The sequence below is a fragment of the Mucilaginibacter gossypiicola genome, assembly GCF_900110105.1.
Lineage (GTDB): Bacteria > Bacteroidota > Bacteroidia > Sphingobacteriales > Sphingobacteriaceae > Mucilaginibacter > Mucilaginibacter gossypiicola.
This window is the reverse complement of the sequence record NZ_FOCL01000003.1, coordinates 1-57,671: the sequence shown is the minus strand read 5'-3', so window position 1 is coordinate 57,671 and position 57,671 is coordinate 1. Positions and strand designations below refer to the sequence as shown.

The window sequence follows — 57,671 nt, the reverse complement described above, 5'->3', positions numbered from 1 at the left end:
TGTTACTGATGAGCGGTTTTCAATTACCGATGCTCTTAGCAGGGCGGGCGACCTCACTCCAACAGCCAACAGAAAGAATATTTTATTGGTTAGAGAGGTTGATGGTAAGCGTAAATATATAAACATTGATATTACCTCTCCAAGGTTGTTCGAATCGCCATATTACTACCTTAAAAGTAATGACCTTATATATGTTGAGCCTGGCAAAGATAAGTTTGCGAGTCAGAGCACCACATTTAAAATACTGCCAATCATAATTTCAATAGCCTCATTGATATTGGTTACCTATCAGGTAACTAAGTAAAAATTGCTCTAAAAGTTATTTCAATAAATAAAAATATAATATGGAGGTTGCTAATTCTATTGATTCGGGTTCGGCCAAAGCCAGGGTCTTTTTTAATAAGATCTTGTTTCATTGGCCTTTATATCTGATTTTCCTGACTGTGTGTTTGGGGCTTGCCGTTTTTTATCTTAAATATAAACGTCCTGTTTATCAGATATATGCCAAAGTGATGGTTAAAGACCAGCAAAAAGAAGCAAACAAGGCCGCTCTTGAAGCAATTAATTTAACCGAAGCCCAAACAGGCATTGATGAACAAATGGGTTTAATGAGTTCAATTCCGGTAACAAAGCAGGTGGTAGAAGATTTGCAGCTTTGGACCACTTACCTTGAACGAACGCCGTATTATTCATATAAAGACATTTACAATACCACCCCGGTTGAGTTTAAGTTAATTAGTCGTGGAAAAGGTTCTTTAAATTCGGTATTTGATATCGTAATTGAAAGCGATAGCACGTTCTTGATAAAACAGCCTAAAGAAAAGGCGACCAGATTTGCTTTCCAAAATAGCCTCGTTAATAGTTTTGGCACATGGAAGCTTGATAAAACGGCCGATTTTAACCACTATATAGGTAAAACTATCAGGATAAAATTACGAGAAATAGATGATGTAGTGAGTTATTATCAAGGAGCCATTCATGAATCGCCAATAGCTAAAAGCTCAATGGTTGCTTTTCGCCTTGAAGATGAAGTACCTGAGCGGGGCCGTGAAATTGTTGATGACCTGATCAGGGTTTATATGGCTGCTTCGGTAGAAGAAAAGCGGCGCTCAACCCAAAATACCATCAAGTTTGTTGAAGAACGCTTAGGTTCCATTACTCAGGAACTTAATAATGTCGAAAACAAATATACCGGTTACAAAAGTGTGCGTGGCATCACTGAAATTGCCGACCAGTCGTCTCAGTACGTTGGAGGGGCGCAATCAAACGAAAAACAACTTAATGACATTAAGATTCAGATAAGTGTTTTAGATGGGGTGGATCGTTATCTCAACTCCGATGATAATAAAGGAAATGCACCATCAACATTAGGTATAAACAGTCCGGCGATGCAAAGCTATATTGACCGCTTAACCGATTTACAGCTGGAGCGTACTAAAATGCTATCTACATTGCCCGAAAGCAATCCCTTGTTCAATCCAATAAACCAGCAAATAGCGTTAACACGTACTGCGTTAAGGGAAAACTTAAAAACAACCCGGGCTTCTTTGTTGGAGACTCAGAGAAACTTGCAGAGCGTTGGTTCTTCATATCAATCAACCATACGCAGCTTACCCGGCCAGGAAAGGGACCTGAAGGATATTGACCGCATGAAAGGGATTAAGGAAAACCTGTTTGTTTATCTGCTTCAGAAAAAAGAGGAGTTGAGCCTTGATTATGCCTCAACAATTTCTGATGCTGTTACAATTGATCAGGCACATAGCGGGTCGCAAAGTGCACCAATTCCGGGGTCAGTTTATGCAATGGCGCTTTTATTTGGCCTTATAGTACCCACAGGTATGATATACGGAAGGGATGCTTTTAAAAACAAAGTTTCAAGTAAAAGTGCAATTATTGAAGGTACAGGATTGCCGGTATTAATTGAAATTACCGATTCTGACACTACGGATCCGATTGTTGTGCTGAACCAAAAAACGTTTATTGGCGAACAATTCAGGGATTTGCGTACCAAATTGAGCTATTTGCATAACAATAATAATAACCCCGGTAAAACCACCCTTTTTACCTCAAGTATCTCGGGCGAGGGTAAAAGTTTTGTGTTGAGTAACCTGGGAACGGTTTTAGCAGTTGCAGGGAAAAAAACGGTGCTTGTTGAATTGGATTTACGTAATCCCACCCTGGCAAAGCGCTTTAATTTGAAAAATTCAACCACTGGTTTAACAGACTATATTATCGGTAATGCAAATCAGGCCCAAATCATCCAAAAGTCTGAAATTTCGGATGATCTGCATATTATTTGCGGTGGCGCTGTTCCTCCTAATCCATCAGAATTGCTTGGAAGTAAACAGCTGGCCAACCTGATTGCCGAATTGAAATTGAAATATGACCATATCCTCATAGATACGCCTCCTGTTCATATTTTAACTGATGCTACAATCATTTCACCGATGTGTGATCTGTGCTTATATGTGATAAGGCAGGATTATACGCCGAGCCAGGAATTAGCCTTTATCAATGAATTGAGCGTTGATAATAAACTGCCAAGAATGAAACTTATCTTCAACGCCGTAAAAAGCGAGCTGCATGCCAATAGTTATATCTACCAAAAAAATAGCTATATCAAGGAACCAACCCGAAGCATGAAAAGCAAAATGAAAAAGTTTGCAACCAGGTTTTAATTTTCTCTTTCTTAATTAAGATAAGGCAACCTCTAAACATATGTATTTGAAGATTGATCTTCAAGAATTATTACCTGCTATATGAAAAGTTTAACAAGTAACCTTTCTGTGAACGGCAGGTTTGAGAAATGGCAACAGTGGACTAAGCTTGTGGCTGTTACATTTTCTGCCCAGGCAATTATCCAGCTATTGGGCTTATTAACCGGAATTTTAATTGTCAGGTTATTACCTACTACAGAGTATGCTTTTTATACGCTGGCAAATACCATGTTAGGAACAATGACTGTACTTGCCGATGGAGGTATCTCGTCTGGCGTAATGGCGCAGGGGGGCAAAGTTTGGCAGGACCGGGAAAAGTTAGGTGTGGTAATTGCAAGCGGGCTCAAACTGCGTAAAATATTCGGAATATTTAGTTTGTTAATTTCGTTGCCTGTGTTGTTTTACCTGTTGGTACATAATGGTGCAACGCTGTTATCATCATGCTTTATTGTGCTGGCTATTATTCCATCATTCTTTGCAGCGTTGAGTGATACACTGCTCGAAACGGCATCTAAATTGCATCAGGGAATAAATAAGCTTCAAAAAAATCAATTATCTGCTGGCTTGGGCCGCTTTGTGTTGATGATTGGTTCGTTACTTGTGATCCCCTTTACATCTGTAGCAATATTAGGGAACGGCATCCCACGTATGTGGGCTAATATCCAATTAAGGAAAATTTCGGCCGAGTATGCAGATCCCGGGCAGAAATCGGATCCGGCTATTGAAAAGGAAATACTGGCAATCGTAAAACGCTCATTGCCCGGCGCCATTTATTTCTGTGTATCGGGGCAGATCACTATCTGGCTTATCTCAATTTTCGGCAACACACAATCTATAGCCCATGTTGGTGCATTAAGTCGTTTAACTACCGTTTTAACCCTTTTTACTACCTTGTTCGGCACTCTTGTTGTACCGCGCTTTGCCCGCTTACCTGAGCAGAAAAAGTTACTCATACAACGCTTTATACAAATTGAAGCGGCGCTTTTTGTAATCAGCTCTATAGTTATAGTTATCGTGATGCTATTTCCTGCGCAGGTGCTGTGGGTGTTAGGCAAAGGCTATACAAATCTCAATAAGGAGATGTTATTAATTACCATTTCAAGTTGTTTGGCTATGCTTGCCGGCGTTACCTATTCAGTTTTGGTTTCGCGTGGCTGGATCATCAAACCTGTAATTAATTTAACTATCAATATATTATTCCAGATATTACTGGTTGTTACTATGGATCTTTCAAAAACAACCAATGTATTGATGTTTTCCATCGTCGATTTTTTACTTGCCTTTATAATTTTAATTACCTACTTCATTTACAGGGTTTCAAAACTACCCAAACCAACAGTTTCATGAAACAACGATTCCCGGCTATGTTGAGGCATAAGCTTAGCAATATTAGTTTATCACTCCGAAAAAAATACTATAGGGTTTTAGGGATGCAGATTAATAATGGAGTGGTTTTAGGTAAGATCAAGTGTAAATGGCCCGGCAAAATCAGTGTAGGAGCAGAAAGTGTAATTGAAGATGACGTGGTTTTTAAAACGCCCCAGCCATTTGCCGATACCAACTTTGTAAATATTGGTCAGCGTGTTTTTATTGGCCATGGCTGTGATTTCAATATCACATTAGGATTAACAATAGGCAATGATTGCCTCATAGCTGCCAATACAACATTTGTTGATGCGGGTCGCGAGATGCACCGCAGTTTGCCAATCAATCAGCAACCGGTTATACACAAGCCAATAATTTTAAAGAACGATGTATGGATTGGGACGCATAGTGTTATTCTTCAGGGCGTAACTATAGGCGAGGGCAGTATTATAGGTGCCGGTTCTTTGGTCAATAAATCAATTCCCGACTACCAGGTATGGGCCGGTACACCCGCCCGCTTTATAAAAAACAGATAAAATACTATGCAAACAGTTATTTGTACGCTTTTTGAAGGACATTACCATCTTGGCGTTGCCGCATTTGTTAATTCACTTCATAAACATGGTTTTAAAGGAGATATTTATGCCGGTTATTTAGGCGAATTACCTCCCTGGGCCACTGCAACAGATTTATCTCTTTTTGAGGATCATCAGTTAGCCACTTACAAGGTTAATGAAGATATAAAAATTCATTTTGTTAGGTTAAAAACCAGTTACCATTTAGCCAATTATAAACCCGATTTTTTGAAATGGCTTTTTGAGGGCCCTGCCAATGATGCTGAGAATATCTTCTACTTTGATCCGGATATAATTTTGGATTATGACTGGAGTTTTTACGAAGAGTGGGTATCATTTGGGGTAACGGTTTGTGAGGATGTGAATTCACCGTTACCTCCAAACCATCCCCGCAAAATGGCCTGGAAAAAATATTTCGGACAGTTTGATATCAACCTTAACCTTGATAGAGAGATTTATGTAAACTCTGGCTTCATAGGGGTTAACAAAAAGGACATAGGCTTGGTTGATACCTGGATTATGATCCAGGAGAAAATTGGTCCGCTGATAGGCGGATTAAGCCGGGCGCCATTCCCGGGCGAAGCTAACCTGGCCAAAGAACATGCCGGTGACTATGCACCATTCAGCAAAACAGATCAGGATGCTTTGAATATTGCCATTGGCGCATGGGATGGCGTTGTAAGTTTTGTTGGCAAAGAGGGAATGGGTTTGCAAGGTGGCGCCACACTAATGCTTCATGCTTTGGGAAGCCCTAAGCCCTGGCGTATTAAATTCCTGAAACAGTCCTTTTTAGGGGTTAGCCCGAGAAGTGTAGATAAAAAATTCTGGAAGTGTGTTAGTCATCCCATCAATCTTTTTAATAACAACTACATACAGCGCAAAAGCCTGGTTGTAAATATGGGAGCATTTATAGGTCGATTTTACACCCGCAACTAAGCAGCTATTCAACTTATACATAATAGTATGAAGATTTTGCTTGTTTGCGGCTCCCTTGAACCTGGGCGTGATGGTGTAGGGGATTATTCCCGAAAACTGAAACTGGAGTTTGTGAAGCAGGGGCACCAGGTATTTCTTTTAGCACTGAATGACCGCCATGCCAATACATTAATCGAAAATGCAGCACATAAAGAGGTTTCAGAAATCCGTCTCCCGGCTTCAATGGAAGCCCGCGAACGCTTTATAAAGCTGCATGAAATAACAGAGACTTTTGCGCCTGATTGGCTAAGCTTGCAATTTGTTGGTTACTCGTTTCAAAAGCGTGCCGTTGTATTTGATTTGGCTAAACAGCTTAAGCGTTTAAAGATCAATGCCAGTGTGCATATCATGTTTCACGAAATCTGGCAGGGCGAATCAAGTGATAGCACACTGAAAGATAAGATCATTGGTTTTTTTCAAAAACGATCGGCAATAGCCGTAATAAAAGCATTAAAACCAAAGTGCATTTCAACAACAAACGGATACTATCAAAAGAGCCTTTTAAAGGCTGGTATCAACACTATTAAAATACCCGTATTCAGCAATATGCCACTTGGCGACTGTACCCGGAAAAGAATTTACGGACAGTTGCCTGCTGATTTTAGAAATAACAGCACTGATTATGTTTTAGCTTCTTTTTTTGGAGGTTTCCATCCGCATGGCCTGCTTGAGGAACGGATCAGGCAACTATCGTTAAATGTGCGTGATCAGCTTAACAAAAAACTTATAGTTACACATGCGGGTAAAAGCCCGGCTATAAAAGAGCAATTTGCCGAGTTACACGAAGCAACAGGTGTCCCGATGTATGTATTAGGCGAATGGCCTGAAAACGACATAGCAGATTATCTGGGAACCTGTGATGTAAGTCTCTCTAATCACCCCAAAGTTTTATTTGAAAAAAGCGGCAGCATAGCAGCAGCTTTATACAATAAATGTCCGGTTATCATTTTGCGCGATGGATTTGCAAACGATGATCAAAAAAGGGACGAGATTGAAGAATTAAAATATATAAACGATATAAAAAAGTTTATAAACCAGGATACAGGCTTCGCTGAAAAATATAGCCCGCAGAATGCAGCCGAACAGTATAGCGCCATGTTTAAATCGAGTATAAAATCATGACCGTCGGAATAATAACTACCAATTACAACACCATGGAGATGACGTCCAGGTGCATCGACCACTGTTTACGTTATGCAGATGATCAAATTGACCAGTTTACAGTTGTTGACGATTGCTCAACCGAATTGTTCGAGAACAAGTTTAACAACGTGCAATTGCTTCGTAACCAGCAAAATTTAGGTTTGGTTAAAAGCCTAAACAGGGGATTAAGTGCAACTGATACCGATTTGGTGATCCTGTTCGACTCCGATGCGTGGCCGCTTGAAGAATATATCCTTAAAACTAAGGCATTTTTTGAAGCCAATCCAACTATCGGCATAGCTGCTTACAGCACCGAAAATGCTGAGGGAAAGCAGGCTGTAGCCTACGAGCCGGAGCCCGATGCCATGAGCGTAATACTTGGTCAAAAGTTACATGGATACTATCAAAAATATTTTAACAAAAGCCCTAAGCAAATAACGGTGTATACCTGTGCTATGGTAATCAGGAAAGAGGTATTACAGCAGGTTGGCGGCTTTGACGAAAATTACGACTGGTTGGAACTTGATCATGATATCTGCATGAGCGCCATCCGCAAAGGCTGGGGTATTGGTTTAATACCGGTAAGGGCATTTCACAAAGGTAGCGGTACTCCACAAAAAGTAGGCAGGCGGGTTATCCGCTTCTATCAAAACAGGATCAAGCTGCTTAAAAAGTTCGGCAAATATCCCGTAAGGCCTCTTTTAAATTCATTAATTGTTGGGCGCCTGGCGATGGAATATTTAGCTATAAATACCCTTGGGCGCATCAAAATGAGCAATGAGGTCAGGGCTGATAAATCTTATTCAAGATCCAGCCTCATTGGTATGTTTTTTACCGGGAAAATCTAATAGCGTAAAATAATGGTTTACTCAAACACTCATAAGAAAATAGCAGGCGGGACAAGCATTTTTATGGATAGCCTGCGTATTGTGGCTGCTTTGGTTGTTTTTTTAGGCCATGGCTATGCTCAGTGGTTCACCGCGGTAGGATATGATTACAATGGTGTTGATTGGGGGCATATGGCTGTTGTGATATTTTTTGCGCTATCGGGCTATGTTATTGCATACTCAACCACTGCAAATAACCGGGGCCTCTTGCAATATGCCCAGGCAAGGTTAAGCAGGTTATACTCAGTTCTGATACCTACATTGATTATCACCGCCCTGATTGAGCTTGTTGTTAAGTTTTCTGATCCCGCGTTATTAGCGCATTATACCAGAGGAATTTCATGGCCAAGATATATTATATCAGGCCTGTTTTTGAATGAGGTTTGGTTTTTTTCGGCCTCGCCTCCTATAAACGGACCTTTGTGGTCGTTATCATATGAGTTTTGGTACTACGTGATATTTGGCTTATTCTTTTTCAAGGCAAAAGGTTGGAAGGGCTTACTGTTACCGTTGGCAGCCTGCCTGATAGCCGGACCTAAAATTTTATTAATGATGCCAATCTGGCTTTTAGGCAATTGCGCATACAGATTTAAAAGTCCGATAAAAAGCTATGGGTTATCATGGTTGTTAATCGCAGCGATGGTGGGCATTGCTGTGACCTTGTTTTGTATATTACCGGGGTATCCGCTTCATTTAGGCAAGGCTCCGTTATTTTTTGCAGGGCAATTTATTACAGATTTTATAATTGGTGTTTTTATAGCACTTGCATTATGGTTATTGCCTCAATACCAAACTAAAGATGTAAAGAAACCGAACACGGTTGTAAACTTCATCAGGAAATTCGCAGACCTTACATTTCCATTATATGTGCTTCACGACCCAATGCTGGTACTGGTAAGGTCGTTTTGGAAAACCAGGTTGTTTGATGGTACGCAGTTTACAATTGCCATGTTGATTGTGTTCACAGCTACAATGGTAATTGGGTACATTATGGAAGAAAACCGGAAACACTGGACAAGTTTCTTCAAAAAGGTGCTGCAAAAAGGAAAAACTTTATCACTGGCTAAGGCCAATGCGTAATATGGCTAAATCTCTGAAAGTATTATTGCTTACACACAAGTTTTATCCCGATTTGGGCGGAACTGAAGCCAATGCCGAGTTTTTGGCAAAAGCATTTCATGACTATGGAATTGAGGTACATCTGCTTACCTGGACGCAGCAATCAGGTAGCAAAGTATTTCCTTATAAAGTTGTTCGTAATCCCGGTTTAAAACAATTACTGGCCGAGCATAAATGGGCAGATGTGGTTTTTGAAAACAGCCCGGTGTTAAGGATGTCATGGCCTGCTCTTTTATTTAGAAAGCCACTGGTTGTTTCATTAAATACATGGTTAAGTAACGAAGATGGCTCTAAGTCTTTCCCTGCAAAAATGAAATATTTGTGGTTAAAGAAAGCTTCGAGTGTGATAGCCGTGAGTGATGCTATTCGCCAAAAATGCTGGCCGGCTGCGGTTGTGATTGAAAACGCATATAATGATGACCTTTTTATACAAACTGTAGCTAATGACAGTAAACCTAAAAGCTTTGTGTTTTTAGGGCGGCTGGTATCAGATAAAGGGGCTGATTTGGCCATAGAAGCCATAGCGCAGTTATATAAAGAATACAGGGAAGCCAATTCCGATACCTCCCAAATTTCGTTAACAGTAATCGGCGAGGGGAAGGACTTTGAAAAATTAAAACAGTATGTGATAGATGCCGGTATAAAACAGATTGTGAGGTTTGAAGGCAGTTTAACCGGCGATAAGCTTGTTGACTGTTTAAATCAACACCAATACATGCTCATACCTTCAAGGTGGGAGGAACCATTTGGCATAGTTGCACTGGAAGGCCTTGCATGTGGTTGTATCCCGATAGTATCTGACGGTGGTGGTTTGCCCGATGCCGTTGGTAAAGCAGGGCTGGTATTTGAAAGAGGCGATTTACAGGACCTGGCAGATGCAATTAAAAGGCTATTAAGCGACAAAGTATTGCAGGAGAGATTAAGGGCCGAAGCAGATGCTCATCTGAAAGCACATAGCAGTAAAGTGGTTGCTAAACAATATATCGATATCATTAAATCCGCAGGCAAAAACAAAATTTATGAAAGTAATTTATACATCGCCTAACCGGAGCCATCACTATCGTTATGCGCTTGCTCTTCATGAGGCGGGGATTCTTTACAAGTTTGTAAGTGGTTTTTCGCGCTGGAGTCCCCGTGCTGCGTTTACTGAAATAGGAGATAAATTAGTTCGTAGCGATAAAATTCAAAGCATTTATCTGGCAAGCTTGAAATTTAAAGCGCCTAAATCTATCAGTTCACAATTGGCTTACTTAGCTAAAATTGAACAGGATAATGCCTGCATAAAATATCTTGATGAAGCAGATATTTTCATGTACTACAATGGCAGCGGCCTCAATGCCAGCAAACAGGCCAAAAAGAAAGGGAAAATAGTTATTGCGGAAGCGGTAAACAGCCATGTACAGTATCAGGAAAATTTGATGAAGGAAGAATATGAATCATTAAACCTGCAATGGCAACCTTTTCACGATAAGGAAAAAGCAAGACGGATTGAAGAATACCACATTGCAGATTATATACTGATGCCGTCAAACTTTGTAAAAAGAAGTTTTATTGAAGCTGGTTTTCCTGAACATAAGTTAATCAGGGTTCCTTACGGCTTTAATCAGCTAACAACAAGTACTGAACTTGCAGATAACAAAGATCAGGACACCTTTACAGTTCTGTATGTTGGAAGCATATCGGTGCGTAAAGGCCTAAGATATCTGATTGAAGCCTTCAGGTCATTAAATCATTCCAATAAAAAGTTAGTGATTGTAGGCCCCGAAAGCAATCCCAATGGTTTGGCCGATGTAATTATCCCGGATGGAGTAGTATTTACCGGAATCTTAAAAGGGCAGGAGCTGGAAGCGGCCTATAAAAGCGCAAATGTTTTCTGCCTGCCTTCCATAGAAGAAGGATTAGCGTTGGTTTTGGGCGAAGCCCTGTCATTCGGCGTGCCTATTATCGCTACAGAAAATACTGGCGCCGATGATATCATAGCTGACGGCGAAGAAGGGTTTATAGTCCCGATCAGGAACAGTAAAAGTATTGCAGACAAACTGCAGTTATTGGCCGATGACAGGCAGCTTTATGAAAATATGAAAGCTAAAGCAGTTAAAAAAGCCACCGGTTTAAAAGGCTGGGACGAAACCGGCCGGTTATTAATAGTATCGCTCAATGATGTGTTTGCTGCTAAAAAATAGTTAACCAATTTCACATGGATAATCAGCAGGAGAAATTACGGGTTTATATTAAAAAGCTGCTTTACGTACTGGTCTTTGTACTCATTTTTGAGGGCCTTATGCGTAAAATGCTTCCTTCTGCTTTGGGGCTTTTGGTGTTCTTTTTAAAAGATATTTTATGCATCATGGGCATATTCAGTATCAGCAAGGCAAAACTCAATGGCCTGGCGTTAATGCTTTTCAAAAATTGGAAAACTGTGATGCTGGTATTTATTCCGCCGGTAGTTTTCACTGTTTTTCACGATCCCATTTTAAGCATTTTCGGGCTAAAGCAATACTTGTTATACATGATTGTTGGTGTAATGATGCCGTTTGCATTCCCTCCGGATAAGATGGATGAATTTAAAAAATTTGTCACTTCCATTTGTTTAGCATTGATACCAACAACGGCAGTTGCTGTATTGCAAAACAGCTTGCCGGCCAGCCATTGGTTAAACCTGAGTGTTGACGGTAGCTCTTTAGAAGGCTTTTCGGCGGCAGGACGTCTGAGGGTAAGCTCTACGTTTTCGTTTACCGGCCAATATTCGTGGTTTTTAAATATGGCATGTTCATTTTTGGCCATGAGCTTTTTTTGGCCTAAAAAAGAGGTTAAAGGAAAAGCCAAAAGCTGGCAGATTATATATTTGGCTGCCACAGGCGTATCACTGTTGATAGGCACATTTATAACCGGCGGACGTTCGGCAGTGTTGGGCTGCGGGGTTTGTTTGGTACTTGGTTTTGCCTTTGCTGCAGTTAAATCTCCAGGGCAAATAGTTTCAAAAGGCTTGATTGGTATTGCAGTATTTACTGTATTGCTTGGAGGGATCCGGGCCGCCAAACCTGAGTTTTTTGCAGCATATGATGAACGCTCAAGCGATAATGATTCGGGTACGCAATCGGAAGAGATGAAGGGTAGGGTGCAGGGGAATTTTTTAAACTGGACTAACTGGGTTTTTGAACAGGATATTGTTGCCATTATATTTGGCAATGGCCTCGGAGTAATGAGCAATGGCTCCGAGAAGATCAGCCAATACTCGTACGATTTAAAATTAGAGTCAACCGGTACAGAAAGTGACTTTGACACCACTATCTATGAGGGTGGAATTTACCTTGCAGTGGTATGGTATGCTTTTAGGTTATGGATGATTATATTTTGCTTAGGCATATGGCAGAAATCACGGAGAAAGGATTGGAGCGTATTGCTTTCGTTTTTACTGAGTTATGTTATCCTCAACGCGTCAATAGGGGCAGTAGGGAAAAACCCGCCTGTAAATATTTGGTTGTGGCTGGCAATAGGCAGCGTTTTAATCATTAAAAATTATAACGATCAGCAGGATAAGCTGCTGAAAGAATCTGCAACCCGCTCGGTTGTTGCAGCATAGATATTACCAACAAAATCTTATGTCAAACAATAATTTTAGGGTGGCCATCATTGTATCCCATCCAATCCAGCATTTTTGTCCGCAGTATATCAGTTTTACAAAAATGAAAGGTGTTGAGGTAAAACTCTTTTTTGCCTCAATGCTGGGCTATAAAAAATACGTAGATAAAAATTTTGGACAAGAAATATCCTGGAATAACTTAAGGCTGGAAGAATTTGATCATAAATTTTTGAATGGCGAACAGGTATTACCTTCAGGCAAAGAACTTGATGCCCCTTCAGTTACTGACGAATTGGATTCATATAATCCTGATGCAATTATCACTTACGGGCATTTTCAAAAGGTACAGCGCAGGGCACACCAATGGGCCAAAGCCAACAATGTTCCTATCGTTTACATCACTGATTCTGAAAATCGTCAGCGCCGTAAATGGTATAAATTGCTGGCTAAGTTCTTTTTACTAAGGCAGTATTATAACAAGGTAAATTACTTTTTTACAGTAGGAGATGCCAACGAAGCATATTTTAAGCTTTACGGAGTTCCCGAAAAGAAATTTATCAGGATGCATTATCCTATTGATGTCGATGTATATGCCAATGCCTATCAAAACAAGGTAGCATTAAGGAGCAAGATCCGTGAACAATATGGTATACCGGAAAACGACTTCGCTATAGCCGTTGTAGGTAAACTCGTAACCTGGAAAAACCAGGAACATCTGATAGACCTGCTGATAGATCTGGAAAGTAAGGGACATAAAGCCCATGCATTCATACTTGGTTCCGGCAAAACACTGGATAGTTTAAAACAAAAAGCCGAACAGCTGAAAGTAAATAAAGTACACTTTACAGGTTTTGTTGATCCGTTAGATTTGCCTGCTTATTATGCCGCAATTGATGCCTACGTACATCCGGCAAGCATTGAGCCTCACTCGTTAGCTATCAGTGAGGCCATTTACATGGGGTGCCCTGTAATTTTGAGCAACACATGCGGTAGTTACGGAGATACAGATGATGTTCAGATAAATAAAAACGGTTTTGTTTACGACTTTGGAAACATCGGGCAGCTCTCTGATAAGGTTGTAAAATTGATTGATGATCAGCAACTGCGTAAGCAATTCGGCGATCACTCCCGCAAAATCTCTTTAAAATTTCAGCAACGTGCTCACGGCGAATCAATGCGGGATCTGATCAATAAAGTCAATAAAACCAAACGCAATTCGGTATCAGTTTAACTATCACAATGCGCATTGTTTTTTTTACGCATCCTCCTTTTTTAGGCTCACAAAGTATGCCCCGTTTTGCTTCAATGTTGGCTAAGGGTATGCAGCAACGAGGACATCAAGTTGAAGTTTGGACACCCGAAGCTTATTTTTATAAACTATCGGCACCAAACAGCTTAAAAAAGTGGCTGGGCTATCTTGATCAGTACATTATGTTCCCAGGCCAGGTTCGTAAACGCATAAAATCATATCCAAGCCAAACGTTATTTGTATTTACTGATCATGCCCTGGGCCCATGGGTACCATTAGTAACTAATCGCCCGCATGTAATTCATTGTCACGACTTTTTGGCGCAGCAATCGGCCTTTGGCAAAATAAAAGAAAACCAAACCGGGTTTACCGGCCGCATGTATCAGAAGTTTATACGGAAAGGCTATTTAAAAGGTAAAAACTTTATATCGGTTTCGAATAAAACTAAACAGGATCTTCATGAGCTGTTAACAAAAAAGCCCCAACTATCAGACGTGATTTACAATGGGCTAAACCGCGATTTCAAACCGCTCGAGATTAATAAAGCCCGGCAGATTTTTGGTAAAGCCATTGATGTTGATCTCTCAGAGGGGTACATTTTGCATATAGGCGGTAATCAATGGTATAAAAATAGGATAGGGGTAATCGAAATTTATGAATCCTGGCGAAAGCTTAGCAGGAGCAAATTGCCCTTGTTACTAATAGGTAAAGAACCAACAACTGCACTAAAAGAAAAACAAGAACAATCTGCTTTTGCCGGCGAGATCTATTTCCTGACAGAGGTTAGCGACGAGCAAACACTATTAGCCTATGCTGGTGCCACGCTATTATTGTTCCCGTCGCTTGCTGAAGGATTTGGATGGCCAATTGCCGAAGCAATGGCTTCCGGATGCCCGGTAGTTACCACCAACCAGGCTCCTATGACCGAAGTTGCCGGTAACGCAGGCTTCCTGATTAAAAAGCGCGATGATCAAAATGGTAATATAAGTTTATGGGCAGATGACTCTGCATTGGTTGTTGACCGGGTTGTCAATTTATCTTCGGCAGAACGCGAAATGGTAATTGATAGCGGGATCAAAAACGCGAAACGGTTCCAAACAGAAACGATGCTTAACAGTGTAGAGGAGATCTATAAATATCTGACAAAAAGCTTTGATCCCAGGCTTGAAAAATAACGGCATCGCCGTAATCCCACCATCATTAACTTACTATAAAAATGACTACTAAAGCTTCTAAGAGCGAATCTGCTACTATAGTTTACCTCAGAGGGTTAGCGGCATTTGGTGTTGTATTGTACCATGTGAGGGAGGATTTGTGGGTTGGCTGGAACGCATTACGCGGATTATCATCAGCATCTTCGTTTGATAAAGCCGTTGCATGGCTTTCTATTCCAACGCCTTTTTTAGGATCTGGCGTTATCCTGTTTTTTCTTTTGAGCGGCTTTTGCATCTCATTGCCATATGTAGGCAATAACGCCCGCAAGTTAAATTTGGAAGAATATGCTATCCGGAGGTTCTTAAGGATCTATCCGCCATATTTAATAGCAATCATATTCACCCTGATAATTGAGTTTATTTTATTAAAAGTGTATGCGTTACCGGTAGCGCCCTATACCTCATACCTGGCCAATGTTTTTATGGTTCAAAACTATACAACAGGTGCGTTAACATCTAATGGTGCTTTATGGACTTTACCTGTTGAGCTTGAACTTTATATCGCATTCCCGCTTGTATTTTATTTGCTCAAAAATTGGGGCGATAAGGCATTGATAATTATAACGGGTATAATATCGTTAATAGCACTCAGTCTTTTTATAAGCGGCCAGTTTTGGCTGGGATCTGATTTTGCTATGTATTGGGTTGTTTGGTGTGCCGGCGTTTTGCTTGCAAGGGAATATGCCAACGGAACATTGAACAAACCTTCAACCTGGCTTTTGGTGACAGCAGTAATAGCAGTTGGAACCGCAGTTGTGTTGCAGGTATGTGGGGTACCTTCCCCATATCTTGAATTATTATTCGGTTTTTTTTACCTGATGTCGCTGTGGCTGGGAATCGGTACCGAGCATCGTTGGAACAAACACATTCCCCGTGGCATTGTCAAAGCGATGAATGTATTGGGCACATGCTCGTTTTCGCTTTATCTGATCCATAAGCCTGTTTTTAGATTAATTGGTATTATCTGGGTCAGCTATTTTGGCAGTAAGCCGGTTAACTTTTTAATTCCTGTTGGTTTCTCGATACTCATGGTTTGTATGGCATGGGGCTTTTATTTACTTATTGAAGCACCAACACATGCTTTGGCAAAAAAACTGTCCCGAACCAAAAAGCAACAGGCGGTTGTGATTCCGTTGAATAAGTAGAGGGACTTTACTCCAATCATCTTTTGCAAACTATTAATCAACAACGAACAGATTCGTTTTTCAATTCCATGCAAACAGACCTTTCAAAATTTACTATCGGCGATTATCAAAACGGCAGCAAATTAAAAGTGACAGTTTGGTATTTTATCAACTACTTTATTTTTAACAGCGCCTTTCCCTGGCCATACAAGTTCAAGGTAGCTTTACTCCGTTTGTTTGGTTCAAAAGTAGGTAATGGTGTTGTTATCAAAACAAAAGTTAAAATAAAAAACCCGTGGAGGCTCACTATTGGCGACAATACCTGGATAGGCGAATCTGTCTGGATTGATAATCTTGAAGATGTGAGCATTGGTAAAAATGTTTGCATTTCGCAGGATGCCATGCTGCTTACCGGTAACCACGATTATACCAAAACAGATTTTCCATACCGTTTGGGTAAAATCATACTCGATGACGGCACCTGGATTGGTGCAAAAAGCGTGGTGTGCCCAGGGGTTGTGTGCCGTAGCCATTCAATTTTAACGGTTAACTCTGTTGCCACCAAAGATTTGGAGCAGTGGAGCATCTACTCAGGAAACCCTGCTTTATTTGTAAGGATTCGAAAAGCGTTAACCGACTGATATCCTCATGTTCAAAAATAAAAATGAGCGAAAAGATCAACTTAGTTTGCCTGCCATTTGCAGGTGGGAACAGGTATTCGTACAGACCATTATTTAACGAAAGCTCAGCCATATTTAATGTGGTGACACTTGAATATCCAGGCAGGGGAACAAGAATTTTTGAAGAGCTTACAGCTGATATTAATAAGCTGGTTAATGATTTGTTTGAACAGATGAAGCCCGTTTTAAGCAAAGGTGATTATGCACTTTATGGGCATAGCCTTGGAGGGCTGCTGACTTATCTGCTTGTGCTCAAGATTCGTGAAAATAATTATAAGTCGCCCCGGCATGTTTTTATAACAGGTGCTTCAGGGCCTTCAGCGCCATCGCGCCAAACAAAAAAGTTTCATTTATATCCGCATAAAGAATTTATAGATGAGGTGATCGTATTGGGTGGTATGCCCGATGAGATTTTGCAGGACAGCGCCATGATGGAGTTTCTTGAACCAATTCTCCGCAATGATTTTAAGGTGAGTGAAACATATGTTCATCAGGCTGCTGAGCCGTTAAACATTCCTTTTACTGTTATCACAGGGATTGATGAAGATCTTACAGCCGAAGACGTGTTGCTTTGGCAGAATGAAAGCATCCCGGCTGTTGATTTTAAACAGTTGGATGGCAATCACTTTTTTATAATGGAGCATAGGGACTTTATTATCAATGCCATTGCCGAAAAGCTGACAAACAATTAAAAAACATTTTAGTCATGAACGAGGAACAATTATATCTGAAACCCAATGTGGTGATGGAACCATTGGTAGATAAATGGTATGCCTGGAGCCACTTGATTTCGCCGGCAACTGCCGCCATGAATATAGTTGGAAGGCATTTGGCTATCATCGAATCGTATTTGATGGCTCCTGCTATTCATGCCAATGCTGTGCTCAATCCTAAAATGAAAGGGGGGCCCTTTATGGATTTTGGTGGCGGAAGAATTGATGAGGTAACTGAGTTGCAGGAGCAATCACTTGAAAAGCAAAAAAATGTTATTGAGTTTGCCAAAGCTATAAAAACGTTAGATAGATTATTGGATGCCGAAGCAACAGGATATGGTTTAGAGGATTTGTACACTAAAGTCCCCGAAATTTTAAAGGGGTACGTGGAGTTGTATTACGATCGGAATAACAACCCTGGTTTCAGGTTTTTTGAATCGCTTTTATACCAGAGCGAGTTTTACAATAAAAGTTCGCAAAGCCTTGCCATGTGGATTACCAATAACGATGAACGTCCGTTTTGTCTTAGTACGCCCCGCCTTAACGAGCCGGATGTGTTAAGTCTTGACGTTCCTTTTGACCATGCTTGTATTGACGCGTTGGCCAAAATGAAACGCACACCAAATAGCTTTGCCGCCATTAAAGGGCTTTGCGGGATTGCACCGGAGCAGGAACCGCTGTTTAAAACTTTCTTTACAGAAACGCCTCCGCCGCCCTATGAAAAATATGCCGGCGATAAGATCAGGATGCGCTATTTCGGTCATGCCTGTATCCTGGTTGAAACTAAAGATATCAGCATCCTTGTTGATCCACTGATCAGTTACTACGGTTATAGTTCGGATGTTCAGCATTTTTCGGATGTTGATTTGCCTGATACAATTGATTATGTACTGATCACGCACAATCATCAGGACCACATTCTGTTTGAAACCTTACTTCCTTTAAGGCACAAGATCAAAAACCTGATCGTTCCGCGTACCTCAAGCGGTAAACTGGAAGACCCCGATCTGAAATTAATGTTTAATAGCATCGGTTTTAATAACGTAATGGACATCAGTGAGATGCAAACCATTCATTTTAATGATGCCATTATTACTGGTTTACCTTTTATAGGTGAGCATAGCGATATGAATATCCTCACAAAAGCCTGCTATTTGGTAAAAATAGGCGACTTCAAACTGCTGTTCCTGGCCGATTCAAGAATTGTTGAGCCGCGTTTGTATGAGTTGGTGCACAAGCATATAGGTAATGTTGATGTACTTTTTATCGGGATGGAATGTGATGGTGCCCCGTTAACCTGGTTGTACGGCCCCCTGCTTACCAAAAAGCTGGCAAGGGACATGGATGGCAGCAGGCGCCTTGCCGGTTCTGATTGCGATAAGGGAATGGCCCTCATCGATATTTTTGAACCTAAAGAAGCCTACGTGTATGCCATGGGGCAGGAGCCATGGGTTGAGTTTATCAGCAGTATCAAATATACCGACGAATCTAACCCCATTGTACAATCTGACAAACTGGTAAAGCTATGTACGGAAAGAGGAATAATTGCCGAACGTCTTTATGGCGAAAAGGAATTATTATACAACAAACAGGTAGATAGTCTTGTCGAGCAATAATCCCATAGCCGTTTAAGCATTCATCAAACAGTAGCATGTCAAGGCTTCAGTTTTCGTTGCATCCAGCACAGCGCGAGATTTACATTAATCAACTTTTAAATATGGATAGTCCGCAATATAATGTTGGGGGCTATATCGTATTAAAGGGGAATTTGGACGTGGAAAAATTTCACGAAGCCGTAGGTTCGCTTCCGCTTGTTTTTGATGCTTTTAAAATGAGGTTTGAATTAAACCAACCAGATTTTGTTTACCAGCTGAATACCGAATTTAATGAGTGCGAATTAATAGAAGCTGATTTTAGCACACAGGCCAATCCTGAAGCCGAAGTTAAAATATGGATGCAGCATATATTTGGTATCCCTTTCAATTTAACAGGTGATACGTTACCGTTTGAACATTATCTGATAAAGATTGCCGATAACGAACATTGGTTTTTAATGAAGTATCATCATTTAATTACCGATGGTTATGGTGTTGGGGTAAGTGTTGAATACCTGGCAAAAAAATACCGGTCGCTTGTAGCAGGTGAGCCGTTTATTTTCAATGCGCCGTCTTATCAATCCGAAACAGTTCGTGCTAATGAATATTATAATTCAGAAAGCTATAAAAAAGATGGCGATTACTGGGGAAGTAAAATTACGGCCAAACCCGAAAAGCTGCTTACAAAAAGATACCCTCATTATAATAACGAAGGCAAAATAGGAGCTACCTATAATATTGATATTTCAGATAATCAAAAAATACAGCTTGATCACGTTCAACTTGTTTGCAATGCCAGCTTACAGCAGTTAACAGTAGCGGCTCTGATTATCTATTTCGGGAAGGTTACCCCTTTAACCGAATTTGTAATTGGAAGCCCGGTTCACAAACGCGGGTCAAGGCAGCAAAGGGGAACCGTGGGTATCTTTACTGGTGCGCTTCCTTTTAAAGGAAACTATGAAGAAGATCAAACCTTAGCTGGTTTACTTGCCGAAATTATCAGCACACAAAAACAGGATTATCGCCATTATAATCACCTGGCAGAAGATTTATCTCGCACCCTTAAAATTAACCCGGCGGTTGATAGCTTATACGATGTAATTGTAAACTATGAACCGCTCAACCTTGACCTAAATTTTGGAGATGCCATTGAAGCCTGCCTTTTGCGATTGGCTAATGAAAGTGAGCGTACACCTTTGCAATTATGCTGGCGCGATTATAGTGCGCAACAAAGCCTGCAATTGCAGATCCAATTTTGCTATGAATATTTTACGCAGGAAGAGATTGAGCTCTTAGGTGAGCGCATTTTTTATATAATCATCCAGTTTCCCGGTTTGCTGAATAAAAGTGTTAAGGGCGTTGATATTTTACCGCTTAGGGAGCATGATCTACTATCGGTATTTGGCACATCAGATCAGGAAATCAATGAAGATATAGCCTTGCATGCATCAATAGTTACAGCCTTTGAAAACCAGGTAACCTTGAGAAGCGAAGCTGATGCATTGATTTTTGAAGAAGAGGTTTTAAGTTATCATGAGCTTAACACCCGATCAAATAAAATAGCAAACTACCTGAAAGGGTTAGGCATAGGAAAAGAAACGCTGGTTGCAGTTTGCGTTGAGCGAAGCATTGATATGATAGCGGGCATTCTGGGGATCCTGAAGGCCGGCGCAGCTTATGTGCCAATTGATATCGACTACCCCATAGAGCGGATTAGCTATATTCTTAACGATACAGGCGCGAAGGTCATCCTGAGCAGTAAAACATGCAACCTTAAGTTGCATGGTCAGGACGCAGTGATTGTTGAACTGGATAATGAAGCGTTAATAGATGTTCAGCGCAATGAAAATTTAAATACCGTTATAAACCAAAATCAGCTTGCATATGTGATGTACACCTCCGGCTCAACCGGGAAACCCAAAGGGGTGATGGTGGAGCATGGTGGGGCGGTAAATCTTGCTGCCAATCAAGCCATAGCGTTAAAATTAGCACCTGGCATGCGCACATTGCAGTTTGCGTCTATTGGTTTTGATGCTTCCTGCTACGAGATTTTCAATACGTTACTAAGCGGAGGTTGCTTGGTGTTGTGCCCAAAAGAAGCCTTATTATCCGCCGAAGATTTTAAGAAACTCCTTGATAAGCAAAAGATAGAATTGGCAGTAATCCCGCCATCATTTCAGGAGGCTATAGCAGATACTCTTGGAACCGTTAAAACAATAGTTTCTGCAGGCGAGCCTTTAAACGAAGCTGTTGGAAGATCTATACAATCGCAGGGCGTAAGGCTGATCAATGCTTATGGCCCAACCGAAAATACAGTATGTGCTACGTTAACCGATGAACCCATCCGGGCTGATAAAATAATAACGATTGGAAGACCAATTGCTAATACGCAGATCCATATCAGAAGTGCATCAGGAGGATTGAGCCCCATCGGTATACCGGGGGAGATCTGTATTGGCGGCGTTCAGGTGGCAAGAGGTTATTTGAACCAACCGGAATTAACTGAAGAGAAATTTATCACAAACCCGTATAGTGAAGATCTCAACGCAAAGTTGTACAGAACGGGCGATCAGGGCAGGTGGCTGCCAGATGGCAACATCGAATACCTGGGGAGGATAGATGACCAGGTAAAGATCCGTGGTTACCGGATAGAGCCGGGCGAGATTGAACAGGTATTGCTGCAACACGCAAACGTAAGGCAAGCAGTAGTACTGGCCGTTGCAGATAAACAAGGAATAAAACGGCTTACCGCCTACGTTGTAATGAACGAAGCCTCTTACGACAAACAGGAACTGCAAAATTATTTATGCGAGAGGCTCCCGGAATACATGGTGCCAAGGCTATGGGTAAGATTGGACGGCCTGCCGCTAACCCCGAACGGGAAAACGGATAAAAGGGCGCTTCCGGAAGCAGAAGCAAGTAATGAAGATCGCTATATCGCACCAAAGACCTCCACAGAGAAACAATTGACAAAAATCTGGGAAGAGCTGTTGGGCGTAGAAAAGATAGGTACAAAAGATAATTTCTTTGACCTGGGAGGCCATTCGCTGTTGGCCATGCGGGTGATCTCGCAGGTAAGAAGGTACTTGAATAAGGAATTAAAAATCCATGCCCTATTTGATTCTCCAAATATTACCGATTTAGCCAAACAATTGGAAGGGGGAACCGCAACAGCAGGCAGCACAATAAAAAGCGTAAATCCGCGCCCTGAATATATCCCGCTGTCATACAGCCAGGAAAGGTTATGGTTTATTGACAGACTGGAAGGTAGCGTACAATATCATATTCCTGCTATATTAAAACTGTCGGGAGAAGTAAATATCAGCGGTCTTGAAAAAGCATTGAAGGAAATAGTAGAGCGTCACGAAGTATTGCGTACGGTGATCAGGGAGCACGAGGGACAGAGCTACCAGTATGTAAAAACCAATAACTGGCAGTTAAAACAAAGCCAGTCAAATAAAGCGGAATTAAAAGAGTACATCAGTAAAGAAACAGTCAGACCTTTCGATCTCTCCCAGGATGATATGCTGCGTGCCGAGCTAATCGAAATACAGGAAAACGAATACGTTCTATTGCTGGTACTACACCATATTGCGGCCGATGGTTGGTCAATGTCTATACTTGTATCTGAGTTTAGCAAACTTTACAACAGTTTCAGCACTAATGAAGCGCCGGGACTAAAAAGTCCGGAAATTCAATATGCAGATTATGCAATCTGGCAAAGGGAATACCCGGATGCTGAGAAACTGCAAAGCAAGCTCAGCTATTGGGAAGAAAATTTGGCAGGAACCGCCACCCTTGAACTGCCAACGGATCATATGCGCCGGGCAGTTCAAAGCAGCAGAGGGGCAGCCTATGAATTTACAATAGGTAAACAACAGGCAGAACAATTACAGAAGCTTGGCCTTGAACAGGGGGCAACATTGTACATGATCTTACTGGCGATATTTAAAGTGCTGTTGTACCGCTACAGCGGGCAGGAAGACATCTGCGTAGGTACCCCGGTAGCCAATCGTGACAGGGAAGAAACTGCAGATATGATCGGTTTTTTTGTAAACACGCTGGCACTAAGGACAAACCTGAAGGGCGATGACGCATTTACAGAATTGCTAAGCAATGTAAAACAAACCACGCTCGAAGCATATGGTCACCAGGATGTGCCGTTTGAAAAAATAGTAGAGACTGTAGTAAAAGAAAGAGACTTGAGCAGGAGCCCGCTTTTTCAAGTAATGTTCGTGCTGCAGAACACAGGCGCCACACTGGAGCTGGAACTGGGGGGCATCAAAACCGCTATAGAACGGGCCGGTGATTATTTGAGCAAATACGACTTAACCTATAATGCAGAGGAAACAAAAGAAGGGATCAGATTTATAGTAGAATATAATGCCGATTTGTATGAGCCCGAAACCATTGCAAGGATGGCAGGCCATTATGCAGAACTGATTGCATCGGTAACCAGTGATCCGCAAACAATAATCAACAAGCTGCAATTGTTGAGCCGGGAAGAAGAGTTGCAATTACAATTATTTAATGAAACAACGGCGGCATATCCAAAAGAATCAAACATCGTCGCCCTGTTCGAAACGCAGGCAGCAGAAACACCGGAAGCTACGGCAATCGTATTCGGAGATGAAAAGCTAAACTATCAAAACCTTAATGAGCGATCAAACAGGATAGCACACTATTTAAAAGCACAGGGCGCAGGCAAAGAAACACTGATAGCGATTTGCACAGAACGCGGTATTGATATGATGGTTGGCATTCTTGGCATATTAAAGGCAGGGGCAGCTTATGTTCCTGTGGATATTGATTACCCTCAAGAACGGATCAGCTATATCCTGGAAGATATTAAAGCAACAATTGTACTCAGCAGCAATACCGGCAAACCGGTATTGAAAGATCAGGACATCAACGTTGTAATGCTTGATGATAACCAGGAAATATCAAGCCAAAGCAGCAGCAATTTAAACAGCGTTATCTCGCCAAACCAACTGGCCTATATCATGTATACCTCCGGCTCAACCGGCAAGCCTAAAGGCGTAATGGTTGAGCACAGCAACGTGATCAGTCTTGTAAAAAATGCGGGCTATTTTGAAGTTGATCATCATGATACATTATTGGTAACGGGTTCGCCATCATTTGATGCAACCACTTTTGAATATTGGAGCATGTTGCTTAACGGCGGCAAATTGATCCTCTGTAATGATGAATACCTTTTCAATACTGCAACACTTAAAAAACTTATAGATCAGCATAAAGTAACTACAATGTGGTTTACTTCAAGCTGGTTCAATCAGCTCGCCGATGATGCACCCGAAATATTAAAGGGATTAAATACAGTATTAGTGGGTGGTGAAAAACTTTCTGCTCCGCATATTAAAAAGATCAGGGCAATATACCCGGATTTAAAGCTTATTAACGGGTATGGTCCTACCGAAAATACCACTTTTTCAATAACTTATCCCATAACTGAGGTTAATAAAGATGGAATAATTCCGATAGGTAAACCATTAAATAACCGCAAAGCCTACGTACTTGATCCGGCGCAACAGCTAAACCCTGTTGGCGTATTTGGAGAGGTGTGGCTGGGTGGAGCCGGCGTATCGCGAGGTTATTTAAACCAGCCCGAACTTACCAGCCAGAAATTTACCAAAGACCCTTTTTGTCACAATGCCAATACGTTGATGTATAAAACAGGCGACATCGGCAGGTGGCTCGCAGACGGAAATATTGAATACAAGGGTAGGGTTGATGACCAGGTTAAAATAAGGGGCTACCGTGTTGAACCGGGAGAAATAGAAAATATATTGTTAAAAAGCGGCCTGGTAAGTCGGGCTGTAGTACTGGCCGGACCTGATAAAAATGGCGTTAACCGTCTGTCAGGATATGTAATTGCAGATAGCCCATGCGATAAGCAAAAATTACAGGACTATCTGCTTAAGCAGATGCCGGATTACATGGTGCCGCGTTTATGGGTACAAATGGAAAGTTTTCCACTTACAGCAAACGGCAAAATAGATAAACGCGCATTACCTGCAGCTGAATTATCGGCTGCACCCTTGCAGGGTTATGTAGCTGCAAGTAATGAAATAGAAAGGCAATTAATAAAAATCTGGCAGGAGTTGCTGGGTGTAAATCCAATAGGTATCTACGATAATTTTTTTGAACTGGGCGGTCATTCGGTATTGGCTATGCGCGTTGTTCATTACATAGAAAAGGAGCTTTCAATAGCTATACCCATCAGCACCCTGTTTCAGTTCGCCTCTATTAGCGAATTAAGTAAATATATAACTGTCCGTAATAGTAATAAACAAACCAATCAAACATCATCATTTACCATAGTTGATATATAAGCAGAAAAACCTGACCCTGTTCCCTTTAATCTTCGTTTTTCAAAAAAAGTAGTACATGAAAGAACTGTTTACTAAAGCTATCGATATTTTGTACCTGGCCGAACAAAATGATGTGAAAATCATATTGAACGGCGATCGTCTGCAACTTCAGATCCCTGAAAATGCAACTGTCGATCCGTTGCTTATCGACGAAATCAGGGAGAATAAAGAGGCGATAATTACTTTTTTAAAACAGGATAATTGGAACGTAAAAACAAATATTGAAGGGGTTGGTAAGATAACATCTTTTGATAGAGACGCAGTTGTAAATATCCCCGTATCATTTAGTCAGGAGCGTTTATGGTTTATTGACCGTTTGCAGGGCAGTTTGCAATATCATTTATCCGAAGTGCTTTTACTGAAAGGGCATCTGGATGTGGAGGCACTGGAAAATACTTTTAAAACAATTGTTAACCGTCATGAAGTGCTTCGCACTGTGATTCGGGAAAAGGAAGGAGAGGCTTATCAGGAAATAAAAGCTGTTGACGGCTGGCGTTTAGGGCGCGAATTATCAGGCAGATACTTAAGTGGCTCCGAGCAACTAAAGGAGCGGATCAACTCACTTATTGAAAAGCCTTTTGACCTTGCCGCCGATGATATGCTTCGTGCCGATGTGATCGGGCTTGAAAATGGAATGCATGTGCTGATTATCACCATGCACCACATCGCTGGCGATGCGTGGTCGATGCCTATCCTGGTGCAGGAAATTGCCGCTTTGTACGAGGCATATTCAAAAAAACAAACACTTGAGCTGCCTGCATTGTCGCTGCAATTTGCCGATTTTGCCCTGTGGCAACGCCAGCCTCTGTATGAACAGCATCTGGAAAATAAGCTGGAGTATTGGAAGCAGAAGCTTGCAGATGTTGAACCTTTGCAATTGCCGGCAGATAATACCAGGTCGGCAGGTGTAGTTGTAAATGGAGCTACATTAACATTCAATACTGGTAATGACCTCACAGCGGCATTACATAAATTAAGCCAGCGAAACGGGGCAACATTGTATATGACCCTGCTCGCCGCTTTCAAGGTATTGCTTTACCGGTACAGCGGACAGGAAGATATTTGCGTTGGTACCTCAATAGCCGGCCGCCCGCAACAGGAGCTGGAGCAATTGATTGGTTTTTTTGTAAATACGCTTGCACTTCGTGATCAGGTAGATGGCAATGCTACGTTTAACCAGCTGCTTGCGCAGGTAAAGCAAACTGTACTTGATGCCTTTACTCACCAGGATGTACCGTTTGAGCGGGTTGTGGAAGCAACGGTAAAAGAACGGGAAGCCGGTGTTAGTCCGCTGTTTCAGGTAATGCTCGTTTTGGGCAATACCCCTGAAATACCTGCCATAACCCTTGGCGATTTGGAATTGTCAAGTTATGGTATAGAACATAAGACAGTAAAGTTCGATCTTACTTTTTTTGTAACAGAAACAAAGTATGGCTTAAAATGGGCTATACAATACAATACCGATCTGTACAACACAGCGCGTACCAGGCGCATGATTAAACATTTCGAAACCTTGCTGATTTCCATCGTATCAAACCCTGATACAGAGATTGACAAACTTAGGTTGTTAAGCCGTAAAGAGGAATTATGGCTCGTGAAAAACGGACGCAGCCATTGTGCGTACATCGCAAATGAAACTATCATTGAATTGTTTATGGCCCAGGCATTGCACAATCCTGATTGGCTGGCAGTGATGTTTGAAGGCAAGGCTTTAAGCTATCGTGAACTGCATGTTCGTTCCAATCAGCTTGCGCATCATCTGCAACGCTACGGTGTAAAGGCAGGTGCATTGGTGCCGGTTTATATGGAACGCGGTTTGGAAATGATCGTAGCCATTTTGGGAATCCTTAAATCAGGAGGTGCATATGTGCCGGTAGATACAGATTTTCCGGATGACCGGGTAAAACACATTTTGGATGATACACGGGCCGGAATTATTGTGAGCAGCAGCAAGTTTGCAGATCGGGCGGCTGCGATAACTGAGTACCAAAAGGTGCTGGAACTGGATAATATGGAGTGGGAGCTTTCCATCGAACCGGAAAGTGATCCCGAAATATTCCCGTCATCCAGCCATTTGGCCTATGTAATTTATACTTCCGGCTCAACAGGCAAACCCAAGGGCGTTTTGATTGATCATGATAGCCTGTTGGATTACGTATACGGTTTAAACGAGCGTACAAATATCAGCGAATGCGAAACCTTTGGCCTGATGTCGACAATAGCAACAGACCTCGGCAATACCGTATTGTTCAGCTCGTTGGCTTACGGTGGTACACTGCATGTTTTCTCCAAAGAAACAGTAAGCAATGTTCATCAGATTCATCATTATTTTGATCAGCACCGGATTGATTGTATCAAAATTGTACCGTCGCATTGGAAAGCCTTGTCTCCCGATACAGGTGCTCCTTTATTGCCTGCAAAACTGCTCATCTTCGGCGGTGAAACTTTACCGAAAGAGTCTGTAATACGTATAGCTCGCTACAGCAATTGCCGGGTTGTTAACCATTACGGCCCGACCGAAACTACCATTGGTAAGTTATTGTACGAGACAACCGATCAATTAATTGAAGGCTCCCGTATCCCTGTTGGCCGCCCGTTTTCAAATACTATTGTTTACGTTTTAGGTAAAGCAATGGAGCGTTGCCCCATTGGCATTCCCGGCGAACTTTACATAGGTGGCCGCGGGCTTGCACAAGGATATCATCGCCTCCCTAAATTAACCAAAGAAAAGTTTATTGCCGATCCCTATCGCAGGGAAGGGGCACGCATTTACCGTACCGGTGACCGCGTGGTTATGCGCGCCGATGGTAATATAGAATATTTGGGCCGCATTGACGATCAGGTAAAAATAAGGGGCTATAGGGTAGAGCCGGGTGAAATTGCCCTTGCGCTTGAGCATAGCAAATTTGTAAGCCATGCCGCAGTGTTAGCCATTGACGATAAACTGGGAAATAAACAACTGGTAGCTTATATTGTACCATCGGCCAAATTTGACCCTGTTGGTTTAAATATCTACCTGAAGGCGCATTTGCCCGATTATATGTTGCCTTCGCACCTTATCCAGCTTTCAGCTATTCCATTAACCGCTAACGGCAAGATAGATCGTAAAGCCTTACCTCATCCTGAAATGCAAGTGGCCGGTAAAGCATATGCGGCCCCCCGCAATGAAGCTGAAATCAAACTTTCCGAAATTTGGCAAAATATTTTGGAGATAGATGAGATCGGGATCAACGATAACTTTTTTGAACTTGGTGGCCACTCTTTATTAGCTGTAAAGTTAATAGCCGAGGTCAGAAAAGCCTTTGAACAAGACCTTTCTATCGGCGAAGTGTTTGATTATCCAACAATAGGTTCCTTGTCTTCGCGATTAGGCCGTGCGGAGCAAAATACATCAACCCATATCACTGCACAACCGCGTCCCGAACGTATTCCCCTTTCATATAGCCAGGAGCGCCTCTGGTTTATCGACCGGATGAATGGCAGTGTGCAATACCATGTACCGGCGGTATTTAATTTATCAGGTAAGTTAGATATTGATGCGCTCCAAAATACGTTTCGCGAAATTGTGAACCGTCATGAAGTATTGCGTACAGTGATTGTTGAACACGAGGGGCAAGGATATCAGTACGTAAAACCTGGGAATGCCTGGGCTTTAAAACAAACCGAAGCGAAGTATTACGAGGATCAGAATTTATCGCTTGCGCAATATATAAACCAGCAGATAGCACAGCCATTTGATTTATCGCAGGATGACCTGTTGCGTGCTGAAATAATAAAAGTTAGTGAAAATGAGTTCACGCTTATTTTAACCATGCATCATATTGCTTCGGATGGTTCTTCATCGGCAATATTGGCAAAAGAATGGCTTGAATTATATAGTGCTTTTTCAAATAACAGAAAGCCTGTACTACCTGTAATAACTATACAGTACCCTGACTATGCCATTTGGCAAAGAGCTACGCTACAAGGCGACTTACTGGCTTCGAAGCTGGCTTACTGGCAGCGGAAATTAGCCGGCGTTTCCACGCTTCAATTATCTGCCGACCGTCAGCGCCCGGCGGAACAGAGCACTAACGGAGCTTTATATGAGTTTGAAATAAATAAGGAAGTTACAGGCAATCTGCATGCGTTGAGCGTACACAACGGTGTGTCTCTTTACATGACATTGCTATCTGCATTCAATGTTTTATTATATCGTTACAGCGGGCAGGAAGATATCTGCGTAGGCAGCCCGATAGCAAACCGTAACCAGGCTGAAATAGCCGAGCTGATAGGCTTTTTTGTTAACACATTAGCTATACGGAGCCAGTTGGATGGCGATATGTCATTTACAACGCTTCTGGCACAGGTAAAGCAAACTATGCTCGAAGCCTATGAGCACCAGGATGTACCATTTGAAAAAGTGGTTGAAGCAGTGGTGAAGGATAGGGATCTGAGCAGAAGCCCGCTGTTTCAGGTTATGTTTGTATTACAGAACACAGCCCGTATACCTGAACTGCAGCTTGGTGATTTAACGTTGCAGCAAACACATGAGGCTCATCATACCGCCAAATTTGACATCACACTGTTTATCATCGAATCGGAGAACGGTTTGCGTGCCGGGCTTGAATACAATACCGATATTTATGATGAGCCAACTATCGATCGTATGGCTGGCCATTACAATCAATTGCTTAGCGCGATAGTTGATACTCCGCATGAATCTGTTGGTCGTTTGAAGATGATTGGCGAAGCTGAAAGTAATCAGCTTAAAACATTTAACGCCACAGAAGTTGATTATGCCAGAAACGGGAGTGTTATCAGTATGTTTGAAGGGCAGGCTACAAAGAATCCTGATGCAATAGCACTTGTATTTGACGGCGAAGAACTGAGTTATGGTGTCTTAAATGAACGCTCAAATCAATTAGCCCGGTATCTGCAAAAGCAGGGTGTTACTAATGAAACCCTTGTGCCTGTATGTATAGAACGCGGCTTGGGAATGATCGTTGCTATTCTCGGCATTCTGAAAGCAGGCGGCGTTTATGTGCCGGTAGATCCTGATTTCCCGCAGGATAGGATCGATTATATGATAGCCGATACAGGTGCATCCGTATTGGTGAGCAGCAGACAAAGCAGCAAACGAATTTTAAATTCAGTGGCTGTAATTGAGTTAGATGGAAAACACGAAGAGGATATAGCTAATGAAAGCAAAACGAACATTGATGTAAACATCAATGATAAACAGTTGATTTATATCCTGTATACTTCAGGTTCAACGGGGAAACCTAAAGGCGTGATGATGCCGGAGCGAAGTATGTTTAATTTGTTGAACTGGCAGGAAACGCAGTTTGAAAATAAAGACCGCAGGGTTTTACAATTTGCAGCTTACACGTTTGACGTAAGTTTCCAGGAGATATTCTCGACCCTTTGCTTTGGAAATACACTTTGCCTTATTGACGGCGACACCCGCCGTGATATGGATGCCTTGATTGACCATATTGTTAAGTATGAGCTAACACATTTGTTTTTACCTGTGGTTGTGCTCCAAAATTTAGCGGAACAGATTATTGCCGATCCGGATTTTTCATTTTCGGTTGAAGAAATTATTGTGGCCGGGGAGCAATTGAAAATCACAGATGAAGTAAGGGCTTTGATTAAGAATGTTGGAGTAAAAGTGATTAATCAGTATGGCCCTACAGAAGCACATGTAGTAAGTAGTTATACTGTTGATAATTTAGATATTTCTGTATTGCCGCCCATCGGCGCACCAGTATCAAACACGCAGCTCCATATCAGAAGTAAATCAGGTGGTTTAAGCCCAATCGGTGTACCTGGCGAGATCTGCATCGGCGGTGTTCAGGTGGCCAGAGGCTATCTGAACCAGCCGGAACTGACAAAGGAAAAGTTTATCGCAAACCCTTACAGCGAAGACCTCAACGCAAAGTTGTATAGAACTGGGGATATGGGGAGATGGTTACCGGATGGAAACATCGAATACCTTGGGAGGATAGACGACCAGGTAAAGATCAGAGGTTATAGGATAGAGCCGGGCGAGATTGAACAGGTGCTGTTGCAACAGGAAAACGTAAGGCAGGCCGTAGTGCTGGCCCGCGCAGATAAGCAAGGCGCAAAAAGACTGACTGCTTATGTGGTGATAGATGAAGCAGCCTATGATAAACAGGCGCTTCAAAACTATTTGGGCGAAAGGCTACCGGAATACATGGTGCCAGGGCTATGGGTAAGGCTGGACAGCCTGCCATTAACCCCGAACGGCAAAACAGATAAAAAGGCACTGCCGGAGGCAGAAGCCGGTCACGAGGAAAGCTATACCGCACCGGAAAGCCAAACAGAGAAACAGTTAACAAAAATCTGGGAAGAGCTGCTGGGTGTAGAAAAGATAGGAACAAAAGATAACTTCTTTGAACTTGGCGGTCATTCGCTGCTGGCTATGCGGGTGATCTCGCAGGTAAGAAGGGAACTGAATAAAGAGCTCAAGATCCGTGACCTGTTTGTATCCCCCACCATTGCAGCTTTGGCAAAACGACTGGAAGTTGAAGAATCAACAACCGAAGGAACTATACAAAAAGCAAACCCAAGACCAGAATATATCCCACTGTCGTATAGCCAGGAACGGTTATGGTTTATCGACAGGCTGGAAGGGAGCGTATCGTACCATATCTCAGCAGTGTTAAAGTTGCAGGGCAAAGTCAATACCGGAGCACTGGAAAACGCGCTGAAAACAGTAGTAGAGCGCCATGAAGTGCTGCGTACGGTGATCAGGGAACATGAAGGGCAGGGCTACCAGTATGTAAAAACCAACAACTGGACATTAAAACAAAGCGGGTCAAACGAAAGCGAGGCAGCATTGAAAGACTATCTCGCTCAAGAAACAGTAAGACCGTTTGATCTGTCGGAGGATGATATGCTGAGGGCAGAGCTGATTGCAAGGGGTGATGACGAATATGTATTACTGCTGATGCTCCACCATATTGTTGCCGATGGCTGGTCGATGCCGGTACTGGTACGGGAGTTCAGCAGGTTTTACAACGATTACGACAACAATAAAACACCGGAGCTAAAAGCACCGGAGATTCAGTATGCGGACTACGCAATCTGGCAAAGGGAATACCTTAACGGAGAGAAACTGCAAAGTAAACTGAGCTACTGGGAAGAAAAACTGGCAGGTACAGCTACATTAGAACTGCCTGCAGACCATAGGCACGCAGTCGAACCAGGAAATAAAGGTGCATTATACGAGTTTACGATAAGCAAGGATCAGGCAGCAAAGCTGCAGAAGCTGAGCCTGGAGCAGGGAGCAACACTGTACATGACACTGCTGGCCATATTTAAAGTGCTGCTTTACCGGTACAGCGGTCAGGAAGATATCTGTGTGGGAACACCGGTAGCAAATCGTGATAGAGAAGAAACAGCAGAACTGATCGGCTTTTTTGTAAACACGCTTGCGCTGAGAACGAGACTGGACGGTAATGATACATTTACGGCATTATTAAGCAAAGTAAAACAAACCACGCTGGAAGCTTACGGTCACCAGGAAGTACCGTTTGAAAAAGTAGTAGAAGCGGTAGTCAAAGAAAGGGATTTGAACCGGGGCCCGCTGTTCCAGGTGATGTTTGCGCTGCAGAATACGGCCGTTATCCCGGCACTTGAACTGGGTGATATTAAAATCAGTAGCGAAAAGCCCGGCGAGCAGTCAAGTAAATACGACCTGAGTTATAATGCAGAGGAAAGCAAAGAGGGGATCAAGATCGTAGCGGAATATAATCCCGATTTTTATGAAGCAGGAACCATTGCAAGAATGGCAGGGCACTATGTGGAGCTGATAACATCGATAATCAACGAACCTGATAATACTCCTATCAGTAAACTGCAATTGCTAAGCAAAGCAGAAGCGGGGCAATTAAAGGCATTCAACGAAACGTCAATAGCATATCCAAGAGAAGAGAATATTATCAGCCTTTTCGAGGCACAGGCAAAAGCTACACCGGAAGCTACGGCACTGGTATTCGAAAACGAAACAGTAAGCTATCAAACGCTGAGTGAGCAATCGAACCGGATAGCGCACTATTTACAAGCACAAGGCGTAACCCAAGAAACGCTTGTAGCGATTTGCATAGAGCGCGGACCCAACATGATAACCGGCATCCTGGGTATTCTGAAAGCCGGGGGAGCCTATGTACCGGTTGATTTGGATTACCCGAAAGAGCGGATCAGTTATATCCTGGAGGATACCAAAGCCAGCATTGTGCTGAGCAGCAGTACAGGAAAAGCACATATAGCTAATACAACTGCTCAGGTTATCGAATTAGATAACAACGAGGAAATTGCAAACCAAAGCGGTGAAAACCAGAACATCACGATTGAACCAAAGCAGTTGGCATACATCATGTATACCTCGGGCTCAACAGGCAAACCTAAAGGTGTCATGGTGGAGCACCAAAGTATCTCCAATTACTGTACAGGTTTTATAAACTACTTCGGGATCACAGCGGAAGATAAAGTACTGCAGCAGTCATCAGTATCCTTTGATACGATGTGCGAGGAAGTTTATCCGGCACTGCTCAGCGGCGCAAAAGTAGTGATCGTAAAAGAAGGTGGTAAAGATGCAGATGATATCATCCACCTGATTTCAAAAGAGTCGGTAACGATATTAAGCGCCACACCTACGGTAATAGCCTATTTGAACAGTCAAAAGGGTAATAACAAGCTCAATACAAACAGTCTGCGCTATATTATCAGCGGCGGCGAACTCTTGCAGCCGGGCTTCATAGATAAGCTGTACGCGGACACAGTAATAGTAAACAGCTATGGCCCGACCGAAAGTACGGTATGTGCCAGCTATTATACCATAGAAGACATCAACAAAGCTGCATTGATCGGTATGCCTGTATCGAACACACAAATCCACGTAAGGAGTGTTTCAGGAGAGTTAAACCCGATAGGTGTACCGGGTGAGATCTGCATCGGTGGGGTACAGGTAGCCAGGGGATATTTGAACCAACCTGAACTGACGAAAGAGAAGTTCATCACAGACCCATACAGCGAAGAGCCCAACGCGAGGCTGTACAGGACTGGCGACTTGGGCAGATGGCTGCCAGACGGTAATATTGAATATTTAGGCCGGATAGACGAGCAGGTGAAGATCAGGGGTTACCGGATCGAACCTGGCGAGATAGAACAGGTGCTGCTGCAAAACGAAAACGTAAGACAGGCAGTAGTATTGGCGAGAGCAGATAAGCAGGGCACGAAAAGATTGACTGCCTACGTGGTCATGGATGAAAAATCCTACGACAAACAGGAGCTTCAAAACTACCTTGGTGAAAGGTTGCCGGAATACATGGTGCCGAGGTTATGGGTAAACTTACAAAGGATACCACTGACACCCAATGGTAAAACAGATAAAAAGGCATTGCCTGATGCAGAAGCAGGGCATGAAGAAAGCTATACCGCACCGGAAACAAGGGCAGAAAGGCAACTGGCCAAGATATGGGAAGAGTTGTTGGGTGTAGAAAAGATCAGCACAAAAGATAATTTCTTTGAGCTGGGCGGCCATTCGCTGCTGGCCATGCGGGTTATCTCGCAGGTAAGAAGGGAGCTGAACAAAGAGCTGAAGATCCGCGATTTGTTTTTTTACCCGACTATTGCCGATTTGGCAAAACAACTGGAAGAAGAAAGCGTAACATCAGCGGGTGGTACGATTGAAAAAGTAAACCCTCGGCCTGAATATATCCCGTTGTCCTACAGCCAGGAAAGGTTATGGTTTATTGACAGATTAGAGGGCAGCGTGCAATACCATATACCTGCATTGCTGAAACTTGAGGGTAATGTAAATATAATCGCCCTTGAAAATGCCCTGAAAGAAGTCATGAACCGTCATGAAGTTTTGCGTTCGGTGATCAGGGAGCATGAAGGACGGGGCTATCAACATGTTAAAGAAAACAACTGGCGGTTAAAACTATCAGCGAAAGAAGAATCAGAACTTACGGATTATATTACTAAAGAAACATTAAGACCATTCGATTTGTCGCAAGACGATATGCTCCGTGCAGAGCTGATTGCAACAGGAACTGATGAATATCTATTGCTATTGGTACTTCATCATGTTGCAGCGGATGGTTGGTCAATGCCTGTACTGGTATCAGAGTTCAGTAAGTTGTACGGCAGTTACAACAATAACGAAATGCCGGAACTAAAAAGCCCTGAGATCCAATATGCAGATTATGCGATCTGGCAAAGGGAATACCTTGATGCAGACAGGCTTCAAAACAAATTAAACTACTGGGAACAAAAGTTAGCAGGTTTAACTACGCTTGAGCTGCCAACTGACTATATTCGTCCTGTCGTACAAAGCGGCCGGGGGGCGGTGTATGAGTTTACTATAGGAAAAGAACAAGCAACAAAACTGCAAAAGTTAAGCCTTGAACGGGGGGCAACGCTGTATATGACACTGTTAACCATATTTAAAGTGTTATTATACCGTTACAGCGGCCAAAAAGATATCTGTGTAGGTGCACCAGTAGCCAACCGCGACAGGGAAGAAACAGCAGATTTGATAGGCTTTTTTGTAAATACACTGGCGTTAAGGACAGAGATAGATGGCAAAGAGGCATTTACAGAACTATTATCCAAAGTAAAACAAACCACTCTTGAAGCTTATAGCCACCAGGAAGTGCCGTTTGAAAAAATAGTAGAAGTAGTAGCGAAAGAAAGGGATTTGAGCAGGAGTCCACTGTTTCAGGTAATGTTTGTATTGCAGAATACAGGAGCGATCCCTATGCTCGAATTAGGTGATATCAAAATCACGGGAGAAAGGGTAGGTAGCCAGTCGAGCAAATATGATCTGAGCTATAATGCCGAAGAAACTAAAGACGGGATCAGGATCGTAACCGAATACAACACCGACCTTTATGAGGCAGCGACTATTGCAAGATTGGCAGGGCATTATGCAGAGCTGATCAACTCAGTAACTGGAGAACCATCAACTGTAATTAACAAACTGCAACTGCTTAGCAAAGCAGAAGAACAGGAATTAAAAGCGTTCAACGAAACAACAGCAACCTATCCGAAAGAAGCAAACATTATTAGCCTGTTTGAGGCACAGGTGACAGAAACGCCAACTGCAACCGCGATCATATTCGAAGATGAAAGGGTAACTTATCAACAATTAAACGAGGAATCAAATAAGGTTGCGAACTACCTGAAACAACAAGGTGCTGGCAAAGAATCGCTGGTAGCAATCTGCATTGAGCGCGGTATCAATATGATGGCGGGCATTTTGGGTGTCCTGAAAACGGGTGCAGCTTACGTGCCGGTTGATATCGAATATCCCAAAGAGCGGATCGGTTATATCCTTAACGATACAAAAGCACCAATTGTATTAAGCAGCAGTACAGGTAAGGTAAACCTGGCGGATGTAAATGCTCATGTTATCCAACTGGATAATAACGAGGAAATACAAGCACAAAGCTTAGGAAATCTAAATATTACTATCAATCCAAATCAGCTGGCCTATGTGATCTATACTTCAGGTTCAACTGGCAAACCTAAAGGCGTGATGGTGGAACATGGCAACCTGATCAATTATCTCGTAAATAACATAACGAAATATATCGGCGATAGTCATAACAAATCGGGTACGTTTACGCATCTGTCTTATACGTTTGATGCCTCGGTTACAGGTTTGTTTATGCCATTGATTAATGGCAGGTTGATGGTGATTGCAGGTACAAAATATGATAACGTATTTGAAGATGCCAACCTGTTAAAATATGCGCCATATGAATTTATAAAAATTACTCCAGCCCATATCAGCTTGCTAAAGGAAGCTATATCCATTGAAGACAGGAACAAACTTGCCGACAGATTGGTAATTGGCGGAGAAGCGCTTTGGCTTAACCATTTTGACGGATATCATACCGGCGAATGTGATACAGAAATCATAAATGAATATGGCCCTACGGAAGCTACAGTAGGTTGCAGCGTTTATAGTTTTAAACTTTCGGACAGTCTTTCTGATATTCCGTTGGCTATCCCTATCGGTAGGCCAATCTCGAATACGCAGTTGTATGTATTGAATGAAGAGGGAGATCAGCAGCCTATAGGAGTAAAGGGAGAGCTTTACATCGGTGGTGCAGGCATAGCACGTGGTTACTTGAATAATGCGGATTTAACTGCAGCTAAGTTTATTGAAAATCCGTTTAAAGCAGGCGGTTGCCTTTACCGTACCGGAGATATTGCACGCTGGCTGGCCGATGGAAACCTGGAATACCTCGGTCGCGCAGACGACCAGGTAAAGATCCGCGGCTATAGGATAGAACCGGGAGAGATCGAAAATGTGCTGTTGCAAAACCCTGATGTGACGAAGGCCGTAGTACTTGCCCGGGCCGATCAACAAGGCATTAAACGCCTGATAGCCTATGTAGTAGTGGATAAAGCTATTTATGATAAGCAGCAATTACAGCAATATCTTCAGGAACGTTTACCAGAATATATGGTGCCGCGACTTTGGGTAAGAATGGAAAGTTTGCCATTAACAGTGAATGGTAAAATAGATAAAAAAGCGTTACCTGAAGCAGAAATAAACAGTACAATACCAGAAACCTACGTTGCACCGCGCAATCAAACTGAAGAGCAACTGGTACAGATCTGGCAGGAGCTTTTAAGCCTGGATGGTATAGGTGTTTATGATAATTTCTTTGAGCTCGGCGGAGACTCTATCTTAACGATACAGGTAGTGAGCAGGGCACGTAAATATGGTATAGAAATTCAGCCCAGGGATATATTTTATCACCAGGTGATAGCACGTCTGGCCGAAGCTGTACAGAAAAATGGTGTTAATAAAATCAAAACCGAACAGGGTGTTTTAAGCGGAGAGGCAGGTTTATTGCCTGTTCAGCAGTGGTATCTTGAAAAAAACGAAACAGAGATCTCACATTATAATCAAGCCGTTTTATTATCTATAGATAAAAATATCAGCGTCGATACCTTGCAAATGTGTTTTGATGTTTTGGTTTCCCATCATGATGCTTTAAGGTTGCAATACACCGATATCAATGGTAATTGGGTGCAACGCTACGGTACGATGCAGGTAAATGTGCAGGTAGAAGATCTGACCGATATACAGGATTTAAATGCCGGCATAAGTGCATACACAAACGAATATCAGCGCAGTTTATCAATTACCGATGGCAGGCTGATCAATGTGGTGCTAATGAAAATGCCAGCCACTGCAACAAGAAACCGGCTTTCTGTTGTTATTCATCATTTGGCAGTTGACGGCGTATCATTAAGGATTATCTTAAATGACTTAAACATCCTGCTTGACAATATCGGCACAGGCGAACGGCTTGATTTAGGTGCAAAAGGCAGCTCATACAGGCAATGGCATCAGGCCTTAACTCAATACAGCCAAAGCGGAAGATTGCTGACACAACAGAAATACTGGGAGCAGATTGCAAGTAGCTATGAATCTTTACCGGTTGATACAACTTTTATCGGTAAAGCTCAAATGGGCGACATGGCTAATATCCGTGTAAAACTTAATGCCGATTATACCACACTTTTGATGCGTGAAGTGCCAAAGGTATACCATACAGAGATAAATGACTTATTACTGGCGGCCCTGTCCGCCACTTTATGCAGCTGGACTGGTAAACAACAGGTAGTAATAGGACTTGAAGGGCATGGCCGCGAACCAATAACAGATGAAGTTGATGTTAGTAATACCATGGGCTGGTTTACCAGTCTATACCCCGTAAAACTCCGGGCCGAAACAGATGCAGATAAATTGATAAAAGCAGTTAAGGAAGATTTAAGAAAAGTAGCTGATAAAGGCCTGGGTTTTGGAGTATTAAAATACATCAACAAGGCCGATGGTTTGCAGGGAAATGATCCGTGGGATATCATGTTCAATTACCTGGGGCAGTTTGACCAGGCAGTAAGCGTGGGCAATTGGTTTAATTATGCTGAAGAAAATAGTGGAGAAGCGATAAACAAAAGTCAGTTTTCGCCGGTTAAAATCACTATAAATAGTTATATTATTGCCGGGGAATTGATAATAAACTGGAGTTTTAGTAACAGGCATTATATTGAAACAACAATTAATGATTTGTCGCTAAAGTACATAACCTACCTGTCACAATTAATAAATCATTGTTTGGAACAAGCTAAATCAAAAGTAATATTTACACCCGCCGACTACGGCTTAGGGGCCGAGATAAATTATCAGGAATTGGATAAATTTCTGGATGATAACGATACGGATAGCATCATGAGTTTTTAAGTAACAGGTTTTATGGAAATAGGTGAATTTTTATTAAACCTTGAAAGAATGAACTTTTCGTTATCGGTTGATAATGAAAAGCTGAATTTAAATGCTAATAAAAACAAGGTTACCCAGGAGCAGATAAACGCTGTTAAAAACAACAGTGAGATCATTGATTTTATTAAATCGCATAAAGATGAATTAATCCGGTATATTTCTAATCTGCCCAAAGTATCGGCAGGCAACCAAAAAAATGTAGCTTCCATTTACAGGTTAAGTGGCCTGCAGGAGGGTATGCTGTTCCATAGCCTCTATAACGAACAGTTTGGCAGCTATGTTGAACAGTTTACCTGCGATATTATTGATGCCGATCTTAATGTTTTCAAAGCTGCCTGGGCCGAAGTTATTGCAAGACATACCATTTTACGTACCGGCTTTTACCATGAGTCGTTTAGTATCCCTGTTCAGTGCGTTTACAGGGATGTTATGCTTCCTGTAACCGAAATAGATTACCGCGGGCAGGATCAGGCATCTCAAACTACAGCGCTTAATGATTTCTTAATTGCCGACAGGGAAAAGGGCTTTGATTTTAGCGTTGCGCCTTTAATGCGTATTACTCTGTTTCGGTTAAGTGATAACCGTTACAGGATGTTGTGGAGCTTTCATCATATCCTGTTCGACGGCTGGTCGCTACCTGTTTTAATGATCGAGTTTTTAGAAGCTTATGAACTTTTATTACAAGCTAAGGCTGTAGCCAAAGCACCGGAAGATAAGTATGAAGATTTTATCCGCTACCTGGAACGGAGGGATAAATGGGCTGAAGAAAGCTATTGGCGAAATTATTTACAGGGTATAAATGAGGGAACTGCCTTACCTTTTGTTAAAAAAGCAAATGCCGTACTTTTAAAAGCCAAATTTCTTTCGGTCACTAAAGCATTTGATAAAAATACTTCCGAACCGGTTTATGCTTATGTAAAAAAGCATCGAATTACTTTAAATACCCTTATGCAAGGTGTATGGGCGCTGCTGTTAAACAGGTATACCGGTAATGACGATGTATTATTTGGTGCGGTTGTATCTGGCAGGCCCGATGACTTGCCCGGTGTTGAGCATCGTGTGGGGCTGTTTATCAATACTATTCCGTTTAAAGCTACTTTTGATAATCAGGAGATAACCGACTGGTTACAAGGTTTGCAGAAAGATCAGGCTGCTTCAAGAAATTATCAGCATGCTACACTTCAAAATATTAAAGAGTGGACAGGTATTAAAGCCGACTTGTTTGACAGCTTGCTGGTTTTTGAAAATTACCCGTTGAATGAAGCTATAAATGCTAAACAATGGTCGTTAAAAGTTGAGAATGCCAATACTTACGAACAAACTAATTACCCTTTAACTATTTTGATTGCTGATGCCTATGGCCTGAATTTTACTTTTAATTATAATGCTGATCTTTTAGAAACAACTTTTGTACAATCTATCGTTGATCAGTTTGCCCATGTGCTTTTGCAGATTAGCGAAGGCACGGCAAAAAAAATAAATGATATTTCGATTCTCACCCCGACCGAAGCATCAATTTTAAAAGAATTTAATAATACTTCTGCATCATATCCGGCAGATAAAAATCTTGTAAGTCTTTTTGAAAAGCAGGTGAAAAAAACACCTGATGCTATAGCAGTAAAGTTTAATGATGCGGCGCTTACATATCATGAACTAAACGGACTTTCAAATCAGTTAGCCCGCTACCTGCAATTGCAGGGCGTTAGCAGGGAAACGCTTGTGCCAATTTGCCTCGAGCGGAGTTTTGAAATGCTGATAGGCATAGTTGGCATATTGAAGGCCGGTGGTGCATATATTCCTGTTGATCCTGAATATCCTGCTGATAGGATTGCTTACATGCTCAATGATTCTGCTGCTAAAATAGTTTTGAGTAGCGGAGCGGGTACCTCAAAACTTAATGGGGAAAACCTGCAGATAATAAAATTGGACAAGGATTGGCAACTGATTTCAAAACAGGATGATAGTGATCTTGATACAGCAATCGATGCTGATCAATTAGCTTATGTGATTTATACTTCCGGTTCAACAGGGAAGCCAAAGGGCGCCATGAATGAGCACGGAGGAGTTGTAAACCGGTTAACCTGGACACAAAATTATTTCGGATTAACTTCGGCAGATACTGTTTTACAAAAAAATACATTCAGCTTTGACGTATCCGTTTGGGAGCTTTTGTGGCCGATATTAACAGGAGCTAAACTGGTGTTCGCCAAACCCGGCGCGCAGGGCGATAGCTTGTATCTGAAATCGATAATTGAAGACCAAAATATAACCCTTCTCCATTTTGTTCCGTCGATGTTGAGTGTGTTTTTGCTCGACATAGAAAAGGGAGATTGTCCGGCGCTTAAGCATGTATTATGCAGTGGCGAAGCCTTGACAACAGCCCAGGTAAAACTATTCAGGAACAAATTGCCTCACGTAACGCTGCATAATTTATATGGCCCTACCGAAGCCGCCATCGACGTTACTTATTGGAGCGATTTGGAGAAAGATCCGGATATAGAGATTGTACCCATCGGCGTGCCGGTATCAAACACGAAGCTCCATATCAGAAGTAAATCAGGTGGTTTAAGTCCAATCGGCGTACCGGGTGAGATCTGCATCGGCGGTGTACAGGTGGCCAGGGGTTATCTGAACCAGCCGGAGCTAACAAAGGAGAAGTTTATTGCAGACCCTTACAGTGAAGACCTCAACGCAAAGTTGTACAGAACGGGGGATATGGGGAGATGGCTTGCGGATGGAAATATCGAATACCTGGGGAGGATAGATGACCAGGTAAAGATCAGGGGTTATAGGATAGAGCCTGGTGAGATTGAACAGGTGCTGCTGCAACAGGAAAACGTAAGGCAGGCCGTGGTACTGGCCCGTGCAGATAAGCAAGGCACAAAAAGACTGACTGCCTACGTGGTGATGGATGAAGCTGCCTATGATAAACAGGAGCTTCAAAACTATTTGGGCGAAAGGCTACCGGAATACATGGTGCCCGGGCTGTGGGTAAGACTGGACAGCCTGCCGCTAACGCCAAACGGCAAAACAGATAAAAAGGCACTGCCGGAGGCAGAAGCCGGTCATGAGGAAAGCTACACCGCACCGGAAAGCCAAACAGAGAAACAGTTAACAAAAATCTGGGAAGAGCTGCTTGGCGTAGAAAAGATAGGAACAAAAGATAACTTCTTTGAACTTGGCGGCCATTCGCTGCTGGCCATGCGGGTGATCTCGCAGGTAAGAAGGGAACTGAATAAAGAGCTCAGGATCCGTGACCTGTTTGTATCCCCAACGATTGCAGATTTGGCAAAACAACTGGAGGCTGAAGAATCAACAACCGAAAGAACTATACAAAAAGCAAACCCAAGACCAGGACATATCCCGCTGTCGTACAGCCAGGAACAGCTATGGTTTATCGACAGGCTGGAAGGGAGCGTATCGTACCATATTTCAGCAGTGTTAAAGTTGCAGGGCAAAGTCAATACCGTAGCCCTGGAAAACGCGCTGAAAACAGTAGTAGAACGCCATGAAGTGCTGCGTACGGTGATCAGGGAACATGAAGGTCAGGGCTACCAGTATGTAAAAGCCAACAACTGGACATTAAAACAAAGCGAGTCAAACGAAAGCGAAGCAGCATTAAAAGACTATCTCGCTCAAGAAACAGTAAGACCGTTTGATCTGTCGGAGGATGATATGCTGAGGGCAGAGCTGATTGCTACAGGGGATGACGAATATGTATTACTGCTGATGCTCCACCATATTGTTGCCGATGGCTGGTCGATGCCGGTACTGGTATCGGAATTCAGCAAGCTTTATAATGATTACAATAATAATAAAACACCGGAGCTGAAAGCACCGGAAATCCAATATGCCGACTACGCAATCTGGCAAAGGGAATACCTTAACGCGGAAAAACTGCAAAGCAAACTGAGCTACTGGGAAGAAAAACTGGCAGGTACAGCTACATTAGCACTGCCTGCAGACCATCAGCATGCTGCAGTACCAGGAAATAAAGGTGAATTATACGAGTTTACGATAAGCAAAGATCAGGCAGCAAAACTGCAGAAGTTGAGCCTGGAGCAGGGAGCAACACTGTACATGACGCTGCTGGCCATATTTAAAGTGTTGCTTTACCGGTACAGCGGTCAGGAAGATATCTGTGTGGGAACACCTGTGGCTAACAGAGATAGAGAAGAAACAGCAGGGCTGATCGGCTTTTTTGTAAACACGCTGGCGTTGAGGACAGGCCTGGACGGCAATGATACATTTACGGTACTATTAAGCAAAGTAAAACAAACCACGCTGGAAGCTTACGGTCACCAGGAAGTACCGTTTGAAAAAGTAGTAGAAGCGGTAGTCAAAGAAAGGGATTTGAACCGTAGCCCGCTATTCCAGGTGATGTTTGCTCTGCAGAACACGGCCGTGATCCCAACCCTTGAATTGGGTGATATTAAAATCAGCAGCGAAAAACCCGGCGATCAGTCAAGTAAGTATGACCTGAGTTATAATGCAGAGGAAACCAAAGAAGGGATCAAGATCATAGCAGAATATAATCCCGATTTGTATGAGGCAGGAACCATTGCAAGAATGGCAGGGCACTATGTGGAGCTGATAACATCGATAATCAACGAGCCCGATAATACTTCTATCAGTAAACTGCAATTGCTAAGCAAAGCAGAAGCGGGGCAATTAAAGGCATTCAACGAAACGTCAATAGCATATCCAAGAGAAGAGAATATTATCAGCCTTTTCGAGGCACAGGCAAAAGCTACACCGGAAGCTACGGCGCTGGTATTTGAAAGCGAAACAGTAAGCTATCAGGAGCTGAACGAGCAATCGAACCGGATAGCGCACTATTTACAAGTACAAGGCGTAACCAAAGAAACGCTTGTAGCGATTTGCATAGCGCGCGGCCCCAACATGATAGCCGGCATCCTGGGCATTCTGAAAGCTGGGGGAGCCTATGTACCGGTTGATTTGGATTACCCGAAAGAGCGGATCAGTTATATTCTGGAAGATACTAAAGCCAGCATTGTGCTGAGCAGCAGCACAAGCAAAATCAATCTCGAAAAAGCCAATGTTATCGAATTAGATAACAACGAGGAAATTGCAAACCAAAGCGGTGAAAACCTGGACATCACGATTGAACCAAAGCAGTTGGCATACATCATGTATACCTCGGGTTCAACAGGCAAACCCAAAGGTGTCATGGTGGAGCACCAAAGTATCTCCAATTACTGTAAAGGTTTTGTAAACTATTTCGGGATCACAGCGGAAGATAAAGTACTGCAGCAATCATCAGTATCTTTTGATACGATGTGCGAGGAAGTTTATCCGGCACTGATCAGCGGCGCAAAAGTAGTGATCGTAAAAGAAGGTGGTAAAGATGCAGATGATATCATCCACCTGATTTCAAAAGAGTCGGTAACGATATTAAGCGCCACACCTACGGTAATAGCCTATTTGAACAGTCAAAAGGGTAATAACAAGCTCAATACAAACAGTCTGCGCTATATTATCAGCGGCGGCGAACTCTTGCAGCCGGGCTTCATAGATAAGCTGTACGCGGACACAGTAATAGTAAACAGCTATGGCCCGACCGAAAGTACGGTATGTGCCAGCTATTATACCATAGAAGACATCAACAAAGCTGCATTGATCGGTATGCCTGTATCGAACACACAAATCCACGTAAGGAGTGTTTCAGGAGAATTAAGTCCGATAGGTATACCGGGCGAGATCTGCATCGGTGGCGTACAGGTGGCAAGAGGCTATTTGAACCAACCTGAACTGACGAAAGAGAAGTTCATCACAGACTCATACAGCGAAGAGCCCAACGAGAGGCTGTACAGGACTGGCGATCTGGGCAGATGGCTGCCGGACGGCAATATTGAATATTTAGGCCGGATAGATGAGCAGGTGAAGATCAGGGGTTACCGGATCGAACCGGGTGAGATAGAACAGGTGCTGCTGCAAAACGAAAACGTAAGGCAGGCAGTAGTATTGGCGAGAGCAGATAAACAGGGCACGAAAAGATTGACCGCCTACGTGGCCATGGATGAAAATTCCTACGACAAACAGGAGCTTCAAAACTACCTTGGTGAAAGGTTGCCGGAATACATGGTGCCGAGGTTATGGATAAATTTACAAAGCCTGCCATTAACACCAAACGGCAAAACAGATAAAAAGGCACTGCCTGATGCAGAAGCAGGGCATGAAGAAAGCTATAGCGCACCGGAAACAAGAGCAGAAAAACAATTAGCCAAGATCTGGGAAGAGTTGCTGGGTGTAGAAAAGATCAGCACAAAAGACAATTTCTTTGAGCTGGGGGGCCATTCACTACTGGCCATGCGGGTTATCTCGCAGGTAAGAAGGGAGCTGAACAAAGAGCTGAAGATCCGCGATTTGTTTTTGTACCCGACTATAGCCGATTTGGCAAAACAACTGGAAGAAGAAACAGTAACAACAGCAGCAGACAGTACGATCCAAAAAGTAAATCCGCGGCCTGAATATATCCCGTTGTCCTACAGCCAGGAACGGTTATGGTTTATTGACAGATTGGAGGGTAGCATACAGTACCATATACCCGGTACTTTAAGGTTGAAAGGTAATCTTGACGTTGTTTCTTTAGAGCGGGCAATGCGGGAAGTGGTGAATCGTCACGAAGTATTGCGTACAGTAATAAAAGAGCATAACGGCCGCAGCCATCAATTTATAAAACCGGCAGGCCAGTGGAAATTAGTTCAAACTTCATCCGTAAATTTAAAATCACAGGTCGCCGGATTAATAGAAAAGCCATTTGACCTGTCGGCAGATGACATGTTGCGTGCCGAATTGATCCAGACAGATGACAATTCATACCTGTTGGTCATGGTTATCCACCACATCGCATCAGATGCTTGGTCGTTACCAATCATAGCCGATGAAATAGCTACTTTGTATAGCGCATATAGCAATGGTCAGCAACTCCGTTTGCCTGAGCCTGCATTGCAATTTGCCGACTATGCTTTATGGCAGCGCGGTAACCTGCTGGAAGAAAAATTAGAAGAAAAACTACAGTACTGGAAATCGAAATTACAGGATGTTCCTGCTTTACAGTTGCCTGCGGACTATATACGCCCAACCGGCAACAGCAGTAAAGGCACAACTTTAACTTTTAATATCGATCAGCAGCTCAGTAGTAATTTGCAGCTGTTAAGCCAGGAATACGGCGTAACGCTTTATATGACGCTGCTATCTGTATTTAATGTACTGATATACCGTTACAGCGGCCAGGATGATATTTGTGTAGGCACGTCAATCGCAGGCCGGCCCAACCCCGAGTTGGAAAGTTTGATCGGTTTTTTTGTAAATACCCTTGCATTACGCAATCAAATTAAAAGCGATGAACCATTTACGCAACTGTTAACACAAGTTAAACAAACTACCCTTGAGGCTTACGAGCACCAGGAAGTGCCTTTTGAAAAAGTTGTAGAAACAGTAGTGAAAGAAAGAACGGCTGGCGTAAGTCCGCTGTTTCAGGTAATGCTGGTGCTCGGTAATACGCCAACCTTACCCGCGCTAAAATTAAGCGGATTGCAGCTTGATGGGTATGATTATGAGCAATCTGCCGTAAAATTTGATCTTACATTTTTTGTGAGCGAGAGTCCTGAAGGTCTTCAGTGTGCTGTGCAATACAGAACTGATATTTTCAGTGCCTTACGAATCGAAACCATGGTCGAGCATTTTTGCACCCTGTTGGCATCGGCTGTCGCTCAGCCCGAAATGCAGGTGGGCAAATTGCGGATGCTCAATCAACTGCAAAAAGAAAATCTGCTAACCCTGGGCCAAAGTGCCTGCTTATATCCAACTGATCAAACTATTGCTGATATTTTTGAAGCTGTAGTATTAAAATCTTCTGTTACAAATGCTGTTACATTTGAAGGGCAGTCGATCAGTTTTGAAGAGTTAAACAAACGCTCGAACCGGTTGGCGCACCACCTGCAGCGCTACGGCGTTGGGGCAGATACTTTGGTGCCACTTTATATTGAACGTGGAATCTCTATGATTGTGTGTATTATGGGTATCCTTAAAGCTGGTGGCGCTTATGTACCGGTGGATACCGATTATCCCGCCGAAAGGGTTAATTATATACTGGAAGATACCAATGCAAAAATCGCCGTAAGTAGTCCCCGATTTGCCGATAGCCTTGCTGATATCTCAGAATGGCTAAAAGTTGTCGAGCTTGATGAGCAAAACTGGGAACTGGCTGCCGAGCCTGAAATCGACGCTATAAGAACAATATCGCCGGATAATTTGGCATATGTGATCTACACATCAGGCTCAACAGGAAAACCTAAAGGCGTACAAATTAGCCAGCGAAACATAATCGATTATGTTTACGGCCTTAATGACCGTATCCATATCGGGGACTGCAAAACATTCGGCTTAATGTCTACCATAGCAACCGATCTGGGTAATACAGTTTTGTTTAGTTCATTACTTTACGGCGGTACCTTGCATGTTTTTACAAAAGAGACCTTAAGCCATATCGAGGCCTTGCATGCTTATTTTGACGAAAACCGAATAGATTGTATTAAGATAGTGCCATCTCATTGGAAAGCACTGTCGGCAGATGAGCCTTTGGTTCCGGCGCGGGTGCTGATTTTTGGCGGCGAGTCATTATCAGCAGAAATCGTATCTAAAATAAGGCGATACAGTGATTGCCGCATCATCAATCATTACGGGCCAACAGAAACTACTGTAGGTAAATTGTTATATGAGGTAACAGATACAAACCCTGCCATTATACCAATAGGCCGCCCATTTTCAAATACGCAAACCTATGTATTGAATAAAGACCTGCAATTATGCCCGGTGGGTATTCCTGGGCAATTATTTATTGGAGGAACGGGGTTGGCAAGGGGATATCAGGGACACGCTCAGCTTACCCGGGGAAAATTTATAGCCAATCCTTATGGCGATTCAGGTGCTTTGATGTACCAGACCGGTGATGCCGTACAATATAATGCCGAAGAAAATATTGAATACCTGGGCCGTGTAGACGACCAGGTGAAAATCAGGGGCTATCGTGTTGAGCCGGGCGAAGTTAGCCGGATCCTGGAACAAAGTAAATTGGTAAGTCAGGCGGTAGTAATGGCCCGTCGCGGTAAACAGGGAAACAGTCAATTGGTAGGGTATGTAATAGCAAACGGCATATTCGATCGTCCGGCAATTATTAGCTGGGCAAAAGAGCAGCTGCCCGAGTATATGGTACCCGCTTACCTGATCGAACTTAAAGAAATCCCGTTAACGGCAGCAGGTAAAATAAACCGTAAGCTATTACCCGATCCCGAAATTGAAGTATCGGCAAAAAAAGATGATATAGCTGCAAACGAAACCGAATTAAAATTGGCAGCCATCTGGCAGGAGATCCTCGAAGTAGATTCGATAGGTATTCATGATGATTTTTTTGAACTTGGCGGGCATTCATTGCTGGCCGTACGCCTGATATCGGCAGTACGCAAAGCGTTTATGGTTGAGTTGCCTATTAGTGATGTATTTGATTATCCTACTGTAAGCAAATTAAGTTCACGTTTAAATATCAGCGAAACCACAGTGGGGATTGCGAGCATAGTAACGCAATTGCGTCCGAAGCATATTCCTCTGTCATTCAGCCAGGAGCGCATGTGGTTTATCGACAGGTTGGAAGGCAGCGTTCAATACCACGTTCCGGCTGTATTGTGTTTAACCGGTAAATTAAATATCCCGGCATTAACCAATGCGTTCCGCCAAGTAGTTAACCGTCATGAGGTTTTGCGTACAGTTATAAGAGAGCACGAAGGTCGCGGTTATCAATACGTAAAGCCCGAAGGCGACTGGCTGTTGGGGGAAATATCACAGGAAGAAATTGAAGCAGTTGGTATTAACTTACAAGACTATATCCAACGGCAAATAAACAAACCTTTTAATTTGTCGCAGGATGATATGCTGCGCGCCGAATTGATTAAAACCGGCGAGGATGTGTACATTTTAGTGTTAACCATGCACCATATAGCATCAGATGGTTGGTCAACTTCTATCCTTGTGCATGAGCTGGGTATGTTATATAAAGCATTTGCCTCTGCCGATGTAGGCGTTGAAAATCAGACGTTGGCTGCTTTGCCGATACAATATGCAGATTACGCTATTTGGCAACGGAACCATCTTCAGGGCGACCTGCTTGAGCAAAAACTCAATTATTGGAAAAACAAGTTAGAGGGTGTCTCCACTATTCAACTTCCGACAGACTACCGCAGGCCGGTAATAAGAAGCAACCAGGGTTTAACTGAAGCTGTTTTTGTCAACAAACAATTAGTTGATGGGGTAAATGTATTAAGCCGCAAGCAGGGTACAACACTATATATGACTTTATTATCGGCATTTATAGTGCTTCTTTACCGTTACAGCGGCCATGAAGATATAAGTGTCGGTACGCCGGTATCCGGTCGCAGTCGCCAGGAAATTGAAGGTTTGATAGGGTTTTTCATCAATACGCTGGTTTTACGGAACAATATAAAAGGAGACTGGGCATTTACCAAATTGCTCGAACAGGTTAAAAATACAACCCTCGAAGCTTATAATCACCAGGAAGTACCTTTCGAAAAAGTGGTGGAAGCTGTAGTGAAAGAACGGGACATGAGCCATAGCCCGTTGTTCCAGGTAATGTTTACGCTTCAAAATACCCCCGAAATACCTGAACTTAAACTGGCCGGCGTAACCTTGAGCGCTGAAACAGCCGAAGATACCACATCGAAATTCGACATCAGCTTAAATCTCGTGGAAACTGCTGAAGGTCTTGTTGGAGGGCTTACATATAATACCGACCTCTTTAAGGCCGAAACCATGACGCGTATGATAGGGCATTTTACAGCTGTCCTGCAGGCGGTTGTGAAAACTCCAACCCAAGTAATCGGGCGTATAAATATCTTAAGTGCTGCCGAAGAGGAAGAGCAATTAAAGAATTTCAATGCTACAGGTGCCGATTACCCTAAGGATAAAAGCGTTCTGGACATATTTGAGCAGCAGGTGATTCAAACTCCGGATGCCATTGCTGTAACATTTGAAGACGAAGTAATAACTTATAATCAACTTAATGATAAGGCGACAAACCTGGCAAAATACCTGCAGGCTAATGGTGTAAAAACTGAAACCATAATACCTGTTTGTACCGAGCGCAGTATCGAAATGATATTTGGCATTTTGGGTGTGATGAAAGCCGGTGGCGTGTATGTGCCTTTTGATCCTGAGTATCCGCAAGACCGTATTGATTATATGCTGAAAGATACGGATGCCAGATTAGTGGTTAGTAGTAGCACCTGCAGTAATAAATTTTCAAAAGCAAGTGTTAAGGTTGTTGAACTTGATAGGCGTTGGGACGAAGTTGAAAGTTACGCAAAGGCAGAATTGAACTCAGCAGTAGCTGCAGATCAGCTTGCTTATATCATTTATACATCAGGTTCTACCGGCAGACCTAAAGGCGTTATGATTGAGCATCGCAGTGTAGTTAATCTTGTACTGGCCCATAAACGCGACCTGAAGCTTAAACCCGGTATGCGATTCCTGCAATTTGCATCATTTGGTTTTGATGCATCGTGTAATGAAATCTTTAGCACACTGCTCACAGGTGGCTGCCTCGTTATGTGTACTAAGGAATCGCTTTTATCAGCCGAAGACTTCAGCCAGCTTTTAGTAAAGCAAAAAGTAGAAATTGCCATATTGCCGCCTGCTTTTCAGCCGTTTATTGAAAATGCGCCCGATACGCTTAAAATTGTTATTTCGGCAGGTGAAGCGCTGAACGAGGCGGCAGTTAAGCAAATGCAATTACAGGGGATAGAGGCGCTTAACGGATATGGGCCAACTGAGTGTACCGTTTGTGCATCTCAAACCCACAACCCGATAAAGTCTGATGGGACCATAACTATAGGCAAGCCTATAGATAATGTAAAGATCTATATCCTGAACAAAGAAAACCAATTAAGTCCGATAGGGGTAACAGGCGAGATTTGTATCGGAGGCATCCAGGTAGCGCGTGGATATTTGAATCAGGCCGGTTTAACAAATGAGAAGTTTATAAAAGATCCGTTTTCTGATAACGAAGGTGCTCGGCTATATCGCACCGGCGATTTAGGGCGTTGGCTGCCTGACGGCGATATTGAATATCTTGGCCGGATGGATGACCAGGTTAAGATTCGTGGTTTTCGTATCGAATTAGGAGAGATCGAAAATGTGTTGCTGCAAAGCGGATTGGTATCGCAGGTGATAGTATTAGCAAAGCCCGATGTTAATGGCGTAAATGGATTAATAGCCTATGTAACAACCGAAGCGGCGTATAATAAGCAAGCCCTGATATCGTATTTGTCTGCTCATTTGCCCGAATATATGGTGCCTAAACTATGGGTGTTGCTTGATAAGTTTCCTGTAACAACCCATGGCAAAATTGATAAGCGCGCGTTGCCTGATGTTGATACCGCAGAACAGTTAAATTACAACTATGTAGCGCCGCGAAATAAAACAGAAGAAGGGTTAGCTGCAATATGGGAACGGCTCTTAGGCATCGACAAGATCAGCATTCACGATAACTTTTTTGAATTGGGCGGTCATTCCATTTTAGCCATGCGGCTTATTGCAGCCGTTAAGAAAGAAATGGCAATTAACATTACCATCAGGGATTTGTTTATTCACCCAACAATTGCCAAACTTTATCGCAGGTCGCAAAATCAAAATATTGATCTTACGCAATCGCTTATACCTATAAAAACTACAGGGAATAAAACACCGCTTTATATTGTTTGCGGGGCCGGTGGTACCGCATTTAAATTTAAGGAGTTTGTAAAACTGCTTGATCCTGAACAGCCTGTTTATGGATTACAGCAGCCGTTACATATCAGTAATCCTGCTGATTTTCCAGATACCATTGAGGGCATTGCCGAAAGATATGTAACAGAAATGCTGTTAGATAATCCTTATGGCCCATATGCGCTTGCCGGTCATTGTCTTGGCGGTATGATAGCCGTTGAAATGGCCAACCAGCTTCAGGCTATGGGCAAAAAGATTGCTATGCTTGCCATGTTTGATGCAGAGGCGAAGCCATTAGGGGATGTGGTTACTGTTCAGAAAAATAATAGCCTGCCGTATTTAATGAAAAGATCGGTCGAGGTAATATCTACCAAAGTTAAATTTGAGCTATTCCTGCTAATGAAGCACCCTAAACAGGCGCTGATATATAAGGTAAGAAAAATAGGTCCTTTGTTCAGTAATACAGAATCAAAGCTGGCAAATATTGACCAGGATATTTTTGACCGGATTACCCTGCAGATAAAAACAGCGGCCGACAATTACCAGATAAAGCCTTACAATGGCGAGATTGTTTTGTTTAACGCTACACAGCAATACTATTTTATTGATAGGGTAAACAAGATCATTTACAAAGAACTTGAAGTTAATTCTGAAAATAAACACGCCTGGAAAAACTATGCCCAATCAGTTAAAATTCATGAGGTAAAGGGTGAGCACTCAACAATTTTTGATGAGTTAAACGCAAGGGAGTTTTCTGAAATATTACAACATTATTTAGGTTAACAGATATATTAAAAAACATGGGATTAACAGTTAGGGACAGATTGGTTGCATACCGTAATCTTCCAAAGTTTTTTAGCCTGGTTTGGAAAGTTAGCCCCGGATTAACTTTAGTTAATATCCTGATAAGGATTTTGCAGGCAATTATTCCGCTTGGTTTATTGAGCGTCGGTAAATATATAATTGATGAGGCTATCGCTATAACTCACAACAGGGCGTTGCCATATAATCATCTCTGGAAATTAATAGCCATTGAGTTTATCCTTATACTCGTATTAATTATACTTGGAAAAGTTACTTCATTAATTGATGAACTTTTAGGTGAACGCCTAACCAACGATACTACGAACATGATTATGCAGCATGCTGCAAAACTGGACCTGGTGCAATTTGAAAACTCACAGTTTTATGATAAGCTGGAAAGGGCGAGGCAACAAACTTCAGGCCGGGCTATCTTACTAACGCATGTGTTTAGCCAGGTTCAGGACTTAATCACAATTACATCGTACGTAGTAGTATTGGTAGCCTTTAATCCGTGGGTTATCATAATACTTTTGTCGGTTGCGCTGCCTTCGTTACTGGGCGAGTTTTATTATAACAACAAAAATTATGCTTTGCTGCGCAGCCAAACCCAGGCCCGGCGCGAGCTTGACTATTTGAGCCTGGTGGCAAGCAGCGATGTTGCAGCAAAAGAAGTCAGGTTGTTTGATCTGTCGGGCTTCTTTATAAATAAGTTCAAAAAAATCTCCCATAGCCTTTACGATGCTAAACGCAAATTTGGTGTTAAACGGGTGGTTGTTAGTTCGCTTATAAGTATTCCGGGTGTGGTAGGATTTTATATCGTATTCTTTTTTATTATACAACGGGTGCTGCAAGGTACCTTAACAATTGGTGGATTAACACTATTGTTGGGAACAATAAGGCAGTTAGGCGGCTTAATGCAAAACAGCGCGAGGCGCTTTAATGCTGTAGCTCAGGGCGCAATTTACCTCACAGATTTTTTTGATTTCTTTAAGATCATGCCCTCTATTACAATCCCCAATAATCCGCGGCCATTTCCTGATCCGATAGTTTCGGGTTTTACTTTTGAGGATGTTGGGTTTAAATACAGTAATTCAGATAAATGGGCTAACAGGCATTTGAATTTTACGCTGCGCCCGGGCGAAAAACTTGCATTGGTTGGCGAAAATGGAGCCGGCAAAACTACGCTGGTAAAGTTACTGGTAAGGCTATATGATCCAACTGAAGGCCGCATAACGCTTGATGGTTATGATTTGAAGGAATATAATATTGAGGATATCAGGAAGCAAATGGGTATCATCTTCCAGGATTTTATTAAATACCAGATGCCTGCATCTATAAATATAGCTATTGGTGACATTGCTGAGGTAGATGAAGAAAAACTAATAATTAGCGCTGCAAAGCAAAGTCTTGCCCATCCGATAATTGACAGGATGCCTGGTAAATATCAGCAGATGTTGGGCTCCCATTTTGATACAGGCGTTGAACTATCGGGCGGCGAGTGGCAAAAGGTGGCACTGGCCAGGGCTTATATGCGTGATTCGCAGATTGTGATCCTCGATGAACCTACTGCCGCCTTAGATGCGCGTTCTGAATATGAAGTTTTTAAGCGGTTTTCGGATATCACCGACAAAAAGACCGCTGTGCTTATTTCTCACCGTTTTTCAACCGTGCGTATGGCCGACAGGATCATCGTATTAGATAAAGGCGAGATCCTGGAAATAGGAAGCCATGAGGAACTTTTACAAAGAGGCGACCGCTATGCCGAGCTGTTTGAATTGCAGGCAGCTGGTTATAAATAAAAGATGCAGTTTTAAAACCTTAAGCTAATAATCGTATTTACCTTATTAAACATATAAAACAGTAAGATGGAATTGACCTCATCAACTTTAATCACAGCGTTAATTTTAACCAAAAACGAGGAACCGAACCTTAAACGTGTTCTTGACCGTTTAACCTGGCTCGAACGGGTGGTTATTCTGGATAGCTATAGTACCGACGCAACGCTGGATATCGCTAACTCTTATCCCAATGTTGAGATTTTTGAACGCAAATTTGATTGTCACAGAGATCAGTGGAATTATGGACTTACATTACTCAAAAGTAAATGGGTGCTGACACTTGATGCCGATTATGTGCTTACACCTGAATTTATACAGGAAACAAAAAATATCATTGCTAATCCGCAAAATACTGCGTATCAAACCACTTTTAGGTTTTTAGTTTTCGGAAAACGGCTTTTTGGTGATAATACCACACCACGTCCCGTTTTATTTGATGTAGATAAGTGTATTTACTACGAGGACGGCCACACCCAGCGCCTTAGAGTTAATGGTACAACCGGCAAATACAAGGCGCACATATTACATGACGACAGAAAATCCCTGTCGAGGTGGTTAGGCAACCAGGACGGTTACGCTATCCATGAAAGCAGGAAACTGGTAAGTGAACCGTATTCGGAGTTGCCGCTGAGCGGGAAGATCAGAAAAACCAAGATATTGGCACCTTTCGCAGTGTTTTTCTACTGTCTTTTTGGTAAAGGCCTTATTTTTAACGGCTGGGTTGGCTGGCACTATACGCTGCAACGTACCATGGTTGAAATATTGTTGGCGATACGGCTAATTGAAGATGATAAACTTGCCGGAAAGCCAGAACCAACTCCTGTTTTAACTGTGGTTAAGAGTGATTTAAAATCTAATCTGGCTAAATAGTCTGTCAACAGGTGCATATTTGCATTCTCCTTATAGCTAATACTACTTATGAAAATACTGCACATTATACCTGCTTATAAACCTGCTTACGGATACGGAGGGCCAACTGAATCTGTATCGCGTTTGTGCGAAGGATTAGCGGCCAACGGGCATGATGTTGACGTTTATACAACCACTGCTAACGGCAAAACGGAACTGGATGTAATACCCGGCGTGGTTGCGGATGTAGAAGGGGTTAATGTAACGTACTTTAAACGTATCACCGGCGATCATACACATGTTAGCCCTTCATTATGGCGCAGGCTTGCCAAAACTGCTAACCATTATGATGTGATCCATATTCATTCCTGGTGGAGTATCTTAAGCGTGATAGCTGCACGCATTGCCTTATTCAGTAAAACCAAAGTAATCCTTGCGCCCCGCGGCATGTTAAGCGAATATGTGTTTGAAACAGGGAATAGCGGTTACAAAAAAATAATTCACAAGTTTGGAGGTCGTGAAATTTTAAAGAAGTGTGTGCTGCATGCTACCGCCCAGTCCGAGTATATTGAGTGCCGGAAGCTGATCCCCGGGTGGGAAGGCTTCGTTTTGCCTAATATCTTGTCATTACCTGATATCGGAATAAAAGAAACCGGTAACGAATGCTTCACGGTTATTTTTATGTCGCGTATTCATCACAAAAAAGGGCTTGAAAAACTGTTTGCAGCCATCAGCCAGCTTTCCTTTAACCTCAAATTGGTTATCGCCGGCGATGGTGACGAAGCGTACGTACAGCAATTGAAACAACTTGCAGATGAGCTGAAGATAGCTCCAAAAATTGAATGGATAGGCTGGGTTAACCGGGAGGAAAAATTTGAACGACTTAACCAGTCAGGTCTGTTTATTCTCACATCGTTAAATGAAAACTTCGCAAATGTTGTTGTCGAGTCGCTACATATGGGTACAGCGGTATTGATTTCTGAAAATGTTGGCCTTTCTGATTTTGTTAGCGAAAATAACCTTGGCTGGATCTGTACTTTGGATACTGACAGCATTATCGAAAAACTGAATGAAGCCTACCTTGGGAAACAAAAATTAGATTACATCCGCAAGCATGGCCGTGAAATCATCAAGACAACATTTCATGAGCAGGTACTCATTACAAAATATTACGAAGAATATTTAAAATAGTCCATCTTCTCTTTTAATTAATTTACCGTTCCAGGTAATTATAACCATGTCCCGAAATTGGTGGTCGTATGCCCTCACGTCAGCTAAACAATCATAAAATATAAGCCGTAAAACAATTAATAATATGACAGAAAGAAAAAGGATTTTGATTACAGGAGCAGCCGGCTTTTTAGGCTCGCATTTGTGCGATAGATTTATTAAGGAAGGTTATCATGTAATTGGTATGGATAATCTGATAACAGGCGATTTGAGGAATATCGAACATTTGTTCAAACTGGAAAACTTTGAGTTTTATAACCATGATGTATCCACGTTTGTGTACGTTCCGGGCGATTTGCATTACATCCTGCACTTTGCCTCACCTGCCAGCCCGATCGATTATTTGAAAATCCCGATCCAGACATTAAAAGTAGGCTCACTGGGCACCCATAACCTGTTAGGGTTGGCCCGGAACAAGAAGGCCAGGATGTTGATCGCCTCCACATCAGAAGTGTACGGCGATCCTAACATCAGTCCGCAGCCCGAAGAGTACTGGGGTAATGT

At 42.5% G+C, this 57,671-nt stretch carries 24 protein-coding genes (1 of these 24 running past the window's edge); all 24 read left to right on the top strand.

The window, feature by feature from the left end; translation table 11 throughout:
* Positions 1–304, top strand: partial view of a polysaccharide biosynthesis/export family protein gene (locus tag BMX50_RS10000; protein ID WP_244280936.1) — the 3' portion only. It extends 488 nt beyond the left edge of the window; the window shows 304 of its 792 coding nt (coding positions 489–792); its start codon lies off the left edge, out of view; it ends in the stop codon at positions 302–304.
* A gap of 40 nt (positions 305–344) precedes the next feature.
* On the top strand, positions 345–2,678 hold the full coding sequence (locus BMX50_RS09995) for a GumC family protein (protein WP_091210391.1): 2,334 nt from the start codon (positions 345–347) through the stop codon (positions 2,676–2,678).
* A gap of 81 nt (positions 2,679–2,759) precedes the next feature.
* Positions 2,760–4,064 carry an MATE family efflux transporter gene (locus BMX50_RS09990; protein WP_091210390.1) on the top strand — a complete coding sequence of 435 codons (1,305 nt, stop codon included), beginning with the start codon at positions 2,760–2,762 and terminating at the stop codon, positions 4,062–4,064.
* Complete coding sequence (locus BMX50_RS09985) at positions 4,061–4,618, top strand: acyltransferase (protein WP_091210389.1); 558 nt, start codon at positions 4,061–4,063, stop codon at positions 4,616–4,618. Before BMX50_RS09990 ends, BMX50_RS09985 begins: the two co-directional genes overlap by 4 nt.
* A gap of 6 nt (positions 4,619–4,624) precedes the next feature.
* Positions 4,625–5,593, top strand: a complete 969-nt coding sequence (locus tag BMX50_RS09980; protein WP_091210388.1) for a hypothetical protein — start codon at positions 4,625–4,627, stop codon at positions 5,591–5,593.
* 27 nt (positions 5,594–5,620) lie between these two features.
* Positions 5,621–6,754 carry a glycosyltransferase family protein gene (locus BMX50_RS09975; RefSeq protein ID WP_091210387.1) on the top strand — a complete coding sequence of 378 codons (1,134 nt, stop codon included), beginning with the start codon at positions 5,621–5,623 and terminating at the stop codon, positions 6,752–6,754.
* The gene (locus BMX50_RS09970; protein ID WP_091210386.1) at positions 6,751–7,623 is read left to right on the top strand and encodes a glycosyltransferase family 2 protein; all 873 of its coding nucleotides are present in this window, start codon (positions 6,751–6,753) and stop codon (positions 7,621–7,623) included. The genes BMX50_RS09975 and BMX50_RS09970 overlap by 4 nt, the downstream gene beginning before the upstream one ends.
* 12 nt (positions 7,624–7,635) lie before the next feature.
* Positions 7,636–8,742, top strand: a complete 1,107-nt coding sequence (locus tag BMX50_RS09965; protein WP_091210385.1) for an acyltransferase family protein — start codon at positions 7,636–7,638, stop codon at positions 8,740–8,742.
* Position 8,743: 1 nt separating this feature from the next.
* Positions 8,744–9,826, top strand: coding sequence for a glycosyltransferase family 4 protein (locus BMX50_RS09960; RefSeq protein WP_091210384.1), 1,083 nt, complete (start codon positions 8,744–8,746; stop codon positions 9,824–9,826).
* Positions 9,801–10,964, top strand: coding sequence for a glycosyltransferase family 4 protein (locus BMX50_RS09955; RefSeq protein ID WP_091210383.1), 1,164 nt, complete (start codon positions 9,801–9,803; stop codon positions 10,962–10,964). The genes BMX50_RS09960 and BMX50_RS09955 overlap by 26 nt, the downstream gene beginning before the upstream one ends.
* Before the next feature lie 14 nt (positions 10,965–10,978).
* Positions 10,979–12,364, top strand: a complete 1,386-nt coding sequence (locus BMX50_RS09950; protein WP_091210382.1) for a hypothetical protein — start codon at positions 10,979–10,981, stop codon at positions 12,362–12,364.
* 19 nt (positions 12,365–12,383) lie between these two features.
* The gene (locus tag BMX50_RS09945; RefSeq protein ID WP_091210381.1) at positions 12,384–13,595 is read left to right on the top strand and encodes a glycosyltransferase family 4 protein; all 1,212 of its coding nucleotides are present in this window, start codon (positions 12,384–12,386) and stop codon (positions 13,593–13,595) included.
* 8 nt (positions 13,596–13,603) lie between these two features.
* Positions 13,604–14,788, top strand: coding sequence for a glycosyltransferase (locus BMX50_RS09940; protein ID WP_091210380.1), 1,185 nt, complete (start codon positions 13,604–13,606; stop codon positions 14,786–14,788).
* Between the two features lie 41 nt (positions 14,789–14,829).
* Positions 14,830–15,972, top strand: a complete 1,143-nt coding sequence (locus BMX50_RS09935; RefSeq protein WP_091210379.1) for an acyltransferase family protein — start codon at positions 14,830–14,832, stop codon at positions 15,970–15,972.
* A 68-nt stretch (positions 15,973–16,040) separates the two neighbouring features.
* Complete coding sequence (locus tag BMX50_RS09930) at positions 16,041–16,592, top strand: WcaF family extracellular polysaccharide biosynthesis acetyltransferase (RefSeq protein ID WP_091210378.1); 552 nt, start codon at positions 16,041–16,043, stop codon at positions 16,590–16,592.
* Between the two features lie 23 nt (positions 16,593–16,615).
* Positions 16,616–17,323, top strand: coding sequence for a thioesterase II family protein (locus BMX50_RS09925; RefSeq protein WP_091210377.1), 708 nt, complete (start codon positions 16,616–16,618; stop codon positions 17,321–17,323).
* 14 nt (positions 17,324–17,337) lie between these two features.
* Positions 17,338–18,960, top strand: a complete 1,623-nt coding sequence (locus BMX50_RS09920; protein ID WP_091210376.1) for an MBL fold metallo-hydrolase — start codon at positions 17,338–17,340, stop codon at positions 18,958–18,960.
* 35 nt (positions 18,961–18,995) lie between these two features.
* Complete coding sequence (locus tag BMX50_RS09915) at positions 18,996–25,292, top strand: non-ribosomal peptide synthetase (protein ID WP_091210375.1); 6,297 nt, start codon at positions 18,996–18,998, stop codon at positions 25,290–25,292.
* A gap of 55 nt (positions 25,293–25,347) precedes the next feature.
* On the top strand, positions 25,348–39,609 hold the full coding sequence (locus tag BMX50_RS09910) for a non-ribosomal peptide synthetase (RefSeq protein ID WP_091210374.1): 14,262 nt from the start codon (positions 25,348–25,350) through the stop codon (positions 39,607–39,609).
* 48 nt (positions 39,610–39,657) lie between these two features.
* Entirely contained in the window at positions 39,658–53,229 is a 13,572-nt protein-coding gene (locus tag BMX50_RS09905) for a non-ribosomal peptide synthetase (RefSeq protein WP_167667855.1), read from the top strand.
* Positions 53,230–53,246: 17 nt separating this feature from the next.
* Complete coding sequence (locus BMX50_RS09900; RefSeq protein WP_091210372.1) at positions 53,247–55,049, top strand: ABC transporter ATP-binding protein; 1,803 nt, start codon at positions 53,247–53,249, stop codon at positions 55,047–55,049.
* A 66-nt stretch (positions 55,050–55,115) separates the two neighbouring features.
* Entirely contained in the window at positions 55,116–55,958 is an 843-nt protein-coding gene (locus BMX50_RS09895; RefSeq protein ID WP_091210371.1) for a glycosyltransferase family 2 protein, read from the top strand.
* A 48-nt stretch (positions 55,959–56,006) separates the two neighbouring features.
* Positions 56,007–57,128: an XrtY-associated glycosyltransferase XYAG1 gene (locus BMX50_RS09890; protein WP_091210370.1), complete on the top strand. Its 1,122-nt coding sequence runs from the start codon at positions 56,007–56,009 to the stop codon at positions 57,126–57,128.
* A 124-nt stretch (positions 57,129–57,252) separates the two neighbouring features.
* A partial coding sequence (locus tag BMX50_RS09885; protein WP_143065140.1) for a GDP-mannose 4,6-dehydratase occupies positions 57,253–57,671 on the top strand: 419 nt, incomplete at its 3' end.

Coding starts and splice junctions, on each gene's coding strand:
- BMX50_RS09995 (WP_091210391.1), top strand. CDS start 345: ATGGAGGTTGCTAATTCTATTGATTCGGGTTCGGCCAAAGCCAGGGTC.
- BMX50_RS09990 (WP_091210390.1), top strand. CDS start 2,760: ATGAAAAGTTTAACAAGTAACCTTTCTGTGAACGGCAGGTTTGAGAAA.
- BMX50_RS09985 (WP_091210389.1), top strand. CDS start 4,061: ATGAAACAACGATTCCCGGCTATGTTGAGGCATAAGCTTAGCAATATT.
- BMX50_RS09980 (WP_091210388.1), top strand. CDS start 4,625: ATGCAAACAGTTATTTGTACGCTTTTTGAAGGACATTACCATCTTGGC.
- BMX50_RS09975 (WP_091210387.1), top strand. CDS start 5,621: ATGAAGATTTTGCTTGTTTGCGGCTCCCTTGAACCTGGGCGTGATGGT.
- BMX50_RS09970 (WP_091210386.1), top strand. CDS start 6,751: ATGACCGTCGGAATAATAACTACCAATTACAACACCATGGAGATGACG.
- BMX50_RS09965 (WP_091210385.1), top strand. CDS start 7,636: ATGGTTTACTCAAACACTCATAAGAAAATAGCAGGCGGGACAAGCATT.
- BMX50_RS09960 (WP_091210384.1), top strand. CDS start 8,744: ATGGCTAAATCTCTGAAAGTATTATTGCTTACACACAAGTTTTATCCC.
- BMX50_RS09955 (WP_091210383.1), top strand. CDS start 9,801: ATGAAAGTAATTTATACATCGCCTAACCGGAGCCATCACTATCGTTAT.
- BMX50_RS09950 (WP_091210382.1), top strand. CDS start 10,979: ATGGATAATCAGCAGGAGAAATTACGGGTTTATATTAAAAAGCTGCTT.
- BMX50_RS09945 (WP_091210381.1), top strand. CDS start 12,384: ATGTCAAACAATAATTTTAGGGTGGCCATCATTGTATCCCATCCAATC.
- BMX50_RS09940 (WP_091210380.1), top strand. CDS start 13,604: ATGCGCATTGTTTTTTTTACGCATCCTCCTTTTTTAGGCTCACAAAGT.
- BMX50_RS09935 (WP_091210379.1), top strand. CDS start 14,830: ATGACTACTAAAGCTTCTAAGAGCGAATCTGCTACTATAGTTTACCTC.
- BMX50_RS09930 (WP_091210378.1), top strand. CDS start 16,041: ATGCAAACAGACCTTTCAAAATTTACTATCGGCGATTATCAAAACGGC.
- BMX50_RS09925 (WP_091210377.1), top strand. CDS start 16,616: ATGAGCGAAAAGATCAACTTAGTTTGCCTGCCATTTGCAGGTGGGAAC.
- BMX50_RS09920 (WP_091210376.1), top strand. CDS start 17,338: ATGAACGAGGAACAATTATATCTGAAACCCAATGTGGTGATGGAACCA.
- BMX50_RS09915 (WP_091210375.1), top strand. CDS start 18,996: ATGTCAAGGCTTCAGTTTTCGTTGCATCCAGCACAGCGCGAGATTTAC.
- BMX50_RS09910 (WP_091210374.1), top strand. CDS start 25,348: ATGAAAGAACTGTTTACTAAAGCTATCGATATTTTGTACCTGGCCGAA.
- BMX50_RS09905 (WP_167667855.1), top strand. CDS start 39,658: ATGAACTTTTCGTTATCGGTTGATAATGAAAAGCTGAATTTAAATGCT.
- BMX50_RS09900 (WP_091210372.1), top strand. CDS start 53,247: ATGGGATTAACAGTTAGGGACAGATTGGTTGCATACCGTAATCTTCCA.
- BMX50_RS09895 (WP_091210371.1), top strand. CDS start 55,116: ATGGAATTGACCTCATCAACTTTAATCACAGCGTTAATTTTAACCAAA.
- BMX50_RS09890 (WP_091210370.1), top strand. CDS start 56,007: ATGAAAATACTGCACATTATACCTGCTTATAAACCTGCTTACGGATAC.